The organism is Ruegeria sp. CDSC052, assembly GCF_059610685.1.
Map to the genome: position 1 here is coordinate 170,195 of NZ_JBXWOB010000004.1, position 57,671 is coordinate 227,865.

General features: G+C 54.9%; 52 protein-coding genes and 3 pseudogenes (2 of these 55 running past the window's edge). 31 read left to right on the plus strand and 24 right to left on the minus strand.

The window, feature by feature from the left end:
• Window positions 1–445 carry the 3' portion of an IS6 family transposase gene (locus AC2FIM_RS09765; RefSeq protein WP_282021412.1) on the plus strand. Its footprint begins 263 nt before the window's first position, so 445 of the gene's 708 nt are visible here — the last part of the coding sequence; its start codon lies beyond the left edge, outside the window; its stop codon occupies window positions 443–445.
• A gap of 403 nt (window positions 446–848) precedes the next feature.
• Window positions 849–1,031 (plus strand): annotated as a pseudogene (locus AC2FIM_RS09770) (IS6 family transposase); the annotation flags it as partial.
• Between the two features lie 52 nt (window positions 1,032–1,083).
• Here AC2FIM_RS09770 and AC2FIM_RS09775 read toward each other — a convergent pair.
• A complete protein-coding gene (locus AC2FIM_RS09775) occupies window positions 1,084–2,073 on the minus strand; it encodes an AraC family transcriptional regulator (protein WP_271946071.1) in 990 nt (329 codons plus the stop codon).
• A gap of 273 nt (window positions 2,074–2,346) precedes the next feature.
• Between AC2FIM_RS09775 and AC2FIM_RS09780 the strand changes: the two genes are divergently transcribed.
• The 9 genes from AC2FIM_RS09780 to AC2FIM_RS09820 all read left to right on the plus strand — a co-directional run bounded on the left by AC2FIM_RS09780 (window position 2,347) and on the right by AC2FIM_RS09820 (window position 10,832).
• Entirely contained in the window at window positions 2,347–3,924 is a 1,578-nt protein-coding gene (locus AC2FIM_RS09780; RefSeq protein WP_416383906.1) for an arylsulfatase, read from the plus strand.
• A 155-nt stretch (window positions 3,925–4,079) separates the two neighbouring features.
• A complete protein-coding gene (locus tag AC2FIM_RS09785) occupies window positions 4,080–4,589 on the plus strand; it encodes a DUF1269 domain-containing protein (RefSeq protein ID WP_271946075.1) in 510 nt (169 codons plus the stop codon).
• A 138-nt stretch (window positions 4,590–4,727) separates the two neighbouring features.
• Window positions 4,728–5,081: a PRC-barrel domain-containing protein gene (locus AC2FIM_RS09790; protein ID WP_271946077.1), complete on the plus strand. Its 354-nt coding sequence runs from the start codon at window positions 4,728–4,730 to the stop codon at window positions 5,079–5,081.
• 64 nt (window positions 5,082–5,145) lie between these two features.
• Entirely contained in the window at window positions 5,146–5,742 is a 597-nt protein-coding gene (locus tag AC2FIM_RS09795) for an HdeD family acid-resistance protein (protein WP_496708054.1), read from the plus strand.
• Between the two features lie 70 nt (window positions 5,743–5,812).
• Entirely contained in the window at window positions 5,813–7,531 is a 1,719-nt protein-coding gene (locus tag AC2FIM_RS09800) for an alkaline phosphatase family protein (RefSeq protein WP_496708053.1), read from the plus strand.
• Window positions 7,528–8,313, plus strand: coding sequence for a hypothetical protein (locus AC2FIM_RS09805; protein ID WP_271946083.1), 786 nt, complete (start codon window positions 7,528–7,530; stop codon window positions 8,311–8,313). Before AC2FIM_RS09800 ends, AC2FIM_RS09805 begins: the two co-directional genes overlap by 4 nt.
• Before the next feature lie 72 nt (window positions 8,314–8,385).
• On the plus strand, window positions 8,386–9,243 hold the full coding sequence (locus AC2FIM_RS09810) for a DUF1269 domain-containing protein (protein WP_271946085.1): 858 nt from the start codon (window positions 8,386–8,388) through the stop codon (window positions 9,241–9,243).
• A gap of 109 nt (window positions 9,244–9,352) precedes the next feature.
• On the plus strand, window positions 9,353–9,592 hold the full coding sequence (locus tag AC2FIM_RS09815; RefSeq protein WP_271946087.1) for a hypothetical protein: 240 nt from the start codon (window positions 9,353–9,355) through the stop codon (window positions 9,590–9,592).
• Window positions 9,593–9,614: 22 nt separating this feature from the next.
• Entirely contained in the window at window positions 9,615–10,832 is a 1,218-nt protein-coding gene (locus AC2FIM_RS09820; protein ID WP_271946089.1) for an AI-2E family transporter, read from the plus strand.
• Window positions 10,833–10,867: 35 nt separating this feature from the next.
• Here AC2FIM_RS09820 and AC2FIM_RS09825 read toward each other — a convergent pair whose 3' ends face one another.
• On the minus strand, window positions 10,868–11,755 hold the full coding sequence (locus tag AC2FIM_RS09825) for a mechanosensitive ion channel family protein (RefSeq protein ID WP_282021409.1): 888 nt from the start codon (window positions 11,753–11,755) through the stop codon (window positions 10,868–10,870).
• Between the two features lie 542 nt (window positions 11,756–12,297).
• Here AC2FIM_RS09825 and cls point away from each other — a divergent pair.
• Window positions 12,298–13,707, plus strand: a complete 1,410-nt coding sequence (cls, locus tag AC2FIM_RS09830; protein ID WP_271946093.1) for a cardiolipin synthase — start codon at window positions 12,298–12,300, stop codon at window positions 13,705–13,707.
• A 3-nt stretch (window positions 13,708–13,710) separates the two neighbouring features.
• Here the strand turns inward: cls and AC2FIM_RS09835 are convergent, their stop codons facing one another.
• On the minus strand, window positions 13,711–14,607 hold the full coding sequence (locus tag AC2FIM_RS09835; RefSeq protein ID WP_496731972.1) for a YegS/Rv2252/BmrU family lipid kinase: 897 nt from the start codon (window positions 14,605–14,607) through the stop codon (window positions 13,711–13,713).
• 459 nt (window positions 14,608–15,066) lie between these two features.
• On the opposite strand from AC2FIM_RS09835, the gene AC2FIM_RS09840 reads away from it, so the two are divergent.
• The 3 genes and pseudogenes from AC2FIM_RS09840 to AC2FIM_RS09850 all read left to right on the plus strand — a co-directional run.
• Window positions 15,067–15,774, plus strand: a complete 708-nt coding sequence (locus AC2FIM_RS09840) for an IS6 family transposase (protein ID WP_496677384.1) — start codon at window positions 15,067–15,069, stop codon at window positions 15,772–15,774.
• A 491-nt stretch (window positions 15,775–16,265) separates the two neighbouring features.
• Entirely contained in the window at window positions 16,266–17,657 is a 1,392-nt protein-coding gene (locus AC2FIM_RS09845; protein ID WP_496708050.1) for a DUF3604 domain-containing protein, read from the plus strand.
• Between the two features lie 142 nt (window positions 17,658–17,799).
• Window positions 17,800–17,994, plus strand: a pseudogene (locus AC2FIM_RS09850) (IS6 family transposase); the annotation flags it as partial.
• On the opposite strand, the gene AC2FIM_RS09855 reads toward AC2FIM_RS09850, so the two are convergent.
• Window positions 17,976–19,628, minus strand: a complete 1,653-nt coding sequence (locus AC2FIM_RS09855; RefSeq protein WP_496689772.1) for a GMC family oxidoreductase — start codon at window positions 19,626–19,628, stop codon at window positions 17,976–17,978. The pseudogene AC2FIM_RS09850 and the gene AC2FIM_RS09855 sit on opposite strands and share 19 nt — an antisense overlap.
• A gap of 10 nt (window positions 19,629–19,638) precedes the next feature.
• Window positions 19,639–20,739 (minus strand): LacI family DNA-binding transcriptional regulator, encoded by a 1,101-nt coding sequence (locus AC2FIM_RS09860; protein ID WP_246097150.1) that lies wholly within the window; start codon window positions 20,737–20,739, stop codon window positions 19,639–19,641.
• A gap of 166 nt (window positions 20,740–20,905) precedes the next feature.
• On the opposite strand from AC2FIM_RS09860, the gene AC2FIM_RS09865 reads away from it, so the two are divergent.
• The 8 genes from AC2FIM_RS09865 to AC2FIM_RS09900 all read left to right on the plus strand — a co-directional run bounded on the left by AC2FIM_RS09865 (window position 20,906) and on the right by AC2FIM_RS09900 (window position 29,866).
• A complete protein-coding gene (locus AC2FIM_RS09865; protein ID WP_496731974.1) occupies window positions 20,906–22,372 on the plus strand; it encodes an aldehyde dehydrogenase family protein in 1,467 nt (488 codons plus the stop codon).
• 54 nt (window positions 22,373–22,426) lie between these two features.
• Window positions 22,427–23,401: an ABC transporter substrate-binding protein gene (locus tag AC2FIM_RS09870; protein WP_271946106.1), complete on the plus strand. Its 975-nt coding sequence runs from the start codon at window positions 22,427–22,429 to the stop codon at window positions 23,399–23,401.
• Window positions 23,402–23,468: 67 nt separating this feature from the next.
• Window positions 23,469–25,001 (plus strand): sugar ABC transporter ATP-binding protein, encoded by a 1,533-nt coding sequence (locus tag AC2FIM_RS09875; protein WP_271946108.1) that lies wholly within the window; start codon window positions 23,469–23,471, stop codon window positions 24,999–25,001.
• Window positions 24,986–25,963, plus strand: a complete 978-nt coding sequence (locus tag AC2FIM_RS09880) for an ABC transporter permease (RefSeq protein WP_271946110.1) — start codon at window positions 24,986–24,988, stop codon at window positions 25,961–25,963. Before AC2FIM_RS09875 ends, AC2FIM_RS09880 begins: the two co-directional genes overlap by 16 nt.
• A 3-nt stretch (window positions 25,964–25,966) precedes the next feature.
• Window positions 25,967–26,965 (plus strand): ABC transporter permease, encoded by a 999-nt coding sequence (locus AC2FIM_RS09885; RefSeq protein ID WP_142634806.1) that lies wholly within the window; start codon window positions 25,967–25,969, stop codon window positions 26,963–26,965.
• On the plus strand, window positions 26,962–28,062 hold the full coding sequence (locus AC2FIM_RS09890) for a mandelate racemase/muconate lactonizing enzyme family protein (RefSeq protein WP_496731976.1): 1,101 nt from the start codon (window positions 26,962–26,964) through the stop codon (window positions 28,060–28,062). The genes AC2FIM_RS09885 and AC2FIM_RS09890 overlap by 4 nt, the downstream gene beginning before the upstream one ends.
• The gene (locus tag AC2FIM_RS09895; RefSeq protein WP_496677373.1) at window positions 28,059–29,099 is read left to right on the plus strand and encodes a zinc-dependent alcohol dehydrogenase; all 1,041 of its coding nucleotides are present in this window, start codon (window positions 28,059–28,061) and stop codon (window positions 29,097–29,099) included. The genes AC2FIM_RS09890 and AC2FIM_RS09895 overlap by 4 nt, the downstream gene beginning before the upstream one ends.
• Window positions 29,096–29,866, plus strand: coding sequence for an SDR family oxidoreductase (locus AC2FIM_RS09900; RefSeq protein WP_142634800.1), 771 nt, complete (start codon window positions 29,096–29,098; stop codon window positions 29,864–29,866). The genes AC2FIM_RS09895 and AC2FIM_RS09900 overlap by 4 nt, the downstream gene beginning before the upstream one ends.
• Window positions 29,867–29,896: 30 nt before the next feature.
• Here AC2FIM_RS09900 and AC2FIM_RS09905 read toward each other — a convergent pair whose 3' ends face one another.
• The 7 genes from AC2FIM_RS09905 to AC2FIM_RS09935 all read right to left on the minus strand — a co-directional run bounded on the left by AC2FIM_RS09905 (window position 29,897) and on the right by AC2FIM_RS09935 (window position 36,660).
• Complete coding sequence (locus AC2FIM_RS09905) at window positions 29,897–30,316, minus strand: secondary thiamine-phosphate synthase enzyme YjbQ (protein WP_496708049.1); 420 nt, start codon at window positions 30,314–30,316, stop codon at window positions 29,897–29,899.
• A 112-nt stretch (window positions 30,317–30,428) separates the two neighbouring features.
• Window positions 30,429–31,292 carry a sugar phosphate isomerase/epimerase family protein gene (locus AC2FIM_RS09910; protein ID WP_271946119.1) on the minus strand — a complete coding sequence of 288 codons (864 nt, stop codon included), beginning with the start codon at window positions 31,290–31,292 and terminating at the stop codon, window positions 30,429–30,431.
• Between the two features lie 12 nt (window positions 31,293–31,304).
• Window positions 31,305–32,195, minus strand: coding sequence for an NAD(P)-dependent oxidoreductase (locus AC2FIM_RS09915; RefSeq protein ID WP_496677369.1), 891 nt, complete (start codon window positions 32,193–32,195; stop codon window positions 31,305–31,307).
• Window positions 32,196–32,418: 223 nt separating this feature from the next.
• Complete coding sequence (gene uxuA, locus AC2FIM_RS09920; protein WP_271946123.1) at window positions 32,419–33,600, minus strand: mannonate dehydratase; 1,182 nt, start codon at window positions 33,598–33,600, stop codon at window positions 32,419–32,421.
• The gene (locus AC2FIM_RS09925) at window positions 33,597–34,649 is read right to left on the minus strand and encodes a Gfo/Idh/MocA family protein (protein ID WP_496677366.1); all 1,053 of its coding nucleotides are present in this window, start codon (window positions 34,647–34,649) and stop codon (window positions 33,597–33,599) included. Before AC2FIM_RS09925 ends, uxuA begins: the two co-directional genes overlap by 4 nt.
• Window positions 34,646–35,647, minus strand: coding sequence for a Gfo/Idh/MocA family protein (locus AC2FIM_RS09930; protein WP_271946125.1), 1,002 nt, complete (start codon window positions 35,645–35,647; stop codon window positions 34,646–34,648). The genes AC2FIM_RS09925 and AC2FIM_RS09930 overlap by 4 nt, the downstream gene beginning before the upstream one ends.
• A complete protein-coding gene (locus AC2FIM_RS09935; RefSeq protein WP_271946127.1) occupies window positions 35,644–36,660 on the minus strand; it encodes a Gfo/Idh/MocA family protein in 1,017 nt (338 codons plus the stop codon). Before AC2FIM_RS09935 ends, AC2FIM_RS09930 begins: the two co-directional genes overlap by 4 nt.
• 123 nt (window positions 36,661–36,783) lie before the next feature.
• Between AC2FIM_RS09935 and uxaC the strand changes: the two genes are divergently transcribed.
• Window positions 36,784–38,127: a glucuronate isomerase gene (gene uxaC, locus AC2FIM_RS09940; protein ID WP_416383907.1), complete on the plus strand. Its 1,344-nt coding sequence runs from the start codon at window positions 36,784–36,786 to the stop codon at window positions 38,125–38,127.
• Window positions 38,128–39,324 carry a mannitol dehydrogenase family protein gene (locus AC2FIM_RS09945; RefSeq protein WP_496677362.1) on the plus strand — a complete coding sequence of 399 codons (1,197 nt, stop codon included), beginning with the start codon at window positions 38,128–38,130 and terminating at the stop codon, window positions 39,322–39,324. It abuts the gene before it with no gap.
• Here AC2FIM_RS09945 and AC2FIM_RS09950 read toward each other — a convergent pair.
• The 10 genes and pseudogenes from AC2FIM_RS09950 to AC2FIM_RS09995 form a co-directional block, all read right to left on the minus strand.
• A complete protein-coding gene (locus tag AC2FIM_RS09950) occupies window positions 39,311–40,174 on the minus strand; it encodes a sugar kinase (RefSeq protein ID WP_142634782.1) in 864 nt (287 codons plus the stop codon). The two genes, AC2FIM_RS09945 and AC2FIM_RS09950, sit on opposite strands and share 14 nt — an antisense overlap.
• On the minus strand, window positions 40,171–41,052 hold the full coding sequence (locus AC2FIM_RS09955; protein WP_142634780.1) for a DMT family transporter: 882 nt from the start codon (window positions 41,050–41,052) through the stop codon (window positions 40,171–40,173). The genes AC2FIM_RS09950 and AC2FIM_RS09955 overlap by 4 nt, the downstream gene beginning before the upstream one ends.
• A gap of 3 nt (window positions 41,053–41,055) precedes the next feature.
• A pseudogene (locus AC2FIM_RS09960) lies at window positions 41,056–41,985 on the minus strand (NAD(P)-dependent oxidoreductase); the annotation flags it as partial.
• Window positions 41,986–42,083: 98 nt separating this feature from the next.
• On the minus strand, window positions 42,084–43,088 hold the full coding sequence (locus tag AC2FIM_RS09965; protein ID WP_496677358.1) for a Gfo/Idh/MocA family protein: 1,005 nt from the start codon (window positions 43,086–43,088) through the stop codon (window positions 42,084–42,086).
• A complete protein-coding gene (locus AC2FIM_RS09970; RefSeq protein ID WP_271946137.1) occupies window positions 43,085–44,587 on the minus strand; it encodes a UxaA family hydrolase in 1,503 nt (500 codons plus the stop codon). Before AC2FIM_RS09970 ends, AC2FIM_RS09965 begins: the two co-directional genes overlap by 4 nt.
• A gap of 24 nt (window positions 44,588–44,611) precedes the next feature.
• Window positions 44,612–45,562 (minus strand): phytanoyl-CoA dioxygenase family protein, encoded by a 951-nt coding sequence (locus tag AC2FIM_RS09975; RefSeq protein ID WP_271946140.1) that lies wholly within the window; start codon window positions 45,560–45,562, stop codon window positions 44,612–44,614.
• 10 nt (window positions 45,563–45,572) lie between these two features.
• Window positions 45,573–47,195 (minus strand): TRAP transporter large permease, encoded by a 1,623-nt coding sequence (locus AC2FIM_RS09980; protein ID WP_142634770.1) that lies wholly within the window; start codon window positions 47,193–47,195, stop codon window positions 45,573–45,575.
• On the minus strand, window positions 47,195–48,037 hold the full coding sequence (locus tag AC2FIM_RS09985; protein WP_282027517.1) for a TRAP transporter small permease subunit: 843 nt from the start codon (window positions 48,035–48,037) through the stop codon (window positions 47,195–47,197). The genes AC2FIM_RS09980 and AC2FIM_RS09985 overlap by 1 nt, the downstream gene beginning before the upstream one ends.
• A 16-nt stretch (window positions 48,038–48,053) precedes the next feature.
• Window positions 48,054–49,223 (minus strand): mandelate racemase/muconate lactonizing enzyme family protein, encoded by a 1,170-nt coding sequence (locus AC2FIM_RS09990; protein ID WP_142634768.1) that lies wholly within the window; start codon window positions 49,221–49,223, stop codon window positions 48,054–48,056.
• A gap of 79 nt (window positions 49,224–49,302) precedes the next feature.
• Complete coding sequence (locus AC2FIM_RS09995) at window positions 49,303–50,316, minus strand: TRAP transporter substrate-binding protein (RefSeq protein ID WP_142635164.1); 1,014 nt, start codon at window positions 50,314–50,316, stop codon at window positions 49,303–49,305.
• A 198-nt stretch (window positions 50,317–50,514) separates the two neighbouring features.
• Between AC2FIM_RS09995 and AC2FIM_RS10000 the strand changes: the two genes are divergently transcribed.
• A complete protein-coding gene (locus tag AC2FIM_RS10000; protein WP_271946146.1) occupies window positions 50,515–51,165 on the plus strand; it encodes a GntR family transcriptional regulator in 651 nt (216 codons plus the stop codon).
• Here the strand turns inward: AC2FIM_RS10000 and denD are convergent.
• The gene (denD, locus tag AC2FIM_RS10005) at window positions 51,162–52,130 is read right to left on the minus strand and encodes a D-erythronate dehydrogenase (RefSeq protein WP_496731979.1); all 969 of its coding nucleotides are present in this window, start codon (window positions 52,128–52,130) and stop codon (window positions 51,162–51,164) included. The two genes, AC2FIM_RS10000 and denD, sit on opposite strands and share 4 nt — an antisense overlap.
• Entirely contained in the window at window positions 52,127–53,011 is an 885-nt protein-coding gene (locus tag AC2FIM_RS10010; RefSeq protein WP_496708046.1) for an NAD(P)-dependent oxidoreductase, read from the minus strand. The genes denD and AC2FIM_RS10010 overlap by 4 nt, the downstream gene beginning before the upstream one ends.
• 190 nt (window positions 53,012–53,201) lie before the next feature.
• On the opposite strand from AC2FIM_RS10010, the gene AC2FIM_RS10015 reads away from it, so the two are divergent.
• The 5 genes in view from AC2FIM_RS10015 to AC2FIM_RS10035 are tightly spaced (at most 16 nt apart) and all read left to right on the plus strand, a layout consistent with a single transcriptional unit that may run on beyond the window.
• Window positions 53,202–53,960, plus strand: coding sequence for an SDR family oxidoreductase (locus AC2FIM_RS10015; RefSeq protein ID WP_271946151.1), 759 nt, complete (start codon window positions 53,202–53,204; stop codon window positions 53,958–53,960).
• Window positions 53,957–55,753, plus strand: a complete 1,797-nt coding sequence (locus tag AC2FIM_RS10020; RefSeq protein WP_271946154.1) for an IlvD/Edd family dehydratase — start codon at window positions 53,957–53,959, stop codon at window positions 55,751–55,753. The genes AC2FIM_RS10015 and AC2FIM_RS10020 overlap by 4 nt, the downstream gene beginning before the upstream one ends.
• An 11-nt stretch (window positions 55,754–55,764) precedes the next feature.
• The gene (locus tag AC2FIM_RS10025; RefSeq protein ID WP_281994835.1) at window positions 55,765–56,613 is read left to right on the plus strand and encodes a fumarylacetoacetate hydrolase family protein; all 849 of its coding nucleotides are present in this window, start codon (window positions 55,765–55,767) and stop codon (window positions 56,611–56,613) included.
• Window positions 56,606–57,529: a 2-hydroxyacid dehydrogenase gene (locus AC2FIM_RS10030; RefSeq protein ID WP_281994834.1), complete on the plus strand. Its 924-nt coding sequence runs from the start codon at window positions 56,606–56,608 to the stop codon at window positions 57,527–57,529. The genes AC2FIM_RS10025 and AC2FIM_RS10030 overlap by 8 nt, the downstream gene beginning before the upstream one ends.
• Before the next feature lie 16 nt (window positions 57,530–57,545).
• Window positions 57,546–57,671, plus strand: the 5' portion of a protein-coding gene (locus tag AC2FIM_RS10035) for a LysE family translocator (RefSeq protein WP_271946164.1). Its footprint extends 465 nt past the window's final position; only the first 126 of its 591 coding nucleotides appear in the window; it begins with the start codon at window positions 57,546–57,548; the stop codon falls past the right edge of the window.

Consider the following 57,671-nt stretch of genomic DNA (forward strand, 5'->3'; position numbering starts at 1 on the left):
GAAGATCAATGGCGAGACGCACTACCTATGGCGGGCTGTGGATCACGAAGGCGAGGTGCTGGAAAGTTATGTGACCAAGCGCCGTGACCGCAAAGCTGCGTTGAAATTCCTCAGAAAATCAATGAAACGCTACGGTCAACCTGAATCCATCGTGACAGACAAACTGCGGTCTTATGGCGCGGCGATGAGAGTTGTCGGGAACGGTAGTCGGCAAGAGACCGGCCGCTGGCTGAACAATCGGGCCGAGAATTCCCATCTGCCATTTCGACGACGAGAACGTGCGATGCTCCGCTTCAGGCAAATGCGGTGTTTGCAGAAGTTCGCCGCAGTTCATTCTTCCGTCCACAACCATTTCAATCAGGAACGCGCCCTCTACAGCAGAGACAATTTCAAGCTCAACCGCGCCGCTGCTCTCTCCGAGTGGCGCCAACTTTGTTCAGCATAAGTTACGGCATTTAGGGGTAAACAGAGACTGCTTCGAATTGGTCTGACAGCACCCCCCGACTGGACCACGGGCATGGAAGAACAACTTCAGTCTGAGTTGTGGGCACCGGGAGAGGCGAGGCCAAGATGGCTATCCAGACTGTCTGGAGCGGGCATGCCCAGTTGACCAAGTCGTACTGCAGATACGGTGCAGCATCTGCGTGCAAGGAATTGCTTGAACACTGAAACCGGCCCAAGGACGATACCGCTCGCGCGGTACTGGCGCTTAATGCTAGCGTTCTTCCACCCACCAGATTTGGGCTCATTTTGGGAAGTGAGCATCCCCCCTGACGATTTAGGTTTCTGAATCGAACAGGGGGCTTCCATGACACGACCGAAGATGAGCCCGCTGCGCGGGCGGATGATGGCGGAAACGAGAACGCGCAATTCAGCGTTTCAAGCGGATGCAAAGTTTGCAGAAGTTCGCCGCTGTCCATTCCTCTGTCTACAACCACTTCAACCAGAAAAGATCGCTCACCAGCCGAGACACATTCAAGCTGACACGCACCGCTGCTCTCGCCGAGTGGCGCGAACTCGGTGCGGCATAAAAGGCAGCAATACTGGCCTAGCTGAGACTGGTTCGAATTCGTCTGACAGTACCTAAACCCTACTTGTGAAGGCCGACGGAGAAAGGCCTTCCCACCTTGAGAATGCCTCTGAAAAACTCTGCCGATGCTCGAAGCCAAGTATTTCGGCAGTTTCAACTATGTCTTTTCCAGCCACTAGGAGGCGCTTTGATGCAAGGTGCCGCTCAGTCTGAACGATTTCACGAAAAGAAGTTCCTTCAGACTTCAAACGAAGTTGAAGCGTCCGCTCGTGTAATTGCAGTGCTCCACAGGTGTTGACTAGAGACCATGGCGCAACTCCGAATGAAGCACGAACTAGGCCTGCGACAATGTCCTTCGTCAGTGGTTTTTCGCAAGCCTTTATGGATTCATCGGCCAAATAGCGCGAAAACACTTCGGCTCTCAGTGCATCCATTTTGGACATCTGCGACTTGAGTGCTCCTTCGTCGAACGAAATGTACCCTTGGGTGGAAGCCCTAACGCGACTGATAGCGGAGTTGAACAGAACGTGCGTCGAACAGCCATTAGGGTAGGAAACATCAATGTCCGGATCGGTGCGATTGTTTGCAAGGCAGACAACGTTGGCCAATAGAGTTATTGTGTATTGAACATCTTTGGCGCCTTCAAAAGCTTCAAAAGGATTGAAATACCAGATATGGCAACGCTTTTTGTAGGTTCTGATTACTAACTCTGAATCGCTCTGATAATACAACAGCGCAGACTTGGCGATCTGCAAAGCGTCCCACAAGGTATCAGCGGAAACGATTGCGCGACCAAAAACGCCCAAATCTTCCACTTTCTGAACATAGCCTGCTCGGGCAAAGAAATCATCATCGCCAGCGAACCGAGTTATTTCCTCCATGCCCTTTAGGTAGTTGGAAACGTCAACAATCTCCTCTGGCTCCGTTGGCAGGTTGAAAGAATGCAGCGTTTTTTGAAACATCCGAGCGTTGTCAGTAAGCAAGGAGATTGGACCATGGAATGAGCCCGCTCTAATCGTGAATTCGTTGACCTTTTCACTCATACACTGTGCTCGGACAGTGATTCATTATGTGCTTCGGCGTGTTTAGCGAATCTCTTCATATAACTTCTTATATATGAATGCTTCCCGTCGTTGGCAGGCTAACACACGTTTTTCGTGAATATGAATGTTGCTTTTGCAGCCTTGATTCGTATTTGCCGACAGATTGTAGGGCAAACACCGCTAAACAATGGGGTCATCGTGGGAATGAACTTTGATCGCGATGTCACCAGTCTGTCGATTGATGCGTTGGTTTCGAATTTTTCAGGAGAGCACATGAAACATAATTTGGGCATAACAAAGTCAGCGATATTGGGTGCTTTGTCGGTCGCTGTCCTCGTGGTTGGCACACCAGTTTCTGCACAAGACAAACCAAACATTCTAGTGATTTGGGGAGACGATATTGGGCAATCCAACATATCCGCTTACACTAGGGGATTAATGGGCTACGAAACGCCCAATATCGACCGGGTTGCTGATGAAGGCATGATGTTCACCGACTACTATGGGGAGCAGTCCTGTACAGCTGGTCGGGCTTCTTACATTATGGGACAGTCTGTCTATAGAACCGGCTTGTCCAAGGTAGGCCTCCCGGGCGCAGACTTGGGTATGAAGGAAGAAGATCCCACGATTGCTGGCCTTCTGAAGCCTTTAGGATACATGACCGGTCAGTTTGGGAAAAATCACCTTGGTGATCAGGACAGCATGCTTCCCACAAACCACGGTTTTGATGAGTTTTTCGGAAACCTGTACCATTTGAATGCGGAAGAAGAGCCAGAAAATCGCGACTATCCCGGCGACGCGGTTTTGGCGGACGGCCAGACCTTCCGTGAGGCATTTGGCCCTCGTGGCGTTATCAAGTCTTCGGCTGATGGGCATGTTGAAGACACGGGACCGTTGACCAAAAAACGGATGGAGACAGTCGACGATGAAACCGTTGCAGCTGCCGTCGACTTTATCAAAAATGCGCACGAACAAGGCAAACCTTTCTACGTTTGGTGGAACGGCACACGGATGCACTTCCGTACACATGTGAAAGACGAATTGTTCGGGATCTCGGGGCAAGATGAGTATGGCGATGGCATGGTGGAACATGACATGCATGTCGGTCAGCTATTGGATGTGCTTGACGAACTGGGCATTGCTGACAACACTATTGTTCATTATTCGACTGACAATGGCCCCCACAAGAATACATGGCCAGATGCTGGCACCAACCCGTTCTACAGTGAAAAGAACACCAACTGGGAAGGTGGATGGCGCGTGCCCTCGCTCGTGCGTTGGCCTGGGAAAATAGAACCTGACTCTGTCTCAAACGAAATCATGCACCACATGGATTGGTTGCCGACGTTGTTGGCAGCAGCGGGGAATGAGACCATCAAGGAAGATTTGAAAGCAGGTGGTGTTCAAGCCATTGGTCGCGAATATAAAGTGCATCTGGATGGCTACAACTTCTTGCCCGTTCTTACTGGTGAAACAAAAGACGGCCCGCGACATGAGATTTTCTATTTCGCGGATACCGGAGAATTAACAGCCTTGCGCTATGACGATTGGAAACTGATTTTCCTTGAGCAAAAAGCTGTTTCGACATTGCGTGCGTGGATCGAACCTTGGACCCCACTTCGCGTCCCTTTGATCACCAACCTTCGGCGTGATCCATTCGAACAGGCGCATCTAACATCCAATACTTACTACGACTGGATGATTGATCGGATCTATTTCCTGGTGCCCGCACAAAAGTATGTAGGCCAGTTCCTGGCTACATTCCAGGAGTTCCCACCGCGTCAGAAGCCAGCCAGCTTTTCAATTGATCAGGTCATGGAACTGATGGCGGCAAATAACGGAAGTAAGTAGTTTCGAGCTTGCTAAACTTAATTCATGCGCGGTGTTGGGAGAGAACCGCGCATGGAGTTCAGAGATGAAACATCGTCACGGGATAGCGTCAGGACGTACATTCTTTTGTGTGTCACTGCGCTGCAAAAAACAATTTTCAACTAGGGAGAGAAACGATGAGTGATTTGGTCATTATTGTCTTCGAGGGCCGTCATACAGCAGACGAAGCACTTTTGCGTCTGCAAAAAATGAGCCTGGATTGGGAAGTCGATCTCGACGAGGTCGTGGTAATGACCCGCGATAAGAACGGCGTAGTGCGGACCCGGAATTCCGATACTCTTACAGCAACGGGTTTCGTCGGAGGCACGTCTCTTGGAGCACTGACCGGCACTTTGATCGGTGCCATGGTCGGTAACCCTGCTGCCGGGTTTATTGCAGGTTCGGCTGTTGGTGCTGGCTCTGGGACACTTGCAGGAATGCTGGATCAAGCAGACGAAGAGGATGCATTGGCAGCTCGCGTCGGCTCAAAGATGGGCCCTGACTCATCGGCTCTGGCCGTTATCGGGTGGTCAAACCGACCTACGAAGTTGTTGGGCGAATTGGAGGGCATGAAGGGCGAGGTTATCGAGACATCATTGTCTGTCAGTGATGAAAAAGAGCTTCGTGCCGCTTTGTCCGGAAACTGACCAGTTTGTTTTGGGGGCGGGCTGCTTGATCACCCGGCGACCTGAATTCAATTTTCACATTGTCGAGACGGGATCAGTAATATGAAAAAAGTTCTGAGAACAACGGCTCTCTTGTGTGCTTTCGCAATTGGAGACCCAATGTATGCGCTCGCACAGTCCACACCTCATGTGGCTGGCGGTGTTGTTGTCGAGTACAACAATCTTGATGTCGCCTTAGTCGCTTCCGGTTGGAGCGTAGTCGAGCTTTTACGCGGTGATGTTTACAATGCTGGTGGCGACTTTGTGGGATATGTCCATGATGCGCTCGTCTTGCCGGATGGTGATACGACCTTTGTGATCGTCAACGTCGCCGGCTTCCTGAACATCGGTGAAAAGTTGATCGCGCTGCCAGCGGTCGCCTTCGAGATCAACGCGGATGGCGATCTGGTTTTGCCCAATGCGACCAAGGAAAATCTGAAAAGCCTGCCGCGCTTTCACTACGCTCGAAACTAACGGAAGGTCGCACTCGACAGGCTTTGACCTGCTTGAGGGCGCCTAAACGCAAAAGCAGTCGCCAGTGTTTGAAAATGCAATCGACCAAGGGAAAGATACAATGAGTATGGGAAACTCAGACAACGATCTGCAAAAATACTGGGGCTGGTTTCTTGGACTCGGGATTGTGTTGGCTATCGGGGGTGTATTCGCATTTTTTGCACCTTTTTTGGTATCATTGGCCATTGAATTTGCTGTGGGATTTGTTTTCGCTGTAGGTGGCTTCGTGGTGCTAGTGCAGGTTTTCACAACCAAAGATGGCTGGAATGCAAGGCTCATCTATTCCATCTTGGGGGGCTTCAATCTGATTGCCGGGTTGTTGCTGATATTTCGCCCTCTTGAAGGGCTCATGGCGCTTACATTGGTCTTGATTGTTGCAATTTTTGTGAATGGCTTGATGCGGATTGCAGTGGGCGTGATGGCGCGACCGGATCAAGGTTCTGGCTGGGTCATTTCCGTTGGTTGTGTGTCCGTACTGGCATCGGGATATGTGTTAGCGAAGTACTCCGAGGTGAGCGTGATGCTGTTGGGGATCGTTGCACGCGTATCGCTGATCGGTGAGGGCGCAGGATATATCCGCTTTGCCAATGGCCTAAGGAACGACGTGTCGGTCGCGGTCTGAAAAAACGACCCAAAACTGCGGCAAACGTTGGGTAAACACAAATTCTACTGTTATAAAAAGGACGAAATACGTGATCGAACCGAGAACTTTTCCCCTGCTAATCAGATGGTTGGTTGTTGGAGGCAGCTTGGTCGTTCCGTCTGTCTCAAGCGCTCAAGGCAAGCCTCGACTGGTTCTTCAAATAACTGTTGATCAGTTGCGTGGAGACCTAATCGACAGATTCAGTATCCACATAGGAGAGGGCGGCTTTCGCTATTTGTTGGATCATGGCGTCAATTTTACAAATGCTCATCACCGCCATGCCAACACTGAAACAATTGTCGGGCACACGACGCTCGCGACCGGCACGGACCCTGCTATCCATGGTATGGTAGCCAACCTGTGGTTTGATCGAAAAACTGGCAAGCCTTTCTATAACGTGCAGGATCCGGACTTTCCTTTGGTCGGGGCTACCGGAGTCGATGCGGAGAACGAAATCGATCCGACCCAACGAGCAGCCACAACTGACGGTCGGTCTCCCCGCAATATCATCAGTTCAACTATCTCCGATGAAATTGGCCTGCACTTTGGGCCGACTTCAAAAGTGTTTGGTGTGTCGGTCAAGGATCGCGGTGCAATTGCAATGGCAGGTCACGCTGGTGACGCTTACTGGTTCTCAAAGTCAGAAGGCCGGTTTGTTACAAGCACGTTCTATCGCGACGCCTATCCCGGTTGGATTGAGGATTGGAACTCAAAAGGCATTGTCGCATCATATGCCAATCGATCTTGGACTCTTCTGGGAGACGTTGGGAAGTATGCCTTTGCAGACCGCGACGACCAACCGTGGGAAACCGATATACAGGGGTTTGGCCGGACATTTCCGCATAACTGGGGAGCGGCAGAAGGGAAATACTTCACAACGCTCTTAACCCTCAGCCCGGCTGGGGATGAAATAACAGTAGATTTTGCCAAAGCCCTGTTGGATGCAGAACAACTGGGGCAAGATGACGTTACTGATTATCTGTCGGTCAGCTTGTCATCTACAGACTATGTCGGCCATATGTTCGGCCCTTCAAGCCTAGAAGCCGAAGACAATTTCGCGCATCTCGACAGGCAAATCGCTGACCTTTTAACACATGTGGATGCCGTAGTTGGTCTGGAAAACACATTGATCGTTTTGTCGGCAGATCACGGCGCACCGGAACACCCGGATTTTCTGGCGACTCTAGGCATTGAAGCTGGTTTGTTCAGCTTTGAACGCGTCGATACAGAACCAGGATTTGTGCGTCTTCAAATTGATTTTGGTGAATCCGCTGATCTGGTTCAGAACTTTTCCAACCCCTACGTCTATTTGAACCAAGATCTTATTTCCAAACGTTCTTTAGATCCTTTGGTCGTCGAACGAGCTGTTGCTGAGGAACTTCAAAAGCTCCCCGGCATTGCCTATGCGGTTGGGAGTTCAGATTTGCGACGCGGGTCGTTTGCAAAAACCAAGATTAGCGATGCCGTCTTGGCTAACTTTAATCCAGATAGGTCGGGAGATATCTATGTGGTGTTCGAACCGCATTGGTTTGTGGCTGATTTTGACGGGTTGCACGTTGCGTCTGCTCATGGCTCTCCCTGGACATACGACACACACGTTCCCCTAATTTTTACAGGTTCAAATATTGTTCCACAAACCGTCGCACGACGCGTCGAAACTGTGGATGTCGCGCCTACGATTGCGTCTCTTCTGGGCACTAAGCCCCCTTCCGGAGCGGTGGGTGCACCTTTGCCAGAAGCGATGCCCGAGACAAAGGCAGCCCCATGAAATCCTTCTTTATGCGCTTAGCCCAACTTTCCATTCTGTGCGTCGCCAGCACTCCGGCCTATGCGCAATCTGATGCAGCGCAAGCCAACAATCCGCTGGCTGATATCACAGCGTTCAATATCCAAAACTACTATATCGGTGACTTTACAGGACCAGGTAATGCGACCGGAAATCAATTTGTTCTGCGCTATGCAAAGCCGGTCACTTTAGGCAGCTCAAATTGGCTGATCCGAGCCTCGTTGCCATTTAACTCGTTACCGGTGGGAACAGATGGCCAAACTTTGAGTGGCGTCGGAGATTTTGATGTTTTTGCGGCCTATCAGTTTACTACGGGTAACCCCGGAATTAGTTTTGCGCTTGGTCCGCAAGTGGTCGTGCCAACAGCCTCCGACGACCGCTTGGGAGCCGATCAATGGCAGCTTGGGTTAGCCAACGTTTATTTCAATGCAACTTCGCCTGTCTTTCAGTATGGATATCTTCTGACATGGCGTGGAGGCGTTGGGGATACAAATGGGCGCCCACGCGCCAATTTGGGTGCCTTTCAACCCTTTGTTTTTTACCAACTGGGCAATGGGTACTACACGGGCGGCGCCCCGATCTGGACCTACAATTTTGTTAATGACAGCTATTCTGTCCCATTGGGCATTCGCCTAGGCAAGGTCACCAAACGCGGCAATACCGTTTACAACTTTTTTGTCGAACCGCAGTACTCGGTTTTCGACAAAGGAATCGGTCTGCCCAAATGGCAAATTTACGCGGCACTTAACATGCAGTTTCAATGAGCATTTAGTGTTTAGAAAAGTTCCTGTCCACTAAGAAATTCCCGCCTAAAATCAACCATCAGGAGTACTAACATGGAAAAGTTTATTGCCGTCGTTTTCGAGGATGATGCTGCTGCATTCAAGGGTGAAACCGCACTGCGCGCGCTACATTCCCAAGGAGATCTCGCGGTGTATGCCGCTGCAGTCATTGGGAAAGATCTCGAAGGCAAAGTTGAAGTTAAGAAGGTGGAAGATGAAGGGCCGTTGGGAACGGCACTGGGCCTCGTTCTCGGCGGAATGGTTGGTGTTTTGGCCGGCCCGGTGGCAGTCGCATCCGGAGCTGCAGTCGCCGGATCTGCGGCTGCAGCATCAGTGGCCGCCTCAGGAATGGCTGTCGGATCGATGACAGGTGGATTGTTTGGTGTCTACAGAGATCTTTGGGTTGCGGGAATAGATTCTACGATGCTTGACGAAATCAGCATCGAACTTATTCCTGGTAAATCTTGCTTGGTGGCCTCGGTTGACGAAGTTTGGACATCGCCATTGGATGTCAAAATGAGCGAGGCTGGAGGAGTGGTTTTCCGCAAGCCACGCGCCGATGCAATCGATGAACAATACGCTGCTGAAATGGCGGAACTTAATCGGGAAATTGCAGAGCTAAAAGACGAGTGGAAGCAATCTAACGAAGAAACCAAACAAGCAATCCACGACAAAATCGACGCAACCAAGGCAAAGGCAAGTATAGCCAAAGAAAAAATCTCGCAACGTATCACCGAACTGAACAGCCAAACAGCTGCAAGGCTCGAGGCGATTGAAGAGCAAATTGCGGTGGCCAAAGAAAATACAAGGAACAAGTTTGAAAAGCGTAAAGCTGAAATTCAGGCAGACTACAAAGAACGAAAGGCCAAGCTAGATGCGTCAATGTCACTGGCCAAAGAAGCATTGACCTAATTCTTTTTAGTAAGATGTTTAAACATCCAACCAGCACCGTTTAAATTGGCAGTGCAGATAAACCCGAGAGCCGTCTCGCGGCAATTACGTGTTACAAAAGGTGAAAGAAATGCCCGATCTGAAGGCCATGATGGCCGAGCTACAACAAAAGAGAGATGAAATTAAACTTCAGTTGAACCTTGGAACAATGGAGGCGGAAGACGAGTGGGATTCACTTGTTTCGGAGTGGGATAGGTTCCTGTCTACATCACAATTTAATCAGTCGGCGGATGAAGTCGGCGAAGCTGCGCGGGAACTTGGTTTGAAAATGAAAGCCGTATATGACAAGGTTCGGAAATCCGTAGGGTAATAGACAGGAAGTAGCCCAGCCGGTGCCAGATCAACAGCAAACACACGTTTTTAGTCTGGCGTTTTGGCACCGGGTTGTCGTGATCGCCTTTTTTACTATCGCAGGACTGGTCCTGGCGGCTGATGTTCTAGTTCCATTGTCGATTGCTTCCTTGATTTTCATTCTTCTGACTTCCGCAGTCGACAGGTTATGTCAGGTTGAAATTCTCGGGACACGGATCCCCAGATGGTTGGCCCATGTCATTAGCGCTGCTCTTTTAGTGTTGGGATTGCTCGGATTACTGTCAATTCTGACCAGTCAAGCGGGCGCGGTTGCCGATGCGTTGCCTAGATATGAAGCAAGGTTCTCTGAAATCTTGGCCCGAGTGGTCACTCTTGTTGGAGACAAGAACTATCAGGCAGCGCAACAAGCGATCTTAGAGATGGACTTCACCGGCTTCGCTGGCGGAGCAATCGGTTCAGCCGGAAGCTTTTTGAGCGCCTTCTTTCTGATCCTTCTTTATATTCCTTTCATGATGCTGGAACAGGGGCCCATGAGGTTGAAAGTCGCACTGGCAGCGCCAGATGCGGAATCCGCACAAAACTTACACCGCGTGCTGACGCGCATTTCAGAAAGCGTGCAGCGATATGTAGGAATCAAAACACTCGTTAGTTTCCTAACGGGTGTCGGTAGCTACGCGATCATGAAGCCCGTGGGATTGGATTTTGCCGAAACCTGGGCCATCCTGGCATTCGTACTGAACTTCATTCCAACGATTGGTTCAATCATCGGGGTAGCGTTGCCCTCGCTCGTTGCTCTTGTGCAGTTTGATACTAACACGCCTTTTCTAATTATTTTGGTGGGCTGTGGGGCGGTTCAGTTCATCATCGGGAATATTCTGGAACCATCGCTAACCGGAAAATCACTAAACTTGTCGCCTTTGATGGTTATCCTCGCACTGACGTTCTGGACCGCAATCTGGGGTATCCCCGGGGCTCTACTAAGCGTGCCGATTACCGTCTGTACTATGATCGTGTTAGCCAACATCCCATCGACGAAGTCACTCGCAATATTGATGTCGGGCGATGGTAACTTGTCCGACGGTAGTCAAAAAGACAATCCAGTAAGGGAAGTAGCACAGGGCGAAGCCTCTGAAGCTGCACGTCGAAAATCTAAGCTGACGGTATCCAAATCCGAACTAGATACCGAAACAGAAGCAATCCGTCAGGAATTTGAGCAAAACTTAGACAACCGGAGCTAGACGCTTGGGAAATACTGATCGGTATCATCAGGAGGTCACGGAATGGCTGACCCGCGCAGATTGATCGATTGTGTTGGATAGGCCAGTTCTGTTCCTGCCGCGCGCACTGTCTCAAGGATTTTGAGCGAAAGACTTTCATTCACACGGAGGAAATTGTCGTATTCAGGGGTAGTCGTCCACGCGTAAAAAATGATGGTTACGGCGCATTCTGACAACCCTTCGACATAGACATGTTTCGGTGCCTCTTCAGACAATTCGAAATCTCCACAGGCCGACAAATGTTCCCGCAACGTATCACGCACCTGAAGGACCTGAGCCTCGGTACTGTCTAGAAGCAACGGTATGCTAAGCATGACCCTTCGATGTCGGCGGTGTGAATAGTTTAGGACAACTGCGTTGGATAACTCGGAGTTCGGAACATGCCGTGGGATCTGATCGAACCCACGGATTAGGGTGGAGCGCAGGTCAATGGATTCGACTGTCCCGACAAACGAACCGTCGATTTGAATCGAGTCCCCAATAGCGAAGCGCTTTTCACTCATGTTATTCATGCCTGCCACAAGATTGCGGATCAGGTCCTGCGTCGCGATAGCCAATCCTGCGCCCAGTACTCCAACACCGGTCAGCGCACCGCTGATGTCGACCCTCCAGACTTCTAGCAGTGACGTAATGGCAAACAGCAAGATGCCAAAACGGGCAACGCGCTCCATCCATCCGGCCTCCATCCTGACTTCTCCAAACCGGTCGCTCTGAAGAAGGGATACAAAAGACCCGCTCAGGTTGTACCACCCTGAGAATACTGCGATCACAGCGATTGAGGCCATAACGCGCCTAAAAATGTCACCAGGCATGTTTGGAACATTCAATGTTTCCAGAACCACAAAAACAGCAAAGGTCACAATCAAAACTGATGTGGTCCGCATCAGTTCGTCAGCTACCTTTTCCGAAAGTTCAATGGACAAGCGTCTGAGAAGTGCCCGAAACATTGCCATAAGCCATCGTGCAAGTGGCCGCCTGCCGATGACAACGGCCAAGAGAAAGATCAAAGAGAGAATTACGCTGCTTTGATTTAGTTCGGCCTGCCAGTGGCTGAAACGTTCCTGCATTTCGACAACTGCGCTCATCGACGGAGATTGAGTTTCTTCCAATTGCTGAACTGGCCTCTCTTTTGGATCATGTAGGTCGTAAACTTCTCAAACGACACCCGAAGTTTGCAGGAGGACAGCATCGGAAACTCTGGGAGAATCTTCCAGCTTTTTCTGGAGTATCGGGATAAATTGCTCCTAATTTGTCAAAGCGGCATACGAATGAAAATTCTCTATCGAATTGCAACCCGAGCTCAACAAGAACTGCGTTTCTACGCGCTTGCCCTAGGCGATCCTTTCCTGCGAGTATCGGTTAATCTGGTGGATCTCCACCGGGTGTTGGAACGCCCTTTCAGCAACCGTGAACCAAAGAGGCCCACATGGTGTCCACAATTCTGGTCTTGCTCCTGATCGCCCTCGAAGCCACTGCCATTTGGTTTGCATGGAGAGCGATCTCATCGGCGCGAACCTCTCAGGGTGCAGTGGGTTGGGTCGTTTTTTTGATTACTGCCCCGTATCTTGGCGTTCCGCTTTACCTTTTTTTGGGGCATCACAAGTTCGACCGATACTTAACTGCGCGCCGCGATAGCGAGGAGGTAATTGACGGAATCAAGACGTTTCGCGAGGTCAATGCCCCCGACGTGCCTACAGAGTTTCCGTCCGAAGCGTTGGAAAGGATATCTGAACTCCCTGTAGTCCGGGGCAACAACATGCGAATCCTATTAAACGGGCAGGAAACGTTCGATGCAATCTTTGCCGCTATTGACGCAGCCCAAGATTACATTCTGGTGCAGTTTTATATTGTTCATGATGATGATCTGGGTCGGAAACTGCAGGACCATCTGATCACCGCAGCAAAACGTGCAGTTGCAGTTCGGTTCATGTGCGATCCAGTTGGGAGCGTTAAACTTCCAAACTCCTATCTTAATGATCTCCGTTCAGCCGGTGTGCAAGTAGTTGAACCCGCGCAGATGCGCGGAGCTAAAAACCGATTTCAACTCAATTTACGCAATCACCGCAAGACGGTGATCGTCGACGGAACGGTCGGCTTTACCGGCGGATTGAATGTTGGAGACGAATATATGGGGCGCGACCCAAAATTCGGTGATTGGCGCGACACACATGTCGAAATCCGTGGCCCGATCGCCTCGCAGTTGCAACTGGTGTTTGTAGAGGATTGGCATTGGGCAACTGAAGAAATCCTGATTTCGGAGATGAACTGGGAGGCTGGTCACATGGAAGAGAACATGTCCGGGTTAATCGTCCCAACCGGTCCCGGGGACGAAATGGAAACCGGTGCCTTGTTCTTTTTCACGGCAATCGCGAATGCCAAACGTCGGATTTGGATCGCTTCGCCGTACTTCGTACCCGATACCGATGTGCTCACAGCTTTAAAACACGCTGCGTTGCAAGGAGTAGATGTCCGCATCCTGGTTCCGGACGTCATTGACCATAAGATTCCTTGGCTTGCCGCTTTTGCCTTTTTTGATGAAATCCGCGAGGCCGGAGTACAGGTCTTGAGATATAGTTCCGGTTTCATGCATCAAAAAGTATTGGTTGTTGATGATACTTTGGCCGCGATAGGGACAACGAACATGGATAACCGCTCATTCCGGCTGAATTTTGAAGCAATGGCCGTTTTCTTCGATACACGCGCCGCCGGGGCTACAGCCGCGATGCTGGAAAAGGATTTCGAACGGTCGTTTAGGCTAGACAAATTGCTTGCTGAACAGCCCCCGCATATCCGGATTGGCGCCCCGATTGCCCGCCTGTTCGCTCCAATTCTTTAGAGATCAAGACCCAGTAGAAGGTAGCGCAAAGCTTAGTCTACCCGGTAGAACCGAAATTTCGAACCTCGTGTCCACCATCGGTTCACCGTCAAGGTTTAAGTGGAACGGTGTTTCTGTTTCCAACACCGCATGTTTGAAACGGCTACGTTTTACGAGCCCCGCAATCGGGTCACTCAGGTCGGGGAAATTTCCAAAAGACAGGTTTGCAGGTGGCCACTCGTCCGTGGTCAAAACACCCAGATCGAGCAACCCGTCGAACATGTCAGCCTCTGGAGTTATTTCGAACCCACCACCGGCAAAGCGGTTGTTGCCAATTACCAGCGCAGAAACCGACGCCCAGTTATGCTCTGACCCATCCAAAGCAATCATGGCCTGCGTTGGTTTCAGCTCAGAAACTCGCGCCAATCCGGTAAGGGTGTAGGCTAACCCTCCTAGCCGCCTCTTAACTTCTTTGGGAGTTGTCGCGGTAATCATGGCCCCAAAACCGCCACTGGCGACATTCACGAATGGGCGACCGTTGATGGAACCAATATCTATCGACCGGGCTCTTCCGGTTGCGGCCTGCACCAATGATGCAGAAAGATCCGATCCGTCATCACCATAAGACCTGGCAAAGTCGTTAGCAGTGCCCAAAGGCATAAGCCCCAAAACAATGGTTGGTCCCGCATCGCATCGCAATAGGGCGCTGGTAACCGCGTTGAGTGTCCCGTCACCACCTCCTGCAACAAAGCGCGTCACCCCCTTGGCCAAGTGCTTGTGTATCGTTTTTCGCAACTGTTTACCTGACCATGGGATAGCAATCTCCAGACCAAGCTCCTTTTCCAGAGGTCTGACAGCCGAACGTACGTCAGGTCGGGCCGCAGATTTTCGATTGAGGATGAGGAGTGTTTTACAATCCATGAAGCCGGCCTTTTCCTCTCATTTATTCAGGTTCTTGATCACTGCCTTGGCAACCGTCGTGGCCAACCCAGGGTCAAACGCACCTAAAGGATCACGCGCCATTTTCTTTAGTGCGTCCGTGGCAGCTCTGGCTTATGCCGCTGCCATACAAAATTCGGCTTTGGTTGCCATTGTTTTTAGCCCTCCAAATCTGACCAAACATGTGATCGACGGTATGTTTTGCCATCCCACTAGGCCAATATTACTCAAGTAATTCACATTGGCCCTGAGCGGTGTCTACGCGGTGCTTCCTGAGAGCAAAAAAACTCAATGCCAAATTATGCCCCGAATTCAATAAGATTGCTACTCCCGTAGCACCGCGCAAATAAAACCAGTGGATTTCACTCCACAGAAACCGTGTTGGGTCTTGTCAGAAGAACTTTGCTTGAGAGGGGTAGGGCGGTTGCGTAGCTTTTGTTCATGACCAGACCTGCCTCATTCAAATACTTCAAAACCAGCCCTGAGATTATCCGCCTTGCGGTGATGCTGTATATTCGGTTTCCACTCTCGCTTCGGAATGTCGAAGATTTACTGCACGAGCGAGGCATCGACGTGAGCCACGAAACTGTCCGATACTGGTGGAATAGGTTCGGCCCGATGTTTGCTGCTGAGATCAGGCGGAAGCGGGTGCAGCAGCTGTGCGCGTTCTCGAAATGGAAGTGGCACGTGGATGAAGTCTTTGGGAAGGTGAATGGCAAACGCCGCTATCTCTGGCGTGCAGTTGATCACGAGGGCGAGGTGCTGGAAGCCGTTGTCACCAAACGCCGAAACAAAGCTGCAGCACTGAAATTCCCTAAGAAATTGATGAAACGGCACGGTTGCGCCGAGGAGGTCGTGACCGACCGTTTTGCATCCTACAAAGCAGCGCTCAGAGATTTGGGTGCTCTCGAAAAACAACAGACGGGCAGGTGGCTCAACAACCGCGTTGAGAATTCGCACCTGCCTTTCCGACGAAGAGAGCGCGCTATGCAACGTTTCAGGCGCATGCGAAGTTTGCAGAAATTCGCCTCCGTCCATTCCTCTGTCTACAACCACTTCAACCAGGAAAGATCGCTAGCCAGTCGAGACACCTTCAAGCTGACCCGCGCCGCCGCTCTTAGCGAGTGGCGTCAGCTTTGTTCTGGATAGGTTCGCGGTTTCCGCAGCAAACTGAGACTGGTTCGAATTAGTCTGACAGCACCGCCACTCATACTTGTCTCACTTCAGTTGTGTTTTCTGATCCAGAATTGCGCCGCAATTCCCGCGAGTTGGCGCATGCGCTTTCAATCAGAGACGGAGCAAACCGTACACTCAGAACGCAATTCAGGCCTCAGTCTCAGTGGCGCATTTTGGCGGGGTCGCTTTGGGAGGGATTTCCCTGATATTCGGCAATTTACAGGGAATTTTCGTGAGATGGGTCTGGAACCCAGAGTTTCTCCTCTCAGAAATGTATGTTTTTCAAAGGTCTATGCTGCAAATTCCCAAAAAGGTGGAGCAGGGAATTGTTCCGTCGGATCAGGGAGGGCGAACCTTGTAGCAGGGACGAAGGACTTGGAGATGTCAGAAGCCGAACAGGCGTTCCTGTTCGGACCAATCAGGTGCGTGGGTCACGCTGACCAGTAAGATGAGGCTGCTCAGCCATGGTGCCTGAGAACCCGATCAAGAACGCTTACTTCGGCGAAACTCATGTACATACTTCGTTTTCACTTGATGCCTACATTGGAAGTGCACGCCTGACACCTTCGGGCGCGTTTCGCTTCGCGAAGGGTCAACCTGTCTCGGTAAACAACGTGCAGCGCAGAATCGGTCGACCTCTGGATTTTGCGTCCATTTCCGTTCATGCAGAATTTCTTGGCGAGATGCTCTCAACGCAGATCCCATCTGCTCCAGGGCATTACCAAGAAGCTGCTGGCTCTACACTGTTGGCCATCCCACAAAACTCCAACGGAAGCAAAGGCTTGATGTTTGAGCCGATCGACAATGCCGGAAATCCAATCACGCGCGAATATGCCGAGCGCCGCGCCAAGTGGGAGCCGTTGATCGAAATGATGCAGATCAAAGGCAATTCCGAAACCCATCCCGGCGTGTCGCCTAACGATGAATTTGCGAACTTCGAGAATGCAGAGAGTATCGCTGCATTCCGTGAACGTTTCTTCCACACCGATGGCTTCGTCCGTTGGGCTGCGACTAAAGGGCTCGACTATGAGCAGAAGCTAGGTGCGAACCCTTGGAAACTTGGTTTCATCGGAGGCACAGACAATCATAACAGTACCCCAAGTGATGTCGATGAGGCGACTTATAATGGCAGCCATGGTGTTGCCGACGGTACTACCGAACAACGCCGCGAAGGCGAGATAGACGGCTGGTTGCTTGGCCCCGACGCCAACCCGGGCTCGCTCGCAGGCGTTTGGGCGTCCAAGAACACACTTGGTGCGATTTTTGACGCGATGCAAAGCCGCGAAACCTTCGCCACATCAGGCCCTAGGATACAGCCGCGTTTCTTTGGCGGTGCAATACTCCAAAGCAACAACGATCCCGTGAAGCTTGTAATGGACGGTTATGCCAACGGCGTGCCGATGGGCGGTTCTCTGACAGCTTTGAACGGCCCACCAAATTTCGCGGTGCACGCATTAAAAGATCCGATCGGAGCCAACCTCGATCGCGTACAAATCATCAAGGGTTGGGTCGATGTGGGCGGATCGCCGCAAGAACGTATCATTGATGTAGTGTGGTCAAGAGATCGCGTGCCGGACGTGAATGGCAAGCTGCCACCCATTGGCAATACGGTTGATCCTGAAACTTCGACTTACAGTAACGCAAACGGAGCTGCGGAGTTGTTTGGTCATTGGACAGACGACGATTTTGATCCTGGCCAACATGCTCTGTACTACATGCGCGTCATCGAAATACCAACTCCACGCTGGACGACGTATGACGCCGTCCGCCACGGCTTGCCGCTCCTTGAGGATGTCGCGGTGTGGATATACGAACGAGCGTGGATTTCGCCAATTTGGTATTCACCGGAGCAGTAGCCCACGGTCTTGTCAGAAGAACTTTGCTTGAGCGGGGCAGGGCGGTTGCGTAGTTTTTGCACATGACCAAACCTGCCTCTTTTAAAAACTTCAAGACCAGTCCCGAGATCATCCGCCTTGCTGTGATGCTGTATATTCGATTTCCGCTCTTCCGTTTCGACGACGCGAACGCGCGACGCAACGGTTCAGGCGCATGCGAAGTTTACAGAAATTCGCTGCCGTTCATTCTTCCGTCTAAAACCACTTCAACCAAGAAAGATCGCTCACCAGCCGAGACACCTTCAAGCTGACCCGCGCCGCCGCTCTTAGCGAGTGGCGTCAACTTTGTTCCGGATAAGAATTGCGTCCCTCGCGTACTGATCCGATGCCAAGGATAAGGTCGGCGCATCGTTCGCCAAGCATCATGGCAGGTGCGTTTGTGTTGCCGGCGTTGATGTCGGGCACTGCGGACATGTCGCACACCCGTAAGCTCTCGATCCCGCGAACGCGCATTCTGGCGTCCAGCACTGCCATTCCGTCGCCGTCCCGGCCCATTTTGGCAGTGCCCGCCGGGTGATAGTTGGTTTTTACGAATCTCTTGCAATGTGCTCGCAGCGTCTGGTCGTCGTCCGCTATCGGAATGACGATTTCGCGGATCCTTTGTGCAAGCGGGCCCGACGTGAATGCCCGACGAAAGAACCGCTGCCCCCGGATCATCTCTTGCATGTCGTCCTCATGCTTCAGAAGGTTGGGCGAAACCACCGGCATAGCTTGAGGATCGGCAGAGCGAAGCCGAACCTCTCCGCGTGATTTCGGTTTGACCACGACGGTCGTAACGGTCACGCCAAAGTCATCCTGCACCTCGTCCAGCGCGTCGCGATCCAGATAGACGATGGGCACGCAAAAGGCTTGAATGGTCGGTTCTCCATCAGGAACCGACGGATTGACGAAGGCACCAGCTTCGACCCCGGCCGAAGTCACTGGGCCGCTGCCGAACAGTTTGAACTGTATGCCGTTGCGAAGCATCCGCCAGCCATCACCTTGTTTAAAATATCCGTATGGACCGTTGGCAAAGGCGGTGATGGGAACTTCGGGGTGGTCGATCAGGTTCTGACCGACCCCAGGCAGTGGGCAGACCACAGGAATACCGTGTTCGGCAAGATGTGCATCCGGTCCGATACCCGAAAGCATGAGGATTTTCGGCGTGACCAGAGCGCCCGCCGCAAGGATAACCTCACCATCACACCGGACGGTGTGGAACCCGCCTTTGTCGCGATACTGCACCCCGACGGCCTTGTCGCTTTCGATGATGACTTTTCTGACCGTGGCGCCAAGCCGTATGGTCAAGTCCGGGTTCGTCTCGAGAGGGGCGAGGAAAGCATAGGCTGACGAGCTGCGCTTTCCAGCGCGATTGGTGAACTGATAGAACCCGACACCGCGCTGTGTTGCGCCGTTGAAGTCCGTGTTGAATGGTTCACCAAGGGCCTGCACCGACTGAACGAACCAACGAGACATGTCGTCGATATACCCCGGATCAGAGACCTGCACCGGACCATCGCTGCCATGCAGGTAATTATGAAGCCTGTTGTTGTCTTCAATCCTGCGGAAATAGGGCAGCACATCATCCCATCCCCAGCTGACCCCGTCGTTGGTCTGTCGTAGCAGGTCGTTCCACGCGTCATAGTCAGAAGGGCGGCCGCGCATATAGACCTGCGCATTCACTGACGACCCGCCGCCCAGTACGTTGGCCTGCGGAATCTCATGCACGCGGCCGTCCAGGTGGTCCTGCGGTTCGGTCTGGTGGTAGGTCATGAACTTGGACCCGTTGATCATCTTGAAAATACCCGGCGGCATGTCCAGCAATGGATGGTGGTGCGAATGCCCGGCCTCCAGCACCAGAACCCTGCACTTGCCCTGGTTGACCAGTCGGGCGGCGGCTGCGGCACCGGCTGAGCCGCCGCCGATGACGATGTGATCGAAGGTTTCCGTCATGATGTCGCCTTCAGGTCCGGCGTTTGGGTTCTCTGATCGAGTCGCGCTCGACCAGTTCGCATTCAAGCTTCACGAGTGGGTGCCTCTGACCATCCGTCGGCCCGTGGAATAGCTGTTCGACGACCCAGCGTCCCATCGCCCGGGTGGGAAGAATCATCGAGGTCAGTGGCGGCGAAAGGTGTCGCGCGGTTTCGTCATCGTCAAATCCGATGACCGAGATGTCCTCGGGGATGGACAGGCCAAGTTCCTTGAGTGCCTCATAGCAACCGATTGCCATGCGGTCATTCTGACAGAAAATGGCGGTTGGCGGAGAGGGCAGGTCCATCAATTCGCGCGTGGCGGCATATCCGGCGCTGGGCAACCAATTGCCTTCGACAACCAAGTCCTCGTCGAATGGAATGTCGGCGGAAGCCAAGGCGTTTCTATACCCGGTCGTTCGTCCCGCGGCGCATTCCATGAACGGCTCGCCGGTGATAGTGGCGATTCGTTTGTGCCCGGCCTTGATCAGGGCGTTGGTCGCCGTATGTCCAGCAGCGACTTCGCCGGGGATCACCGCAGGAAACGAGAGGTCGTCGCAAAAGCAGTTTAGCAGCAGAACCGGGGTTGCGGCCTGCGTGAGGATTTCCGGAACGACCACCCGCCGGGTGAAAACAGTTGCGTAAACGATGCCCGCAACCTGTTGGTCGAGGAAATACTTAAGCGTTCTGGGTTCGACCTCTGGGTCGTTTTGGGTTTCTGCCAGCAATACAAGATTTCCGGTGTCCCGAACGGCCTGTTTCACGCCGCTAAACGCGTTTACCATTTCGGGGCTCGACGCCAGATCGTCCACGACAAAAGCGATGGTGTCGTCTAGTGCCGAGGGTCGGCGCGCGCTGTCTTGGGGTTTCCTGAGTTGAGAGGGCATGGCGTATCCAAGCGTATTGGCGGCATCCAGGACTCGTTGCTTTGTGTCCTCGGAGATTTTGACGGAATCGTTCTTGTTCAGAACCAGCGATACTGTCGTTTGTGAGCATCCAGCGACGCGTGCAATGTCGTGCATCGTTATGCGCTGTCGGCCCGCGACTCGTCCTACACCCCTGTGTTGTCCGGCCTTGTTCGCTTGATCGTTCATCGCTCAACCTTTTTGTTCGTATCCTTTTTACCGATTATGCGGAGGACGTGCAACTAATATTAGCGGATAGTAATTAATATTAGTGTTGACTAAATAATAATATTAGTGTTTTGATCGGTGGTGCGGTCTCCATTGTGGTTTGACCGAGCAAGCGCGGGAGGCGAAATTGCGGTCTGTAGTGGGGGAGTTGGGTCAAGTCGTTCGGCATTCGATGTTCATCGATGGCCGCTTTGTCGACCTTGACGCGGACACGGTTGTTGTCGAAAACCCTGCGAATGAAGAGATCGTTGCGCTAGTTCCAGATGGCGCCGCCGCTCACGCGGATGCGGCGGTCGAAGCGGCCCATCGGGCTTTTGGCTCGTGGTCCTCGCGCCCGGCGATCGAGCGGGCGCAAATGGTCCGAGGGCTCGCCGAGGCCATCCGGGCCGACGCCGCGCGTCTGGCTGCTTTGATCACAGCCGAGCAGGGCAAGCCGATCTCGCAAGCTCGAGGTGAAGTGGATGCCGCCGTCACCTTTCTTTGCCATGCAGCAGAAGAGGCCCGACGGATTTCGGGTGACATAGTGGCCTCGGACAACAGGTCCGAAGAAATCCAGATTCGGCGCCATCCCTATGGTGTTGTCGTTGCGCTGACGGCCTGGAACTATCCCTTGGCATTGGCTGTCAGGAAAATTGGGCCAGCGCTGGTCGCGGGCAACACCGTTGTTTTGTTGGGGCATGAAATCACGCCGCTGTCCGGTCTCGCGGTTGCCGAGCTTGCGGACAAGGTCGGCTTTCCGCCCGGCGTTCTGAATGTTCTGACGGGGAAAGGGCCGGTGGTCGGGCAGCGGTTGGTTGAACACCCCGATACGTCGCTGATCACGATGACCGGCAGCACGCGCGCCGGGAAAGAGATTTTTCGCACTGCGGCCGACCGGATCAAGGTTGTCCGGCTCGAGCTTGGGGGCAAGGCTCCGTTCATCGTGATGGAGGATGCGGATGTTGACGCCGCCGTTTCGGCCGCCATTGCCGCCCGGTTTGCCAATTGCGGCCAGATTTGCACCTGCAACGAGCGTATGTATCTGCATCGCGACATTTCGGATCAATTTTTGGAGAAATTCGTGTCCGCAGCCCGCGCTTTGTCGATCGGGGATCCGATGGAGGACTGCGACCTGGGGCCCAAAGTCAGCAAGGTCGAAGTGATCAAGGTCGCCGAAATCATCCAGCGCAGCATCGGAGAAGGTGCCACAGTCCATCTGGAAGGTGGGCCTTTGAAGGACGGCGCGCACCGCAAAGGGCACTGGATGTCCCCGACGGTTCTTGAGGTCTCAGACAACAGCAATGCCGCGATGCAAGAGGAGGTCTTTGGCCCCGTGGCAACAGCCATGCGAGTAGATGATTTTGATCAGGCGATAGACGTAGCGAATGACACATCATTCGGGCTGTCTGCCTATCTCTTTACGGCATCGCACCGGCGATTGATGGAGGCCCCGAGCCGTTTGAAGTTCGGCGAACTGTATCTGAACCGCTCCAATGGCGAGGCCGTGCAGGGATTTCATACCGGTTGGGGTATGTCCGGGGTTGGGGGTGAAGACGGCGCATATGGCTTCGATGGCTATCTGAGGAAACAGACGACTTACATGAATTGGGCATGACCTAAAACTCGCGGTCAAAACGTTGGCGACCGCACCAATGGAGGAGGAATAACCATGAAACGCAGAACTCTTTTGATCTCGACGGTTGTCGCGGGTGCGCTGTTGGGCACGACTGCGATTGCGCAGGATCTGCCACAGCTTGAGCAGAAGGAGCGCTACAAAGTTGGCTTTGCGCAGATGGAGTCGAACAATCCGTGGCGCATTGCCGAGACCAAATCGTTCCATGACACGGCCGAGGCCTGCGGCTGGGACCTTATCGCGACGGATGCAGCTGGATCTGCGGCCAAGCAGGTTGCGGATGTGGACAGCATGATCGCACAAGGCATCGACGTTCTGTTTCTGCCTCCAAGGGAAGAAAAGCCACTGATTCCGGCGGTTATGAAAGCACGCGCCGCCGGCATTCCGACTTTTCTCGTGGACCGCTCGGTTGATCCGGCCGTCGCCAAGCCAGGCGAGCATTTCGTAGCATTCCTGGGATCGGACTTCATTGATCAGGGCAACCGGGCCGCGCAATGGCTGATGGAAAATTTCGACGGCGACAAGGGCGTCATCGTCCAGTTGGAAGGCACAACTGGTTCTTCACCTGCAAATGACCGTAAAAAGGGTTTCGACGACGCGATCGCAGCGGACGACCGCTTTGAGATCGTGGCTTCTCAGACCGGTGACTTTGCGCGCGACCTTGGTCGTCAGGTGATGGAAACCCTGCTGCAGGCGCACCCCAATGTGAACGTGGTCTACGCCCACAATGACGAAATGGCGATCGGCGCGATCCAGGCTCTGGAACTGGCCGGCCGCAAGCCTGGCGAGGATGTGACCATCGTTTCGATCGACGGGACACGCGATGCTCTTCAGGCCATCATCGATGGCAAGATGGGGGTCACGGTGGAAAGCTCGCCCTTCTTCGGTCCTCTGGCTTGTGAAATCATGAAGAAATACGCGGCTGGCGAGACGATCCCGGAATGGGTGAAAGTCGAAGATCGCATCTTTACCAAAGACAATGCGGCTGATCACATCGACGAAGCTTATTGATTCTCCCTGGTGGGTGGTGCTGGCCTGTGGTCGGTGCCGCCTGCAAGCAATCGGAGGAAGACATCTTATGAATGCGCTCGTCTCGATGTCAGGAATTGAAAAGTCCTTTGCCGGCGTACCGGCACTGAGCCAGGCCAGTCTGGAGATCGCACTTGGCGAGGTTCATGCGCTGATCGGTCAGAACGGTGCCGGCAAATCGACGATGATCAAGGTTCTGACCGGAGTTTACGATCGGGATGCCGGCGACGTCCATTTGGCGCGTGGGCCTAGCCGCATTTCCACCCCGCGCGAAGCGCAGGAATCCGGAATCGCCACGATCTATCAGGAGCTCAACCTGGTTCCGCTGCGGTCAGTGACCGAGAACATTATCATGGGGTACGAGCCCAAACGTCTCGGTTTGGTCGACTGGCGCGAGGGCAACAGGCGCGCACGCGAGGTTCTTGCGCGCTTTGGTATAGAAATTGACGTGACTGAGCCGCTAGGAAATTTCTCGACTGCGATCCAGCAGTTGGTTGCGATTGCGAGGGCTGTTTCTCTTGACGCGAAACTTGTCATCATGGACGAACCCACGTCATCGCTGGATGCCAGCGAGGTCGAGGTTTTGTTCGGTGTGGTGCGCGAGTTGAAGAAACAGGGCGTGTCTGTTCTGTATGTCTCGCATTTCCTCGATGAGCTGTTCCAAATCTGCGATCGGGTCACAACGATGCGAGACGGGCGTACCGTCAGCACGCGCACCGTCCAAGACACGACCAAATTAGAAATGATCGCGGACATGCTGGGCCGCAACAAAGATGAGATCGCGGCAGACGGACTCACGGACTTTGCAGGTGCGAAGGCTAAGAAAGGAGATATCGTTTTGCGGGCCGACTCTGTTTCGACAGGCCCGCGATTGACGCATTTCGACCTTACACTCCACCGCGGGGAAATCGTTGGGTTGGGCGGGTTGCTGGGCTCTGGCCGGACTGAGGCGGCGCGCGCTTTGTTCGGCGTGGACGGAGCCCGCAGCGGTGCGATCGAGTTGCACGGCGCGGTTGGACAACCATCCGGACCGGGTGACGCAATCGCAAACGGGGTTGGCTTTCTGACCGAAGATCGAAAGGCTGAAGGGATCATTCCAGACATGTCCGTGCGCGAGAATATGACGCTGGCCCTGCTGCCGAAACTGGCCAGTCGTGGTCAAATCGACTTTGCCCGCGAGCGCGAGATCGTTCAGGCCTTCATCGACGATCTGGGTATCAAGGCGGCCCATATGGATCAACCCATTCGTGAGCTGTCTGGCGGCAACCAGCAAAAGGTGCTGCTTGCCCGTTGGCTGGCGACGCAGCCCGACATCCTTATACTCGACGAGCCGACCCGAGGCGTGGATGTCGGCGCCAAGCGAGAGATCCAATCGTTCATTCGGTCGTATGTCGAAAAGGGGTTCGGCGTCGTTCTTATCAGTTCGGAATTCGAAGAGCTGGTGGAAGGCGCCGACCGCATCGTGGTCATGCACGAAGGGCGCTCGGTCAAGGAACTGACCAACCCCGGGATTACCGAGAACATACTGGTGCGCGCGCTTGCGCATCATGAAGGAGGAACTGGTTCATGGACCGAGCAATGAAGTTGCCGCAACGGGTCGCATCGATGCCCTTCCGCTTTCATGGCGGCATCGCCGCGTTGGTCGCCCTGCTGGTGTTCAACGCGTTTTTCACCCCCAATTTCCTGCAGATGCAGACCCTGTTCGTGAATATCAGCCAGGTTGCCACGATCGCCATCGTGGCCATGGGTATGACGCTGGTCATCGCCACGGGTGGAATTGATCTGTCGGTTGGCGCTGTCATGGCTCTGGCGGGGGCGTTGGCCCCGCTGATCTTTCTGTCGGATCTGGGCGCCGCCAATCCGATGCTTGGCGTCATTTTGGCCATTGTCCTGCCACTGTTCGTCGCGGGTTTATGTGGGGTATTCAACGGCGTGATGGTTGCCGTGTTGAACGTGCAGCCCATTATTGCGACGCTCATTCTTTTCATCTCGGGTCGCGGTATTGCCCAGGTTTTGACGAATGGCAACCTGCAGACATTTTCAAACCCTTCATTCAGTTATCTTGGAACCGGCAAGGTGCTTGGCTTGCCGTTCCAGGGTTGGCTGGCGCTGGCCATTGCCTGTGTGCTGTTCTGGGTGATCACCAGAACCACTTGGGGTCGTTACCTGCTGGCGATCGGCGGCAATGAACGCGCGGCCTATCTGGCCGGTGGTCCCGTCCGGCGGGTCAAGATCGGGGCCTATGTCATCTGCGCGGTGCTTGCGGGCTTGGCTGGTCTGATCGTGGTTGCGATCAACTCGGCCTCGGACGCCGCGCGCAACGGCAATCTGATGGAGCTTGACGCCATCGCGGCCGCTGTCGTTGGCGGGGCTCTTTTGCAAGGCGGACGGGCGCCGATCTTTGGTGCCATACTGGGAGCCGTCATCATCCAATTGGTCAAATATACGTTGCTGGCCAACGGGGTAGAGGACGAAGTTGCACTGATCGCCAAAGCGGTCATTATTATCCTGGCCGTCTGGGTCCAGCAGTTCCGGAGGGCTTGATCGATGTTGGATGAAACGGCTTTTGACCTGCGAAAGTACCTTCGGCGCAATTCGGCTTCGGTGACGGTGTGGATCGCACTGCTGGCTTTGATCCTGTTTGGGCTGATGCGCTATGACAACTTTGGCAGCGCCTACAATTTCTCGTCTTTCCTGAACTACAACGCGATGTTCATCGCGATTGCGCTGGGTATGTGTTTTGTGATCATGACCGGCGGGATTGATCTGTCGGTTGGATCCGTTGCGGCCTTTACGTCGGTTGTTGCGGCCTATCTCAGCCCATACGGGATTCAGGTTGCGCTGCCGGGGGCCGTGCTTGCCGGGGTGGGCTTCGGAGCGATCAACGCCTTTTGCATCATCATTCTTCGGATTCCGCCCTTCATCGCCACACTGGCGACCATGCTTGCCGCAAAAGGCGGCGCATTGGTGATTTCGGGCGCCCAGACAATTTCGGTTGATTGGGGGTCGAACTTCACCAAGCTTGGCATGGGGCAGGCGTTTGGTCTGTTTCCATGGGCAATAGTCATAGTGGCCGGACTGACGCTGGTACTGTGGCTGGTGCTGGAAAGAACAACCATCGGGCGGACCGTCTTGGCGATCGGTGGCAGCGAGGATGCCTCGAACCTCATGGGTCTGAAGGTGAATCGCGCCAAGGCTTTCGTCTACCTGCTTTCGGGCGGCTGCGCAGGGCTGGCTGGCGTCTTTCTGGCCTCGGGTTTTGGAGCCGGACAACCCCTTGAGGGCATCGGATGGGAATTGTCGGCCATCGCGTCCGTTGTTGTGGGCGGCACCTTGTTGACAGGTGGGATGGGTTCGATCCCTGCGACCGTGGCCGGAGCGCTTTTGCTGGGTCTGGTGTTCAACGTTCTGAACTTTGAAAACGGTCAGGGGACCATCAGTTTCAGCGCCTATTGGCAGATGGTCATACGTGGAGGCTTTCTTTTTGTGGTCATCCTCTTACAGTCTCGGGTTATTGCCAGGCAGCAGAAGGTCTTGGGTTCGTGAATCGCATAGAAAGTGTTTCAGCGCGGCTGTTCAACGTCCCGCTCGCCGAAGTCCTGGTCGATGCCAAACATGGCGATCACACGTTCTTTCAATTGATCACCGTTACCATTCAAACGTCGGATGGGGTTGAGGGGGTTGGGTATACCTATACGGGCGGCAAGGGCGGTCATGCCATCTTGGCGATGATCCAGCATGATCTAGCGCCGTTCCTGGTTGGACAAGGCGCCGAACAGATCGAAAGCCTGTACGATGCCATGCAATGGCATGTGCACTATGTGGCACGGGGTGGGATCGCCTCGTTCGCCATTTCGGCCGTGGATATTGCCCTTTGGGACATTCGCGGCCGAACGCAGAATGCACCACTATGGCAAATGGCTGGTGGAGCGTCCAAACGGTGCAAGGCCTACGCCGGCGGGATCGACCTGAATTTCTCGTTGGAGAAACTGCTGTTGCAGACCGAAGGCTACCTTGCGCGTGGGTTCAACGCGGTCAAGATCAAGGTCGGTCAACCGGATCTGGCCGATGATCTGGCGCGGGCCCGGGCGGTGCGCGAAATGTTGGGGCCGGACCGGTTCTTCATGGTCGACGCGAATTACTCCATGAGCGTCGAGCAGGCCATCGTGGCAGCCCGAGGGTTCGCCGACTGCGATATCCTGTGGTTCGAGGAACCGACAATTCCAGACGATTACAAAGGCTATGGCCGAATTGCCGAAGCCACGGGCGTGCCCCTTGCTATGGGTGAAAACCTGCACACGATTCACGAATTCGATTACGCCTTTGATGACGCGAAGCTGAGTTTCATCCAGCCCGATGCTTCAAATTGCGGCGGGATCACCGGCTGGTTGCGCGTGGCCGCGCTGAGCGCACAGCACGACATTCCGGTTTGCAGTCATGGGATGCAGGAGCTGCACGTCAGCCTTGTTGCCGCGCAACCCAACGCAGGGTGGCTAGAAGTACACTCATTCCCGATAGATCAGTACACGACCCGTCCGCTGGTTGTGGAAGACTGTATGGCCGTGGCCCCGGATACTCCGGGAACCGGAGTGGAATTCGACTGGGACAAACTGAATATAGAACACAGGGAGATGCATACATGACGACCCAGACGATTTCTGCGGCGTATTATCGGGGCAACAAGAGCTTTGCCGTGGAACAGGCCCAAGCGAAAGCTCCGGGCCCCGGCGAGGCTGCCGTTCGCGTTGCCTATTGCGGGATTTGTGGGACGGATATGCACGTCTATCACGGCAACATGGATGCCCGTGTCGGTCTAAACCGGGTGATCGGGCACGAGATGTCTGGTGTCGTTGAAGCAGTGGGCGAGGGGGTGCATACGGTCCAACCCGGCCAGAAGGTCGTTGTCCGGCCGCTTGATCATTGTGGCGAATGCCCGGCCTGCAAGCGGGGGCATCAGCATATCTGCCAAAATCTCAAATTTCTCGGCCTCGACACCGATGGCGCCATGCAAGAGATCTGGACCGTTCCGGCCCATACGTTGCACATTCTGCCAGACGACTTGCGCATGGATCACGCGGCGCTGATCGAGCCGGTCGCCGTTGCCTGCCACGATGTGCGGCTGTCTGGCCTGCAACCTGGCGAGGACGTTGTCGTTATCGGCGGCGGCCCGATCGGCATCCTGGTTGCCATGGTTGCGCGGGATGCGGGTGGAAATGTCGTGATTTCCGAAGTGAATCCGAACCGTCTTGCGATTGCTGAAAAACTTGGTTTTGACACGATAAACCCAATCGAAACCGACCTGGTGTCCACAATCAACGCGCGCACGGGCGACAAAGGCGCTGATGTGGTTTTCGAGGTGTCGGGAACGCAGCCCGGAGTTGATGCGATGACCGCCGTTGCCGCGACTCGGGCCCGGATCGTGATGGTCGCGATCCATGCACAAAAGCCCCAGATAGACCTGTTCCAGTTCTTCTGGCGAGAGCTGCAACTGATCGGTGCTCGGGTCTATGAGCCAGAGGATTACGAGAAAGCCATTGCAGTTGTCGCCTCGGGCGGAGTGGACGCGGATGTTGTGATTACTGACGTCAGCCCTCTGGCAGACATCCAGGCCGCGTTCGAAGCACTGGATCGCAGCCCAACCGCAATGAAAAGCCTGATCGAAGTAGGACCGCGTTCATGAGTGTTTTGAAAAGTTTCGACCTGACGGGAACGACGGCCCTTGTGACTGGGTGCAAACGCGGTATCGGGCGCGGAATGGCCGAGGCATTGGCATCGGCTGGAGCCGATATAATCGGAGTGTCCGCCTCGCTTGAGCTGTCCGGGGCGGATGTCGAAAAAGCCGTGACAGCGATGGGACGCAGTTTCCGGGCTTACCAATGCGACTTCTCGGATCGCGCTGCGCTTCATGCGTTCATTGATCAGTTGAGGGCCGACGGACAAACTCCTGATATCCTTGTCAACAATGCCGGCACGATCAAACGAAAACCCGCCACTGAACACCCGGACGACTGGTGGGACGAAGTGATCGAGGTGAACCTGTCCTCGCAGTTCGTTCTGTCTCGCGAGATCGGCAAGGACATGCTGGCGCGCGGCTCGGGCAAGATCATCTTCACCGCCTCGCTGCTGACGTTTCAGGGCGGCATCACCGTTCCCGGATATGCGGCCTCGAAAGGTGGGATTGGACAGCTGACGAAGGCCCTGGCCAATGAGTGGGCCGGGCAGGGTGTGAACGTGAATGCAATCGCCCCCGGCTACATCGCGACCGACAATACCCAAGCCCTGCAGGACGATCCAGTCCGATCAAAGTCGATTCTGGAACGAACACCCCAAGGCCGTTGGGGTACGCCTGGTGATTTTGCCGGACCTGTAGTCTTTTTGGCTTCTGCAGCGTCGGACTACGTCAACGGTGAAATCCTTGTTGTCGACGGGGGCTGGATGGGGCGGTAACACCGTCAACTCTCCATGTGACCCAAGGCATCACGTCCCGATGTAGTGCACCTTCAATCGTCGTGTCTTGGGTGCCTCGCGATGTTCGAAGAGATACAGGCTTTGTACGCGGCCCAGCGGAAGCTGCCCCTGTTCGACCGGGATGGACACCTGCGTTTGCGTCAACAGCGCCCGCAAATGCGATGGCGCGTTGTCGTCTTCGCTCGGGCGATGGTGATATTTGCCTGATGATTTGGGGACCAGTTCTTCGAAGAACGTCTCGATATCCTTGACCACCTCGGGATCGGCATTGGCCTGAACCAACAGCGCGGCACCGGTGTGGACGCACCAAAGGGTCAGCAGGCCCGAGCCAAGTTCATGGTCAGACACCGCACCCTGAACCACCCCCCTGATGTCGGTGAGGGATTTGCCGGGCGTTTCAATGGACAGCTCAAAAAACTCTTGCTTCATCCATCAGATCCTTTCCTTGATTTTGCGCGAATGCGCCCAGCTTTCCGCACCCCATTCGGCATTCAACTTTGAGGCTTAAGTATATGATTTGTAAAGTACAATGGCGCTTCATTCATGCGAACAGGCTTTTGAACCTGTCCACACACAGACGAAACCCATCTTCGAAGTTTCCGTTGCCGGGATGATAAACGCTCTCGAAAGAAATGACGCCATCATAGCCGTCGGATCTGAGCGCGTCCGCGATGGGTTGGAACAGAGGCGCAAGCTGACCTTCCCCCATACGGCGCACTTCCAGCGTTGCCCGTGGCGTGTCGACCTTTACGTCCTTGATGTGAATGTGACCTAAATAGCCGCCGCGCAGTTCTTCGTAACCGTCCGGGTATGCCAGTTCATGGCACCAGCAGTTGTTTCCGGGGTCCCAAAGTACCTTCAACGCATCCTTTGCATCCAACTCGTCGATCAGTTTTCGGGCTGTATAGTTGGAATTGACCAGCGTGCCGTTTCCGGTTTCTACGACGAGCGTCACGCCCTCAGCCCTGGCAAGTTCAACCGCCGGCGCGATCAGCGGCGGCATCGAGTCCCATACCCCATGCGCCACGTTCCACTTCTCGGCGCCGTTTTTTCCCCAGAGTATCTGCTCTTTTCGTTGGGTCATGATCCGAACCAGCGGAGACCCCACGACATGCGCCATGTCGATCACGCGTTTCAAGGCTTCCATGTGTCGGGTGTGCAGGTCGTCACCGGGCCTGTTGGCAGCTGTCATCCCCGCAAAGATATGGCGCGACAGACATGACACAGGCTTGCCCCGGTCGCGCAAAAGCGCGTCGATCTCGGCAATTTCCTGCGGGGAATGGTCCCCGACCTCCGTATCTCCAACGAACTGAAGCTCTGCATAGTCCAGACCGAATTCGTCCATTACGTCCACGGCATGCCGCAGTTCGCGGGAAATGCCGTCGCAAATCACACCAAGTTTCATGTTCGTCCCCCCTCAGCGATGCAATTCTGCGCCAACGATCTCTTCGATGACCTGAGTACACACCCAGTTGTCGCCATTCGGGTATTTGGTTTTTCCTGCGTGAAAGATCTGCATTGCGGATGACGCTGTGTGCATTGGAACGCCCAACGAACCGGCCAGTGCCAGCGAGATAGTCAGGTCCTTGTGCATGGTTGCGATATGGCTACCGGTGGCCTCGAACTTGCGATCAATGATGTTTTCAAGGGCGGTATTCACGACGCCGCACCCCGCGCTGGATGAGGAGAACACATCAAGTAATGCCTGACCGCTGACACCCGCTTTGGCCGCCATGGCCGCAGCCTCGAATGTGGCGGAAAAGATCGATCCGATCAGAGATTGCAGGCAGGCTTTCACGGTTTGCCCGTCGCCGGCGTTTTCTCCGACCCGATGAATGGTTGCCGACACTGCCTGCATGACTTCGGCGTTTTGGTCCAGCACATCCGCAGCACCGGCAGCCATCATCGTCAAAGTGCCGTTCTGCGCGCCGGGAAACCCACCCGAGACCGGGGTGTCGATCAGGTGGATGCCCGAACCCTCCATGTCTTGCCCGATGGCGCGGGCTTCGGCCGGGGTAATGGTCGCCGACAGGATGACCGTTCCGCCTTTCGCCATGTTCGGAACCAGCCCGTTTTCACCCAAGATGACATCGCGGGCCTGATCTCCGTTCATCACCATGACAAACACAGTGGCGGCGTGACGACCGACTTGCCCCACGCTGTCCTTGGGCCGGCCGCCCATGTCGGCAAATGCCGTCATGCGTGTCATGCTCAGGTCGAAACCGGATGTTTCAAAGCCATTCTTGATCAGGTTCTTGGCAAGGCCGCTGCCCATGTCGCCAAGACCGATTACGCCTGCGGTTTTCATTTGGACTCCTCCCGTTCTTCCGTCGTTGCCGTCTGGCAGACGTTTCGAAAAATGATGCCCCAAGGCATCGGTTTTCGCGGGAGTTTCACGCGTCTTGAACAGACGTCGGGCGAGTCCGGAAGACACCCCGCTGCCCGTTTACGTCCCGCAAGTAAACGAAGAATGCGGCGGTCAGGCAAGCAAAGAAGTGTCGCGGCGGAAAGAAACCGCCTGTCCCGACGCGTTACGAGAACGCCGCCATGATGCCGCGCAGTTCCGCCAGCCCGCGCATTCGTCCAATCAGCGGATAGCCGGGAGTGCTTTGTCCGCCCAGATCGTTCAGCAGTTCTTGTCCGTGGTCGGGCCGCATCGGAATTTGCCAGTCGCCCCGCCCTCGGGATTTGCGGCGACGCTGTTCGTTCATCAGTTCGCGAATGGTGCTTACCATGTCGGTGTCGCCTTCAAGATGCGCGGCCTCAAAGAAGTCCGGCTTCTGACTGTCTGACCCCGCGATGCGTCGGGTGTTTCGCAAGTGAACAAAGTGAATCCGTTCGCCATGCCGGCGAACGAACTCCGGCCCATCGAATTCAGGGGAAACACCCAGCGATCCGGTACACAAGGTTGCGCCGTTCGCGGGCATATCAACCGCATCCAGTACGGCGCCGTAGTCCTCGGTACTGGACATGACCCGCGGCAGACCGAGCAACGAGAAGGGCGGATCATCGGGATGACAGCACAAGCGCGCCCCCATTTCTTGGGCTATCGGGGCGACCTCAGACAGGAAGTCGATGAGGTTTGCGCGCAGCCGGTCACGGTCTATCTCGGCATATGTCTGCAGCAAGCCGCGCACGTCCTCTACGCTCCACTGATCGTTGGCGCCGGGCAGCCCCGCAGTGACATTGTGCTGCAACTGGGCCTTGGATTCATCCGACATGCGCATGAAGCGATCCTTGGCCGCTTGGCGGACGTCGCCGGAATAGTCTTCGGACGCGCCCGGACGTTCGAGAATATGTATATCAAAAACTGCAAAATCGGTCAGGTCGAACAGCATGGCCGTTCCGCCATGCGGCTGTGGGGCACGAAGGGCGGTGCGCGTCCAATCCAGGATCGGCATGAAGTTGTAGCAAACAACTTTGACGCCACGGACGGACAGGGCCCTGAGGCTGGACTTGTACGCCTGCAGATGCTCGGCCATGTCTGCCGACTGCGTCTTGATAGCCTCCGATACGGGCAGGCTTTCGACAACGTCCCAACTGTACCCGGCCGCGGCAAGAACGGCCTGCCGTTCGGCGATGCTCTGTTCATCCCAAGGCTGTCCGGGCGGGGTGTGATGCAGCGCGGTGACGATTCCCTGAACCCCGACTTGATGGAGATCGGCCAGGGCGATCGGATCCTCGGGTCCGAACCAACGCCAGCATTGTTTCATGGCAGCCATCCTTCATACAGTGGGTGATCGGGCCTGATGGGAAGGGCAACGCGCTGCCCGGTGCGCGCCGCGTGATAAATCGCCGTAACAAGGCCGATGGACGCAGCGCCATCCTTCAGCGTAACGGCCGAATTTGCTTCGGACCGCAGCGCTTTGCCGACTTCGGTAAAAAAACCTTCGAACCCCGTTGGCTCGGCAGCGGCGGCGGCAAGAGCCGCGTCGATAGCGGCTTGATCCGCCGGGTCCCGTGCGACGAATGACCAGGGCGTTTGACCCGGGGCATAGGATTCTGTGCCAGAGGTGGCGGTCACCTTTTCAAAGACGAACCGCAGGCGGGTTTCGTCCGTGGCGGCGCCCAGGGTGATATTGCTTGTGCACAAGGCTCCGGAAGTCATGCCGAAGCAGATCGCGGCGCAGTCTTCCGTCTCGATCGGGTTGACCCGCGTCGTTGTCATTGCAGACACCCAGGCGATATCGCCCGCGATATGAGTCAGCAGATCATGGTTGTGGATGGCATGGCCCAGAACCGCGCCGCCGCGTTCACCGGCCCATGTTCCTCGCCACGGCACCGCGTAATAGTCCGCCTCTCGGGACCAATGGGTTTCAAGCGCGGCAGTTTGGACCGCTCCGGTCAGGCCTGCGCGTTGTAAGTGGCGCAGTTGGGCCAGTGACGGGCCCCACCGGTATTGAAAGACCGGAAACACCTGCTTGCCCGCGCTGCGTGCGGCTATGGTGATCCGATCCACATCCTGCAGCGAGGTCGCAAGAGGCTTTTCGCAGACAACGTGTTTTCCTGCGGCCAGTGCCGAAAGGGTGGTCGGTACATGCAGATGGGGCGGTAGGCAGATGTCGATGACATCAATCGCCGGATCATCCAGCGCGTCCTGAATATTGGTCAGAGAGCGAAAATCCGAGTTCTGTCGAATCTGTTCTATCCGGTCCGTATTCTGGTCGACCATGGCGGCTACGCGGAAGTCGCGGTCAAGCCGTTCCAGTGCGCTCAGATGTTGCGCACCGATACCAGCGCCAAGGATCGCAACGTTGATCATCTGCGTTCCGCCATTTCCTGCGCACGTAGCGCCAGTTCCATGACCTTAAAGCAGTGGGTCTGCGTCATTGCAGTTTCGGTCCGGTTACGGATGTCATCGGCGAGGCGCGCAAAGTAGGGAAGGCCGTCGTCAGATGCGTCGATCTTTTGGCAGGTTTCACCATTCACGAGGATCAGATGGTCCGTCCCTGAGGCCCCACCCACATCAACATATTTTCGCAACTCGATATAGCCTTCGGTTCCTAGGATCGTCAGACGACCATCCCCCCAGTTCGGAAGGGCATCCGGCGTAAACCAGTCAACCCGGATATACCCGGTACCATTCTCGCTGCGCAGATTGAGCTCTCCGAAATCCTGCAACCCGGGATCCTTGGGGTTTGCGTAGTTCGCCACGTAAGCGTTTGTGATTTCCGCGGTTTCCGAACCTGTGTAATGCAAGAACTGATCGATCTGATGCGAGGCAATGTCGGTCAGAATTCCGCCATAGCGGTCACGCCTAAAAAACCACTCCGGCCGGGTTGCCCGGTTCAATCGGTGCGGGCCAAGTCCGACCGTTTGGATCACGCGCCCTATGGCACCGGCCTCGACCAACTCGGTCGCCATGGTGCTGACCGGCGTTTCAAATCGTTCGGAAAAATTTACCGACCAGATTCGACCGGTGTCCGCGACCGTTCGCTTGATCTGGTCGAGTTGCTCGAACGTCGTGCAGCCCGGCTTGTCGCTCATGACATCCATGCCGTTCTGCATAGCGCGAATCGTCAACGCGGCCCTATCTGCCGGAATTGCGGAAATCAGCGCTAGATCCGCCCCGCAGGTTAGGGCGTCTTCCAATCGGGCCAGCCGCGGAATATTGGGAAACCTTTTGACGTAGCCCGGTAGCGTTTCTGGATCGCCTTGTGTCCAGTAGCCGACACAGTCCACGCCGATTTTACGCATGTTTTCCGTCATGCCATAGATATGGCGGTGGTCCAGACCAAGGGCGACGCAGGTCAGGCTCATGAGGCGACTCGTGTTTTCTGGCCGGTTCGATTGGCGATCTGCATCGCGTCTATGACGGCGTGAGTCAAAAGGGCACTGCGTCCGCTGGCCAGCGGCCTCGTTCCACCGGCGACGGTCTTGGCGAAATCCTCGATAACCGTCTGGTGCCATTCATGGGTGAACGCCATGGGATCGGCCCCTCCGCCTGTGGCGGACGTTTCGCCAACCGTGGATTTCCGACCATCGAAAGTGGTCAAGGTCAGGACACCTGAATCCAGATGCGCTTTGGCGCGCGTGCCCTGGATCGTGATAGATTCAGCGGCCCCAGGATATTCGGCAGTAGTTGCCATCAACGTTCCCACCGCGCCGTTATCCATTTCAAGGATTGCACCTGCCCAATCCTCGGCCTCGAGATCGTGTAACGGAGTTTTTTTCATCATGGCTTGAATGCCCGAGATCGGCCCCAGTAGCCACATCGCAAGGTCAAGCGTGTGGATTGCCTGCGAGATCATGACACCGCCTCCGTCGCGTGCGTAAGTGCCGCGACCCGGCTCTTCATAGTAGCTCTGATCACGCCACCAGGGGACACGGATCTCCACCGTGGCGATCGCGCCCAGCTCACCCTGTTCAATGGCTGATTTCAGCGCCTGCGAAGCGGCGCGGGCGCGGTGCTGAAAGACTATGCCCAGCGGAACACCAGACACCTCGCACTGCTCGACAATGGCCGTCGCGGCGTCCAGCGTTCTTTCGATGGGCTTTTCCATCAGGATCGGTTTCGAAGCGGTAGAAAGAACCCGCACCAACTCTGTGCGCTGATCAGGCGGGGTTGCGATGATCGCAAAGTCGACGTCTGGTTCGTTTGCGATTTCCTCGACCGAGCTGAATGTGCGGGTGTCGTTTCGCTGCGCGAACTCAGCTGCTTTTTCAGGATTGCGCCCGAGGACGCCGGCAAGATTGAGGCCTTGGTCCGATGCCCGAATGGCAGCCACATGCGTGCCCGAAACCATCCCCAAACCAATCAGCGCAATATTCATTCATTCCCCCGGATCACCCGGTCAGTCTGCGGGTTCGAACGGGAAAGATGCAACCATTAAAAACTGTGTTAACAATTGCGGGCAGCAGTATCGGAGGAAGAATTGACCGATAATTTGAATGGCATGGCAGAAGACCTGTACCTGGGCATCAAGAACCTGCCGATCGTGTCTCCGCATGGTCACTGCGATCCGGGGTGGTTTGCAGCCGATGAGCCGTTTCCCAACCCGGCCGAGCTGCTGGTGGTTCCCGACCATTACGTGTTTCGTATGCTCTATTCGCAGGGCGTTCCCTTGTCCGAACTTGGCGTTGGGGAAGAGGGGCGAAAGAAGGATCCTCGCGCCGTATTTCGCACCTTTGCCGAGCACTGGCATCTGTTTCTGGGAACGCCATCTCGGATATGGATGAACTACGTGCTGCATGAAACGTTGGGCGTGTCTGAGGAGTTGTCTTCGCGCACGGCTGACCTGATTTATGATAAGATCTCAGAAAAGCTGGTGCGACCCGAATTTCGTCCGAGGGCTTTGTTCGACAGGTTTGGGATCGAGGTTCTGGCCACCACGGATTCTGCTCTCGACGGCCTCGCGGAGCATCGGGAGATTCATACAAGTGGTTGGGGCGGGCGCGTTGTTCCGACGTTCCGCCCAGACGGGGTTTTGGATGGGGCGGACCCGGAGTTCGTACAGAACCTGAACAAGTTGGCCGAGCTGACAGGCTGCGATCTGGGCAGCTATGATGGTTACCTCAACGCGCTGCGAATGCGGCGGGCTTATTTCATCCAACTGGGATGTACTGCCACCGACCACGGTATCGAACGTGTTCAGATCGAGTGGCTGGAAGACCCGGATGCGCTGTACCAACGGCTGAGACGGCGGGAAGGTACCGAACAAGATGCTCGCCGGTTCTATGGGCATATGCTGATCGAAATGGCGCAGATGTCTGTCGATGATGGTCTGACCATGCAGATACATGCTGGCAGCAAGCGCAACACGAACCACGCGGTAATGCGGGACTTCGGACGGGACAAGGGGGCCGACATTCCAATCGCGATGGATTGGGTCACGGGCCTTGAGGCGCTGTTGAACAGGGTTGGAAACTCAGCGGGACTGCGCATCATACTCTTCACATTGGACGAAAGCACCTATGCCCGTGAATTGGCCCCTATGGCGGGACATTGGCCGTGCCTTAGGATAGGGCCGCCTTGGTGGTTCCACGACAGCCCAGCCGGGATTGCGCGGTATTTCGATCAGGTCGTTGAAACGGCCGGATATTACAATTTGGCCGGATTCAATGACGATACGCGGGCTTTTCTGTCCATTCCTGCACGTCACGACCTGTGGCGACGGGGGGTGGCGATTCATCTGGCCCAGCAGGTTGCGCGCGGCTATTTCGGTCGGGACAGTGCCGAGCATCTGGCGCGGTTGTTAGCGGTCGATCTGGCGAAACAGGTTTACGGATTGCAAAGCTAGATGGGTACAATTCTTCACTTCGGCCTTGGAAACTTCGCCCGGGCGCATTTGCTGGACTACACGGATCAAGCTGGCGGATGGGACGTTGTCGGCGTCAGCCTGCGTTCATCCTCGGTTCGGGATGGATTGGCCCAACAAGGTTTCGAGTACGATTTGTGTGTACAGGGGCAGGGCGTCCGGCGCATCAAAGCTCTGCGTGACGTTCTGGTCGTGCCCAATGATCGCACAGAGATTTTCGATGTGATGGCGGATGCCGAGATCATCTCGGCGACCGTCACCGAGAAAGGTTACCATTTGGACGCCGCGGGCAATCTGAACCTTCAGGACCCAGCGATTGCCGCCGATCTGGCAGGGCAATGGCCTGTGACGCTGATCGGTTTTTTAGCTTATGGCCTTGCGGAACGGTGCAAGCCAGTAACGGTGCTAAGCTGTGACAATCGCATGGAAAACGGCAAAACGCTCGAAATGGCAGTTGCCGATTTTGCGAATGCAGCCGGCCTGGACGTGAATTGGAATGCCGTTCGCTTTCCAAACGCGATGGTCGACCGGATCACCCCGGCTACCACGGACGCCGTTCGCGCAATCAGCGGCGATCCTATGGCTGTTCCGACCGAGGCGTTTTCGGAGTGGGTTATCGAAGACAGTTTCGCCGGTCCGCACCCGGATTGGCCGGGCGTGCAACTGGTCGATGACGTAGCCCCGCACGAGATGCGAAAGCTGCGCATGTTGAACGGTGCCCATTCCCTGTTGGCTTATGGCGGCTTGGAGCGAGGCCTGACCTACGTCCACGAAGCGGTTCGAGACCCGGTTTTGCGCCCGCTGGTTTCCGAGTTGATGAAGGATGCGGGCGCAACGCTGCCCGCAGCACTGCAAGTACAGGTTCCGGACTATGCCGAGGCTTTGTTGCGCCGCTTTGAAAACCTCGAGCTGGCGCACCGTCTGGACCAAATCGCGATGGATGGCAGCCAAAAGCTGCCGTATCGGTTTGTTCCCACACTCCGTGAGACCGGCTCTCAGGCGGTGATTGCAGGGATGCGGGCCTGGATCTCCTTTTGCATGTCCGAGACCGCCAAGGGCAGGACGCTGAACGATCCTTGCGCGTTGGAAATCGCCTCGGCTGTCAAACAGCCAGATCCGGTAGTGCCACTTTTGGACCTTGTTGGCGCTGAGGATCTCGCGTCACTTATCCGGGAATGATCGCGCCGCGGAACTGAACAACGGTGGACGCCAGATTGTGTCCGGCCATCAGGGCCTTGGCCTGCGATTTCCCTGTCAGCAAGGCAGCGAGGTAGCCACCGTTGAAACTGTCGCCCGCCGCTGTGGTATCCAGCACGTTTTTGGCAGGCTCATAGGTTTGGTCAATGTTCTGACCAATGGGCAGAGGGCCATCCTCTCCGCGTTTCAATGCACCGACACCGTGATGATCGGCAAAGCGTGCCGCCACTTGATCCGCGCTTTCCCCGAACAGTGCCATCTCGTCGTCGATGGATGGTAGGGCAATATCTGCACGCTGCCAAAGCCGTTGGTTGATCTGCCGGGCGTGTTCGACGCTGTCCCAGAGACGCGGACGAAAATTGCTGTCATAGACCAACCGAACTGAAGAGCCTTCTAGCCAGTCCAGAAGCGCAAGCCTCACCGAATGCGGAAGAATGGCCACGGAAATCCCTGACAAGTACAGCACGTCGTAACCTTTCAGCGAGCTGAAGTCATGATCGGCAAAAAGCTGGCGGGCGGCCGCCTCGCTGCGCCAATAGGTAAAGCTGCGTTCACCGTCCGCAGAGGTCGTGATCGCGTATAGTCCCGGAGAAGCGTTGGGAATGATGCGGATGCCGGATGTCCCGATTCCATGACTGGCGATAAAGCCGGCGATGCGCCCTGAGAACGGGTCGTCGCCCAGACATGTCATATACTCCACCTGCAGATCAGGAGCGGCGCGGTGCATGTAGATGGCCGTGTTCAGCGTATCCCCCGCGACGCCCACCTTTGCACCGGTTTCCAGCATGGACAATTCGATCATTGCTTCGCCGATGCAGGCAATTCGCGTCATTTCTTTTCTCTCTTCCAGATGATGAGACCGGCAGTCATGATTAGAACAGCCCCTGCCAAAGTGAATGCGCCCGGTACCGTGTCAAAGAACAAATAGCCCCAAATCGCAACGTAGATCAGGAACGAATAGGTGAATGGCATCAACTGGTTCGCCGTTCCGAACCGATGCGCGTTCGTCAATAGTTGATGCCCGCACCAGCCAAAGACGCCAAGGCCGATCAGTACAATCAGGCTCCAAGTGTTTTCTGGCTGGACCCAAAACCATATGGCGAACGGCAGCAGAACCACCGTCCCGGTAAGCCCAAGGTAGAATTGCATGGTGTCCACGGCAACAACCCCGGACAGCTTGCGCGTCATGATCGAGTACAAGGCCAAAGCGGTGGCATTGTAGACGATCAACAGCATGGTCGGATGAAAGGCTGAACCAAACGGCCGCACGACAACCAACACCCCCAGAAAGCCCAGGGTAATAGCCGCCCAACGCCATGGACCCACGCGTTCTTTCAAAACGAAGACGGACAGAAAACACACGATGACCGGGCTTGAGAACATGATTGCTGACACGACGGTCAGAGGCAAAAACCGCAGGGCATAAAAATTGAAAACGGTCGCCGAGATCAGCAGCAAGGCCCGGCTAATGACCTGCCATGGATGGTCGGTCTTGAACCTGCTGGCCTCAATCCCGCCCTTGGCGATCACGCCCACAGAGATCACAAAGTGCCCCGCATAGCGCATGAATGCCAACTGAAATGCCGGCACGCCCGCCAACGCCAACCACTTGGCCCCAAGATCCACCAGCGAAAAGAATAGCCACGCCGTCAACATCAGCACGATGCCAAGGCGCGGCAGGTCCGCAGTGGGGCTGGCGGTGACGGCCATCGATCAGGTGTTGAAACGCTTGACGTAGTAGTCAACCATCTGGCTGACCATGTCGTCCGCCTGACCGTGGTCGCGCGCGTCAATCAGCGCCGAAAGCGCGCCCTGCGACATCACGCTGGTAACGCCTGCCTCGTGTGCCATGCGGTCATAATACCCAAGGTCTTTTGCCGCGTTCTTGATGGCAAAGGCCAGCTGATTTGGGTCATCCTCGACGCCGTAGGCTTTGACGAAATCCATCATTCCGGAATGCAGCGGCCCTGCGGCCATAACGTCATACACCTGCTTGCGGTCAACACCGGTAATATCTGCCATGGCAAAGGCTTCGGCCATTGCGTTCGCGACGGTCATTCCGAAGAAGTTGTTGATCAGCTTGATCGTGTGTCCGGACCCAACGGGCCCAAGGTAAAAAACGTTTTCGCCCAAGTCTTTCAGTGTCGGCTCGGCCTTGTCAAAGGCAGCCTTGTCGCCGGAAGTCATAATGTTGAGCTTGCCCTCTAGCGCGTGCGAAGGCGTACGGCCAAGCGGCGCATCAAGATAGCTTCCGCCGGCTGCGGCAACCTCCTCGGCCAAGGCGCGTGTGCTGCCTGGAAGCGAGGTGCCAAAGTCGATGACGATCGCCCCGGGTTTCAATCCCGAAATCACTCCATCTGCACCGCGCATACGGCCCTCGACCTGTTCGGAGGTACCCATGCACAGCATCACGATGTCACTGGCCTGAGCCAGTTCGTGGGCGTTTTCCATCTCGCGGGCTCCTCGGTCAATCGCGGCGTCCAGGTATGTGCGGTCGCGGTTTCCCAATACCGTGACCGAGTATCCTTGGTCCAACAGTCGGTTCACCATGGCTCCGCCCATTAGTCCCAAGCCGATAAACCCGATTGATGGTTTGCTCATTGGTTTCCCTTTCCGTAAATGTCTCTGGTTTTCATTCTTGTGTCTGGCGCGGGCGGTTTTGAAGTTCGGATGCTCATATTGCCCGGCGTGTAATTATAGGTTTTTGGGTGGCCCGGTTCTTCGCCGGGGCCGGATTTCCTTCAGGTCGGTGCCCGCGCTCGAGCTGACCGCGCTTTTAGCCCCTGTTCTATCCGTGATGTGACCTCGAGCGTCCGGGCCGCATCCTCGACGTCGATCAACGGTGAGGCGCCGTCGATCACGTCAAGGAAGTGATCCAACTGGGCCTCCAGCGGCTCGCGTTTCTGTTTCGGTCGTAGAAGTTGGTCTTTTTGGGCCGCAGTGCCCCAATCCTTTCCACGCCACAGGGTCATGGAAGGAAAACTTACAGCGCCCTTGGTTCCAGTGATCCACATCATGTCCTGTCGGGTTGTGCCGATATTCGGGTTTTCGCCGGTTCCGGCCTCAAACCCCCAAGGGCTGGGTGCGGTGTCGGCAAAGCTGATAGTGCCCGTTGCGCCGTTTTCGAACGCGATCGCGATAGCCCCGCTTTCTATCCGATCTGATCCGCGGATCGACGCGCCAGGCAGGGCGACGACATCTGAGATTTCTCCGATCACAAAGCGCATGACATCGATATCATGCACCAGGTTGATCATGACTGGGCTGCCATCGAAAGTCCGCCAGTTCTGTTCAAAATAACTCTCGGGTTTGCGCATGGCCCACAGCAACGAGACGTTGATAACTTGTCCGATCGTACCTTGCGCGATCACCTCTTTCAGTTGCTGCAAGGTTGTGTGATAACGCCGATGGTGGCCTACAAGGCTGCGGACATTAGCCTGGCGAACGGCCGTCTTCAGGCGCAGGGCATCATCGACTGATGCGGCAACCGGCTTTTCGATTAGCATGTGCCAACCGCGGGATGCGGCCAGAATGCCATGTTCTGCATGCAGACGGGTCGGCGTCGCAATGATGACGCCATCCACCGGGTCCTGCACCTCGTCCACACTAGCAAAACGCGGCACGTCTATCTTGATCGAGCCATCTGGATCGGCCAACCCGACCAACATACAGCCGGGATGCTCAATCACGGCGCGGACGTGGCGGATACCGATCAACCCACCGCCGGCTACAAGGATCCTTTTCACATCACCGCTCCGATTTGCCAGGGAACGAATTCGTAGTCACCCAAGCCCTGCGCCTCGGACTTGGTCCGCGCGCCCGAGGCGACTTGGAGCAGCCGTTGGTATATTTCCCGTCCTTTTTCTTCGACGCTGGTACCTTTGGTCAGAATGTCGCCCGCATCCACGTCCATGTCTTCGGGCATGCGCGCTGCCAACTCAGAGTTAGTAGCGATTTTCAGCGTGGGTGCCGGTTTGGACCCAAATGCAGAGCCGCGCCCCGTGGTAAAGCACACAAGGTTGCACCCGGCCGCAATCTGCCCGGTCACCGAGGCCGGGTCATATCCGGGGCTGTCCATGAAGGTGAAGCCTTTGGCGGTGATGGGTTCGGCGTATTTGAATACACCGGTCAAAGGGGTGGTTCCGCCCTTCGCCGCTGCCCCCAGCGATTTCTCAAGGATGGTCGTCAGACCGCCTTGCTTGTTGCCGGGGCTTGGGTTGTTGTCCATCGAACCGTGATTGCGAGCGGTATAGTCTTGCCACCAATCGATCAGTCCGATCAGTTTGTCCCCAGTTGCACGACCAAGGGCGCGGCGGGTTAAAAGGTGTTCGGCTCCATAGATTTCGGGCGTTTCCGCAAGGACACCTGTGCCGCCTTGGGCAATCAACAGGTCGCAGGCATGTCCGAGCGCAGGGTTCGCGGTCACACCTGACCAAGCGTCCGATCCACCGCATTGCAGCGCAACCATCAGTTCGGACGCCGGGGCTTCGCTGCGCCGCGCCTCATTGGCAAGGGGCAGCATCTGGTTGATCTTGCTGATGCCCATTTCCACGGTCCGGCGCAATCCGGCGACGTTCTGGATGTTCATCGTATGGAAGGTGGGGCTCTGCTTCAGCCCATACGCGTCCAACAGCCAGTCGATCTGGTTCATCTCGCAGCCCAGACCGACCATCAGAACAGCAGCGTGGTTGGGATGTTTCGCAAACCCCCACATGACCCGTTGAAGAGCTTCGAAACCGTCGCCAGAGTCGGCCATTCCGCAGCCCGTTCCGTGGACAAAGGCAACCACGCCGTCGACGTTCGGAAACTCTGCCAGCTTGTCCGGTGTGAAGTGGTTGGCAATCATGCGGGCCGCAGTCGCCGAACAGTTCACGGTGGTCAGAACCGCGATGTAATTGCGCGTACCGAACCGACCGTTGTCCCGGTGGTAGCCCATGAACGTATCGACCGAGGTGGCGGGTTTCATGGGCCGGTGGTCCGTCGCAAACTCGTAGTCCACGCTGGTATTACGGAACTCGATATTGTGGGTGTGCACATGGTCGCCAGGTTCGATCCGTTGGGTGGCGTAACCGATAATCTGGGCGTATTTTCTGACCGGATCACCGGGTGCAAGCATACGCGTGGCGACCTTGTGTCCCGAAGGGATGCGCGCATTGGTCGAGACATCTTCGACCATACTACCGGCCTCCAGCGGCCGAGTTGCAACCACCACGCTATCCATTCGATCTAAACGTACAAAAGTCATAATCAGCTTTCTTGGCGGCAGCAGCTAGGCGCAGAACGGCGAGTCCGATGTCCACCGGTGAATATCTATATGCGGCTGTCCGGACAGCCTTGCTCGTGCCGCTTCCCAATTGGACTTGCAGACGCGCCAATCTCGCAGCTCGGTTTCGGGGTGCGATCTGGACCTCGCGATGAAGCTGGGGAAATGATCTCGACCGGTGGGTTGGCCTGTCGCACTGAAGCGGATGTCGAACGACCAGCGGAACCGGTCCGTTTCATTGACCAGCGAAGCATGTGGCGTCAGAGGGTGAAACAGGATGATCCCGCCTGCCTTGACAGGAAGGGGCACGGCTCGGCCTTCGTCAATGAACCCGTCGGCAATGCCTGTCTGTGTCCGCGCGCAATGCGGCAGGATTGATTGGTCTTGTGCCTTTGGCAGCACTTGCAAGCAGCCGTTTTCAACCGTTGCATCGTTGACGGCAATCCAAACCGTGACCATGTCGGTCTGGTCCGCATCCTCCAACGCAACCGCCCGGTCCTGATGCCAGTCCGTTGCGGTGATATGCGCGCGCACCTCGTCCTTGCACAGCTTAAGGGCAGGGGGCTTCAGCCGAACGTGCTGGATCGGATTGCTGACCAACTCTGGCCCGATCAACTGCTCGACAACGTCAAGCATGGGCTGGGCCGTCAGCAAGTCGAACACTGCGGGCCCAATATGTAACGGTGTGTCCGCCATGATCCGATCACCGGGCAGCGAGATGTCCAGCGGCTGGAAATAGTCGCAACCGGCCTGATAGGCGGACAGAAGTTTGTCCCAGAAGGTCATTCTCGACGGCTCGTTCTTGACCAGCCCTTTGTTGTACCAACCGTCATAGAGCCGGTTCAGGACATCCGAGTATTCGGCCTGTACCCGATCCAGGACATCGCCGGGAATTACATCCTCGACCACGAGGTATCCGTCCGTCCGGAACTTGCCAATCTGATCTTGTGTCAGCATGGGTGCAACCTCACAACAGCAGCGCGATGATGCCCGGCCAGATCAGAAGAACGGAAAGCGCCAGCAACTGGATCCCGATGAATGGCAGGAAGCCGCGGAAGATATCCGTCAGGCTGATATGCGGCGGGGCTACCGACTTCAGGTAGAACGCGGCCGGTCCGAAAGGTGGCGAGAGGAAGCTGACCTGCATGTTCATACAGAACACGACGCCGAACCAGATGGCGACATGACTCGGCTCTAGCTGGCCAAAGACCCCGATTTCCTCAATGGGAAGGCGCAGGACGATCGGTAAAAAGACCGGAATGATCAACAGAACGATGCCGACCCAATCCATGAATGCGCCCATGAACAGCAAGATCAGCATCATCACCAGAATGACCAGCATGGTCGGCAGCTCCTGGCCGACGATCAGGTCGGCCACGTATTGGGGCCCGCCAGCAATGGTGTAGGCACCCGCCAGCGCGGCGGCCCCGATCGTAACCCAGATAATGGTACCTGTGGATTTTAACGTCCGCATCAAGCTGTCCCAAACCAGCTCAAACGATCCCTCGCCCCGCAGGATAGCGATGATCAGGACGGCGAAGGCGCCCATGCCTGCTGCCTCGGTGATGCCTGTGATCCCGCCATAGATCGAGCCGAGAACGACGCCGATGACGACCAGCGGTGCAACGAGGCCTTTGCCCATTTCCCACCCTATTTTGGCGCGCTCTCTGCCAAAGACGAAGAAGATCAGCAGTAGGGCGACGATCGTGATGCCGGCAAACCAGGGCAGGTAGTCAGCTGTCCCCAGCCGCGCTGGTTCACCCTGGCTGGCAGCGTTTGATCCGGAAAGCTCGAAGAACGCAGCCCGGATAAACAGAACGGTGGAAAATCCGGCGACGACGATGCTCATGAAAGCCCCAAACAGTTTGCGTTTTTCAGCCGGTTCGGGGTCGTTCGGGTCCGGCTCCGGCAGCGGAGCGTGATGAGGATTCAACTGCGTGCGGATGATGATGTACAGGATGATCATTGAGGCCAACATGAAGCCGGGAATGAAAGACGCGGTGAACAGCGACTTGATCGAGGTTTCGGTGATCAGCCCATAGATGATCAGAACGATCGAGGGAGGGATCATAGTGCCAAGCGACCCCGAGGCGCAGATGACGCCGATCGCGAGATTCTGATCGTAGCCGAGGCGCAGCATCTGGGGCAGGGCGATAAGGCCCAGCAGGACAACCTCACCGCCGATGATGCCGGACATGGCCGCCATGATCACCGCCATGATCGAGGTCACGATTGCGATGCCGCCGCGTGTTCTGGACAGCCAGACATTCAACGACGAATACATGTCCCGCGCGATCCCGGACCGCTCTAGCAGCGACGCCATGAAGATAAACAATGGAACTGATATGAGCACGTAGTCCGTTAAGAGCCCGTATATCTTCTGCGCCAGGATATAGAGCGGCCCAGTGCCTGGCCGACCGGTGAGAACCCCGTCGCCGAATGAAAACGGGTTCAAAAGCAGTGTCGGTTCAAACTTCAGGACCAGAACCAGAACAGCAAGAGAAGCCGAGGCCAGACCCAAGGGCATTCCGATCGCCAGAAGCACGATCAGGGCGACCATCAGGATGAGTGAGATTGTTCCAATATCCATCAGTCTTGTCCCACCGCTCGTTTGATCATTTCAATTTCGTCTTCGTCCGGTTCATCTGTGTGGATTTCCGGTTCTTTGTTCCAATCCGCGATCAAGTTCAAAATTGCTTGCATTGCGACGAGCGTAATCACGATCAGCACCATCGGCTGCAACGTCGCCGGGATCGGAGGATTGAAGGCGGAGCCATAAAGCTCCCATTTATAGAGCTTGTTGACGAACACCTGTTTGTAGCTGCCGTAGACCAGAAAGAAGGCAAACAGTACGATCAGGATTGTCGAAACCGTATCAAAAACACGCTGAAGCCAACGTGGAACTGCGTCGTACAGCAGGAATATTCGAATGTGACTGCGTTGTTGCATGGCGTAGTAGCCAGACATCAAAAACACAAAGCTGGCGAACCAGAGTGTCATTTCGTTGGCCCACTCGGTCGGCTTTTCCAGGATATAACGCATGAAGACTTCGTAGAGCATGACGACAGTCATGATTGCGATCATCATCATGGTAACTCGGCCTATGAACAGGGCGAAACGATCCATAACCGTCGAGCCTTCGAACTCCATTGTCGCTGGGCGCACGGTCTTGGTGCCAAACACTGCAAGAAACGGTAGAAGGACGAGCGCGGCCATGTCGATGATGTCGACATACCCCCCGAACACGCCAGGTAATTCGGGCGTGACGTCGCTGCGCAGATATATTTCCGTTACCTGGCTTTTGAGGGATTCAGAGGTGTAAGGCAGCCAATCCAATAGGAATGCCGGGAGATGCCAAACAAGCCAACTGGCAGTCGCGACGAAGGCCAACGGTATGAGCCATTCAATTGGTCCGCCTGAATTCTTGTGCATCGCGTAACCCTCGTCCCTATCCTTCGATCCTGTAGTGATCGATAAAGTCTCGATCCGGCTCGACCCCCAGTCCGGGGCCAGTCGGGATCATGACACGGCCGTTGTTGGCCTTGACCTGATTTTGAATTTCCAGCGGTACGGTCAGCAGATCGTCCCGAAACTTGTTGTCCGTCGTATCGAACTCCAGCATCGGTTCCCAAGGATGCAAGCCGCCTGGAATTGGGGGCATGGCCGCCAGTAAATGCAGATTAGTCGCGACAGCGATGGCGCTACCCCAGACGTGATTTACGACCGGAGTGAAATGTGCGTGGCATAGTGCTAGAATCCTGAGATACTCTGAAACACCGCCCAAAGCGCATACTTCTGGCTGCGCTATATCGATGCCGCGATTTTCAAGAAGATTGCGCCAAGCCCAGCGATTGAAAACTGCCTCCCCGCCCGAGATGTTGACTTTCAGCGAAGTGCGCAATTCGCGGTACCCGTCAATGTCTTCTGGCGCGACAGGTTCTTCGAACCAATATACGTCCAGTTCTTCCAACGCCCGACCGACAAAAAATGCGTCCGAAGTCGTATAAGCATGGTTTGCATCGACCATATAAGGAAAGTCGTCACCAACTCCGCGTCGAACTGCTTCGCACAGCTTCACATCAGGCTTCGGGCCAAAGCCCGTTTTCATTTTGGTGGCGGTAAATCCCATTTCTTTGATCTTTGCGGCTTCCTCCTCAAAACGGCTGGCCAGACTAGAAATCGGTTCATCCCGAAGCATCATGCCGTAGCCGTAGCAAGGAACGCTTGTGCGATGCGCGCCGCCGACAAGCTTATGGAGGGGGAGGCCAGAGATTTTGCCGGTGATATCCCAAAGTGCGATGTCCACACCGGACAAAGCCTGTATTGGCATTCCGCTTTGGCCATGGTCTCGCAGAAGGTTGTACACCTTGTGCCAGATCACGTCTTTGTCCAAAGGGTCCATGCCAAGGACCAATGGTTGGATTACCTTTTCTACGATAGACTTGTTGGCAATGGCTACGTTTCCGGGACCAAAACACTCCCCCCAACCGGTTACCCCTTCATCTGTCTGAATCTCGACCAGATGGGTTGTACGCTTGTCATAATACTGTTGCGAGTAGCCCAGAACTTCCGGCATGTCGTACTGCAGTATGTGACTTATTATTCTGTTGATTTTCATGAAGTTCTGGATCCCGGCGCCAATCCGGAGGGGCCGCTAGTGCGGCCTCTCCGTGCGTCGTAATTCGGTCGAAGCCTGACTACTGCATTGCTCCCAGGTCACGCAGGAAGTTGATGTGGCTTTCCAAAAGCGCCTGTGCCTCAGGGGTCGTCGCGAATTCAGTCCAACCGACCTGAACGGCCGCGCGATACGCTGCCAGGTCTTCAGGCGACCATTCGTACAACTGAACACCTTTTGCTTTCAGGTCTTTTGCAGTCTGAGCGTTCTGCACTTCATTGATTGTGGCATTGTGCAATGCCAAGCTATCCATTGCGACTTCCATGATCTTCTTGTGGTGCGCAGGCATAGCTTCCCAAACTTCTTTGCGACAGGCTAGGTGATCTGCCGGCATCGAGTGAAAACCGGGATAGTTTGTGTGACCTGCGATCTCGTACAGACCCAGTCCCACGTTGTTAGTCAGGTTCGCGGCATCCGCGCCATCAATGATACCGGTTTCCAAAGCCGTAAAGATTTCGTTGAAGTCCATAACGATCGGAGAAGCACCAAGTTCCGCGAACACTTTGGTCGCAAGGCCTGGAGGGGAGCGGAATTTCCAATCTTTGAAGTCGTCCACTTTTGCAATCGGTTTGGTCGAAGAAAGCGACTCCGGCCCGGGAATCCACCATCCGATGAACTCCATGTCGTAGCCGTTGTATAGATCATTCACAGCTTCTCTTCCGCCGCCATGAAGAAGCCAAGCCATTTGCTGATATGGGTTCTGATACCCGCCGAGCAGGTCGCCCGCAAACTGGAAGGCCGGATTTTTACCGGTCTGATAGCCGCCGCCCGTCATGTCGCAGTCCAGAATTCCCGTAGCAGCGGCATCGAAGGTTTCAACTGATTTGACCACTGAAGAGGAATAGAACATTTCAACTTCGATTTCGCCGTTCGACATCTCCTGAATGTCTTCAACGAATTTTGCAGCCATCTGACCAGAAAGAGTTTCGGGCGAAAAATGGGTTTGAATTCTAAGTTTCGTTGTTTCAGCCATCGCGAAACCGGCTGCCATTGTCGTGGCTACGGCCGCCACGGCCGCTGTCTTGACTATTTTCATGGTGTCCTCCCAGACGTTGAGCATTGCGCTTAGTGGGAGATCTTGTCGCCTCCGCTGCTGTCACGCAGATAGACGTTAAGCCGACGAATCGAATGCAACAAGAAAAATTTGAAATTTCTAAAAATTTCGAGATTATTGCATAAATTCGAAAAATTGCTTACGACGCTACTTGGACAAAAATTGAAGGCGCATACCTGGATGAAAGAAGAAATCGATATTTATCAAGACCTTAAAATGCGCCTAATCTCTAATGGATTTGAGCATGGAGCCAAGGTGAGAGCCGAAGAACTTCGTAATGAGTATGGCTGTTCTGCGAGTGCGGTTCGGGAAGTCCTTTTTCGTTTGGCCGCTGTTGGATTGGTGGACTTTCAGGAACAAAAAGGTTTCCGCGTGCCGATGCGTTCGCCGCAGAAGCTTATCGAATTGACACACGTCCGTGTTTTGTTGGAGGCCGAAGGCACTGCGATGTCGATCCGCAATGGCGGAGTGGATTGGGAAGCAAGATTGACGGCCGCTCATCACAAACTTAGCCATATCGAAAAACGCATACACTCCACAGACGACCCGAGCGGCCTTATCGAGATATGGTTTGCCTCGGAGAAGGAGTTTCACCAAACGCTTATTTCTGCCTGTGGCTCGGAAACCTTAAAACAAATGCATAGCCGAGCTTACGCGCAATTCAGACAGCAATTGATGGTGGCAGATCGGAACTTTGAGTTCATTTCTCAAAACATAAGACACCATGCCGATATACTTGAAGCAGCATTGTCAGGGGATGAGCAGTTAACACGAGAAAAGATTCACGATCATCTGAAACGCCACCTAACTGGAAAGACGATGGGCGACTAAAGCCGAAAATCGTCTTCCAAATACACCTGAATGATTTCGTCGAAGCTTGATTCCGCCTTGAACCCCAACTCTCGAGCGCGATCTGTTTGAAAGTCGCGCGGCCAATTCTTGACTATTCGTTCGATTGCCTCGTCGGGTTCTCGCCTGATGAGGCCAACTGCATCTTGACCGGCCACATCGCGCAGCGCTTCGATTTGTTCGGCGACGGTGCAACTTACGCCCGGCATGTTTAATGCGCGTCTGTCATTCAAAAGCTGCGTGTCCAGTGTTGCTGCATGGGTCAAAAAAGTCGCAGCGGCGCGGGGGCTGGCGTGCCAGTGGCGAACAGTTACGGCAACTGGTAAGACAGCCTCATCTCCATTCAGTGGCTCTCGGATTATACCTGAAAAGAAGGAAGAAGCGGCAGCGTTGGCCTTGCCCGAGCGTACACACAAAGTGGGCAAGCGCAAGGAAATACCGTCGATGTATCCTTTCCTGCTGAAATCCGTGATCATCAACTCAGACGCTGCTTTCTGCGCTCCGTAACTGGTCAAAGGTGCCGAGAGGAACTCATCGCCAATCTTTTCAGGGAACGGTGCTCCGAAAACTGCTATGGACGAGGCAAAAACCAGACGAGGCGTGTACTCGCCTCCTGATGCTGCGTGTTCATCTCTGAGTGCATTCAGCAGTGCCCAGGTCGCCATAAGGTTGACATCCCAGCCCAACGCAAAGTCTTTCTCAGCTTGGCCTGAAACGATAGCTGCAAGGTGGAATATGACGACCGGGCGCTGAGCTGCAACAGACTTGGCGATGCCTGGCGCAGTCAAGTTCCCCACAATTTGCTTACCTGGCGCACTGTCGAGCGGGAACGAGAGATCGAACAGTGAGATTTGGGCTTCTGGTCCAAAAGTTTCTTGGGTCGAAATTCCATGAGCCAGTTTCTGGCCCAGCATTCCTCCACCGCCTAACACAAGGATCCTCGTCACAGCATCCCGTTCCGTTTTTTAAGTTCCAAATACAAGGCCGAATGATCCAGCTCAGCCCCATCCATTTCGTTTATCAAATATTCGAAACGGTCGCGCACAGATTGGGTGCTGGGTAGCTCAACGCGAAGGCTGCGCGCTTCCTCTAGTGTGTTGTCCAAATCCTTTATTTGAAACTTAGACAAACCTCCGGGTACAAAATTTCCGTCAGACATGCGTTCGCCATGTTGTTGCAAAATAATGCTATCCGCAAAGCCCCCCTTCAGCGCGGCCCTCAACGCGGATGGGTCTGCACCGCCTTGCTGAGCCAGTAGTGTCGCTTCGGCGACAGCAGATATTGTCACAGCGACAATTGTTTGATTGGCCAATTTGCACAATTGACCGGAACCACTTGGGCCAACATGCACAGGCCGGCCTATTGCTGTCAGAACCGGTCGCACGCGCTCCATAACGTCCTTATCACCACCGACCATGATCGCAAGGGTGCCAGCTTCGGCACCTTTGGTGCCACCGGAAACCGGGGCGTCCAGATGCTGCACCCCCATCGAGGATAATTGCGCGGATTGCTCTCTGGCGTGTTCGGGTTTAGCGCTGGACATATCAATCCAGATCATCCCCGGTTTGAGTTGTTCGCGGAAAGCCTCGTCAGAAAGTAGCGCGCCGGTCGCGTACCCATCCGACAGCATGGTTACTATTACGTCTGCACCCGAAACCGCCAGCGGGGCAGTTTCCGCCAATGTCGCGCCTTCTGCCGTCAACGGTTTTGCCTTTTTCAAGCTGCGGTTCCATACGGTTAGCGGAAATTCGGCGCGCAAAATATTCCTCGCCATAGGAGCGCCCATCAGGCCGGTTCCCAATAGAGCTACTTTGAACTGCTTGCTCATAATCCTCTGTCCTTCCGAAGGTGCGCCACGCATGGTTATGGCCAAACCAAAATCTCTGTCATACGCTAACGGCTCTGGGCCCACATGCCAGAAGTCGTTGCAAATCCGCCAAGGTTTCTCTGCTTCTCGGTTGATCTGTGGGACGAAGTAACACTTGTCCAGTCGCCACTTTTAGGGTCGGAAAATATATATGTCAGAGAGACTTAAGGGAAAAAACGTCCTGGTCACAGCCGCCGCGCAAGGGATCGGACTTGCAAGCGTAATTGCGATGGCAAGAGAGGGTGCGAAAGTCTATGCGACGGATATTAACCCTGGAAGTTTAAATTTGATTCGCGATCAGAATCACGAAAATCTCGAAATTTTCGAGATGGATGTGACGAATAATGACAGTATTCATCATGGGGTTGCGCGAGCGAAGCCGGACGTTTTGTTCAACTGCGCCGGGTTCGTGCATCACGGAACGATTCTGGATGCGACCGATGAAGAATGGGACTTCGCCATGGACCTTAATGTGCGCTCAATGGTGCGCACGACAAAGGCTGTATTGCCGGGGATGCTAGAGCGCGGAGGAGGCTCGATAATCAATATGTCTTCCGCACTGGGTTCCATAATCGGTGCGCCAAATCGTTGTGTATATGGAACGACAAAGGCTGCTGTTGTTGGGCTGACTAAATCAGTAGCCGTGGACTTCATAACACAAGGAATTCGGTGCAATTGCATTTGTCCGGGAACAGTCGACAGTCCCAGTTGGCGTGACCGCGTAGATGCGTTGGGAGAGCAACTGGGCAGCAGAGAAGAAGCCCTTGCACAATTTGTGGCGCGTCAGCCTATGGGGCGTGTAGCGAAGGCAGAAGAGATTGCTGCATTGGTCGTCTATCTGGCGAGCGATGAAAGTGCATTCACCACGGGACACACGCACATAATTGACGGGGGATGGTCAGGCCAATGACTAAAATATCAAAAAATGATCTGCGATCTCGCAAGTGGTTCATGAATTCTGAGAACCTTGAGATGACGGCATTGTATCTAGAAAGATACCTGAATTACGGGTTGACCCGCGCAGAACTGCAATCAGGCAAGCCGATCATTGGGATTGCTCAGACCGGGAGTGATTTGAGCCCCTGCAACCGGCATCATATCGAGTTGTCCAAACGCGTTCGCGACGGAATCATCGCTGCCGGGGGAACGTGCATCGAAATACCAGTCCACCCGATACAAGAGACCGGTAAACGGCCAACGGCCTCTCTCGACCGCAATCTAGCTTATCTGTCCCTCGTTGAGAGTCTATTCGGGTACCCGATTGATGGCGTTGTTCTGAACATTGGTTGCGACAAGACAACGCCCGCTCTTCTTATGGCCGCTGCGACCGTCAACATCCCAGCGATTGCGCTGTCGGTCGGCCCAATGCTCAACGGCTGGTGGAAAGGTGAGCGCGCCGGATCAGGAACGGTTATTTGGAAAGCGCGCGAAGACCTTGCGGCTGATGAAATCGACACCGATGAGTTCATGGAGATCGCAGCCGCCGCGGCACCTTCGGTGGGTTATTGCAATACGATGGGGACAGCAACGACCATGAATTCGCTTGCTGAAGCCTTGGGAATGCAATTGCCGGGATCAGCAGCCATACCTGCCCCGTATCGAGAGCGCGGTCAAATCAGTTATGAAACAGGTAGACGCATTGTGGACATGGTCTGGGAGGATTTACGCCCCAGCGATGTGATGACACGTCAGGCTTTTGAGAATGCGATTGTTATCAACTCTGCGATTGGCGGATCGACGAACGCGCCGATCCACCTGAATGCGATCGCTCGGCACCTTGGTGTTCCGTTGACCAACGATGACTGGCAGAAACTTGGCCACGACGTTCCTCTGTTGGTTAACATGCAGCCAGCGGGTGAGTATCTGGGCGAAGATTACCAACAGGCCGGAGGTGTACCCGCCGTTGTCGGAGAGCTTCTTGATGCTGGATTGCTGCCGCATCCCGATGCGATAACGGTGAACGGTAAGACGATGGGCAATAACTGCTCGACGCGCCGGTCTCAGAATAGCGACGTAATCAAGCCTGTCAGTAGCCCAGTTAAGCAACAGGCGGGGTTCATCAATCTCTCGGGCAACCTGTTCGAGAGTGCGATTATGAAGACATCTGTGATCTCAAAGGCATTTCGAGAGACCTACCTGTCGAACCCGGATGATCCAAATGCGTTTGAGGGCAGGGCGGTTGTGTTTGATGGGCCCGAGGATTTTCACCATCGGATCGATGATCCCGCAGAAAAAATAGACGCAAACTGTATTCTGATTATGCGCGGAGCAGGACCAAGAGGGTACCCAGGTGCCGCAGAGGTCGTGAACATGCGTCCACCTGCATATTTGTTGAAACAAGGCATCGAAGCTCTTCCTTGCATCGGTGATGGCCGGCAATCCGGCACATCAGGAAGCCCGTCTATCCTGAATGCTTCACCCGAAGCAGCAGAGGGCGGTGGGTTGGCCTTGGTGCGAACTGGCGACCGACTGCGCATCGATCTAGGCAAAGGCACAGCAGATATGCTGGTTTCGCTTGAAGAACTGCATGAACGCGCCCGCGATCTGGAGGCAAAAGGTGGGTATTCAATGCCGCCCAACCAATCCCCGTGGCAGGAAATATTTCGCGAAAAAGTAGATCGGTTGGATCGCGGTATGACGCTCAAAGGTGCAGAAAACTACCGCGATATTGCGCGAGGCTTCATGCCACGCGACAATCACTAAAAGGAAAAGAAATGAAACTAGTTCGTTACGGAGCCGAGGGCTCGGAAAAGCCTGCCCTGGTCGACTCTGAGGGGCATTTGCGGGATCTGTCCGCTCACATCAATGATATCACCGGCGAGATTTTAGATGACGGAACTCTTGATAGTCTGCGCTCATTAGATCCGAGTAACCTGCCAATTGTGGAGGGTGATCCTCGTATCGCACAGTGTGTCGGTGACATCGGTAAATTTCTTTGCATCGGATTGAACTACTCGGACCATGCTGCAGAAACCGGCGCAGATATTCCCGAGCATCCGATCCTTTTTTTCAAGGCAAACTCAGCCGTCATAGGTGCCTATGACGATGTTGTTATGCCGCGGGGGTCTACACATACCGACTGGGAATGCGAACTAGGGGTCGTCATCGGTAAGACGGCCAAATACGTTTCCAAGGCCGACGCACTCGAATATGTTGCGGGCTATTGCATCGTAAATGACGTGTCGGAAAGGCATTTTCAAACTCAACTGACCGGTCAATGGACCAAAGGAAAATCGTGCGACACATTTGGCCCTACCGGCCCGTGGCTAGTGACCCGGGATGAGGTGCCTGATCCTCAAAGCCTTGGAATGTCACTGGATGTAAACGGTCAGCGCATGCAAACCGGGAATACTGCTACGATGATCTTTTCCGTTACCGAGATCATAGAGCATCTAAGCCAACTATTCACACTGCACCCCGGTGACGTAATTTCAACTGGAACACCGCCCGGTGTTGGAATGGGGATCAAACCGGAGCCAATTTATCTGAAAAAAGGCGACGTCATGGAGCTTCGCATCGATGGGCTTGGTGTTCAGCGGCAAAAGGTTGGTCAAGATGACTGACTTGTTGCAAATCGGAGGGATCACTGAACGGATGCGAGAGCGCCTGTCCGCAGCGTTCGACATTCATCAATTGGACAATTTCAACGCTGAAAGTGTTACGCATATTGTAACGAACGGACATGATGGTGTTCCCCATGACCTGATGACATCACTCAGTAACCTGAAGATGATCAGTGTCTATGGGGTCGGTTACGACGCTGTCGACGCAAATGCTGCGGTTGAGCGTGGGATTGTTGTTACGCACACACCCAATGTTTTGAACAAAGAAGTCGCTACCACCGCCGTTCTGCTGTTTCTGTCATGTTATCGAGAGCTCATACGTGACGATGATTACGTTCGGTCCGGACGGTGGGAAGTTGAAGGTAATGCCCCTTTGACGCGATCAGCGGACAATCAAAAGATAGGCATTCTTGGTCTTGGTCGCATTGGTCAGGCGATCGTTGATAAGTTGGAGCCGTGGGCCCCCGAAATTTCTTATCACACCCGCAATCAAAAGGATGTCCCGTACCCGTATTTCGACAATTTGGTTGAAATGGCAGAACATGTGGACGTCCTCATATGCATCACGCCCGGCGGTCCTTCGACCAACAAGCTGGTCAACGCTGAGGTGCTGCACGCGTTGGGGGCAGGCGGCACTCTGATAAACGTTAGTCGAGGTTCGATCGTCGACGAAACTGCCCTCATTAATGCATTGCAAAACGGTGAGCTCGGGTGGGCAGGGCTTGATGTTTTCGAGGACGAACCGCGTGTTCCAAAAGCATTGCGCGAGCTGTCCAATGTCGTTCTGCTCCCTCACGCTGGTAGCGCGACTATTGAGACGCGTGCAGCTATGGGTGACCTAACTGTCGACAATCTCCTGCAACACCTTAAGGACGGATCGGTGATCACAGCTGTGCCGGAATGCAGAGATCTGTAAAAGGCCAATCTGAACAGTGTTTGAATTTGCCGTTGCGGTTTTCTTTCTGTTGATTACGCCTGGCCCAGGTGTTTTGACAACTGCGGGTATTGGATCAGCATTTGGTTTTCGAGCTGGGCTCGCTTTTGTGGCCGGTTTGATG

Coding starts and splice junctions, on each gene's coding strand:
- AC2FIM_RS09775 (WP_271946071.1), bottom strand. CDS start 2,073: ATGAGTGAAAAGGTCAACGAATTCACGATTAGAGCGGGCTCATTCCAT.
- AC2FIM_RS09780 (WP_416383906.1), top strand. CDS start 2,347: ATGAAACATAATTTGGGCATAACAAAGTCAGCGATATTGGGTGCTTTG.
- AC2FIM_RS09785 (WP_271946075.1), top strand. CDS start 4,080: ATGAGTGATTTGGTCATTATTGTCTTCGAGGGCCGTCATACAGCAGAC.
- AC2FIM_RS09790 (WP_271946077.1), top strand. CDS start 4,728: ATGTATGCGCTCGCACAGTCCACACCTCATGTGGCTGGCGGTGTTGTT.
- AC2FIM_RS09805 (WP_271946083.1), top strand. CDS start 7,528: ATGAAATCCTTCTTTATGCGCTTAGCCCAACTTTCCATTCTGTGCGTC.
- AC2FIM_RS09810 (WP_271946085.1), top strand. CDS start 8,386: ATGGAAAAGTTTATTGCCGTCGTTTTCGAGGATGATGCTGCTGCATTC.
- AC2FIM_RS09815 (WP_271946087.1), top strand. CDS start 9,353: ATGCCCGATCTGAAGGCCATGATGGCCGAGCTACAACAAAAGAGAGAT.
- AC2FIM_RS09825 (WP_282021409.1), bottom strand. CDS start 11,755: ATGCGGACCACATCAGTTTTGATTGTGACCTTTGCTGTTTTTGTGGTT.
- cls (WP_271946093.1), top strand. CDS start 12,298: ATGGTGTCCACAATTCTGGTCTTGCTCCTGATCGCCCTCGAAGCCACT.
- AC2FIM_RS09835 (WP_496731972.1), bottom strand. CDS start 14,607: ATGGATTGTAAAACACTCCTCATCCTCAATCGAAAATCTGCGGCCCGA.
- AC2FIM_RS09840 (WP_496677384.1), top strand. CDS start 15,067: ATGACCAGACCTGCCTCATTCAAATACTTCAAAACCAGCCCTGAGATT.
- AC2FIM_RS09845 (WP_496708050.1), top strand. CDS start 16,266: ATGGTGCCTGAGAACCCGATCAAGAACGCTTACTTCGGCGAAACTCAT.
- AC2FIM_RS09855 (WP_496689772.1), bottom strand. CDS start 19,628: ATGACGGAAACCTTCGATCACATCGTCATCGGCGGCGGCTCAGCCGGT.
- AC2FIM_RS09860 (WP_246097150.1), bottom strand. CDS start 20,739: ATGAACGATCAAGCGAACAAGGCCGGACAACACAGGGGTGTAGGACGA.
- AC2FIM_RS09870 (WP_271946106.1), top strand. CDS start 22,427: ATGAAACGCAGAACTCTTTTGATCTCGACGGTTGTCGCGGGTGCGCTG.
- AC2FIM_RS09875 (WP_271946108.1), top strand. CDS start 23,469: ATGAATGCGCTCGTCTCGATGTCAGGAATTGAAAAGTCCTTTGCCGGC.
- AC2FIM_RS09880 (WP_271946110.1), top strand. CDS start 24,986: ATGGACCGAGCAATGAAGTTGCCGCAACGGGTCGCATCGATGCCCTTC.
- AC2FIM_RS09885 (WP_142634806.1), top strand. CDS start 25,967: ATGTTGGATGAAACGGCTTTTGACCTGCGAAAGTACCTTCGGCGCAAT.
- AC2FIM_RS09895 (WP_496677373.1), top strand. CDS start 28,059: ATGACGACCCAGACGATTTCTGCGGCGTATTATCGGGGCAACAAGAGC.
- AC2FIM_RS09900 (WP_142634800.1), top strand. CDS start 29,096: ATGAGTGTTTTGAAAAGTTTCGACCTGACGGGAACGACGGCCCTTGTG.
- AC2FIM_RS09905 (WP_496708049.1), bottom strand. CDS start 30,316: ATGAAGCAAGAGTTTTTTGAGCTGTCCATTGAAACGCCCGGCAAATCC.
- AC2FIM_RS09910 (WP_271946119.1), bottom strand. CDS start 31,292: ATGAAACTTGGTGTGATTTGCGACGGCATTTCCCGCGAACTGCGGCAT.
- AC2FIM_RS09915 (WP_496677369.1), bottom strand. CDS start 32,195: ATGAAAACCGCAGGCGTAATCGGTCTTGGCGACATGGGCAGCGGCCTT.
- uxuA (WP_271946123.1), bottom strand. CDS start 33,600: ATGAAACAATGCTGGCGTTGGTTCGGACCCGAGGATCCGATCGCCCTG.
- AC2FIM_RS09925 (WP_496677366.1), bottom strand. CDS start 34,649: ATGATCAACGTTGCGATCCTTGGCGCTGGTATCGGTGCGCAACATCTG.
- AC2FIM_RS09930 (WP_271946125.1), bottom strand. CDS start 35,647: ATGAGCCTGACCTGCGTCGCCCTTGGTCTGGACCACCGCCATATCTAT.
- AC2FIM_RS09935 (WP_271946127.1), bottom strand. CDS start 36,660: ATGAATATTGCGCTGATTGGTTTGGGGATGGTTTCGGGCACGCATGTG.
- uxaC (WP_416383907.1), top strand. CDS start 36,784: ATGGCAGAAGACCTGTACCTGGGCATCAAGAACCTGCCGATCGTGTCT.
- AC2FIM_RS09945 (WP_496677362.1), top strand. CDS start 38,128: ATGGGTACAATTCTTCACTTCGGCCTTGGAAACTTCGCCCGGGCGCAT.
- AC2FIM_RS09950 (WP_142634782.1), bottom strand. CDS start 40,174: ATGACGCGAATTGCCTGCATCGGCGAAGCAATGATCGAATTGTCCATG.
- AC2FIM_RS09955 (WP_142634780.1), bottom strand. CDS start 41,052: ATGGCCGTCACCGCCAGCCCCACTGCGGACCTGCCGCGCCTTGGCATC.
- AC2FIM_RS09970 (WP_271946137.1), bottom strand. CDS start 44,587: ATGACTTTTGTACGTTTAGATCGAATGGATAGCGTGGTGGTTGCAACT.
- AC2FIM_RS09975 (WP_271946140.1), bottom strand. CDS start 45,562: ATGCTGACACAAGATCAGATTGGCAAGTTCCGGACGGACGGATACCTC.
- AC2FIM_RS09980 (WP_142634770.1), bottom strand. CDS start 47,195: ATGGATATTGGAACAATCTCACTCATCCTGATGGTCGCCCTGATCGTG.
- AC2FIM_RS09985 (WP_282027517.1), bottom strand. CDS start 48,037: ATGCACAAGAATTCAGGCGGACCAATTGAATGGCTCATACCGTTGGCC.
- AC2FIM_RS09990 (WP_142634768.1), bottom strand. CDS start 49,223: ATGAAAATCAACAGAATAATAAGTCACATACTGCAGTACGACATGCCG.
- AC2FIM_RS09995 (WP_142635164.1), bottom strand. CDS start 50,316: ATGAAAATAGTCAAGACAGCGGCCGTGGCGGCCGTAGCCACGACAATG.
- AC2FIM_RS10000 (WP_271946146.1), top strand. CDS start 50,515: ATGAAAGAAGAAATCGATATTTATCAAGACCTTAAAATGCGCCTAATC.
- AC2FIM_RS10010 (WP_496708046.1), bottom strand. CDS start 53,011: ATGAGCAAGCAGTTCAAAGTAGCTCTATTGGGAACCGGCCTGATGGGC.
- AC2FIM_RS10015 (WP_271946151.1), top strand. CDS start 53,202: ATGTCAGAGAGACTTAAGGGAAAAAACGTCCTGGTCACAGCCGCCGCG.
- AC2FIM_RS10020 (WP_271946154.1), top strand. CDS start 53,957: ATGACTAAAATATCAAAAAATGATCTGCGATCTCGCAAGTGGTTCATG.
- AC2FIM_RS10025 (WP_281994835.1), top strand. CDS start 55,765: ATGAAACTAGTTCGTTACGGAGCCGAGGGCTCGGAAAAGCCTGCCCTG.
- AC2FIM_RS10030 (WP_281994834.1), top strand. CDS start 56,606: ATGACTGACTTGTTGCAAATCGGAGGGATCACTGAACGGATGCGAGAG.